Here is a 56,834-nt window from a genome sequence, read left to right on the forward strand (position 1 = left end):
TGCGGCTCGGCGCCTATCCGGCGTCGCTGAAGCGCGGCAGCCGGGTGTCCGAAGTCTATGGCGGCGCCACCGAAATCTCCGAGCGGCATCGCCACCGTTACGAGGTCAACACCGCCTACAAGAACCGGCTCGAACAGCACGGCCTGCGCTTCTCCGGCATGTCGCCGGACGGCGTGCTGCCGGAGATCGTCGAATACGAGGATCACCCCTGGTTCATCGGCGTGCAGTTCCACCCCGAACTGAAGTCCCGCCCGTTCGAACCCCACCCGCTGTTCGCCTCCTTCGTCGAAGCGGCGCTGGTGCAGAGCCGGCTGGTGTAGAATCGTACTGCCCGGCTAGTACGCCCGGTAGGTGCCGCTGAATGGCGGTTTCTCCAGCGCTACCGCCCATCCGTCCGGCCAGATTCGCAGCTGATGGGTGCTGTCGCGCTGCCAAGCCTCGACTTCCGATCGCCAGTCGGCGCCGGTGGTGTAGGGGGCGTTCCACAGCAACAGCGTGGCGGTCTGTGCCGCGATGATCCAGCCGAACAGTCCCGCCGCCAGATAGCTGCGCAGCCCGGTCTCCGTGGCGCTGAAGCTCAGCAATGCCATCATGATCAGCGCGTGCGGCACGAGCTGATAGCGTCCGCCGCCGACATATTCCAGCAGGCCCATCTTGTCGCCGAGGGCGGACACGTAGCTGGCGGTCAAAATGCCGGCGCCGAGCAAAAACCACAGCGGCGACGAGGTTGGCCGGCGCAGTGCCGCCAGCAGGGATACGCCGTACAGGGCGGCGACGATCAGCAGCGGCCATAGCGGACGCTCGCCCACCATGTAACGACTTCGCAGTCCCTCGATGAGCGAGATCGCCCGCTCTGCGTCGAGCATCGGCAGCAGGATGTGCTTGATCAGCAGAACGCCGCCGAACACCGAGATCGGCATGCCAAAGGTGCGCTCGCCGGGCTGGAAAAACAACGCCAGCTCGACGGCGATGCCGCCCACAAAAATCAGTGTCTGGATCGTGCGTTGCGGCGATCGCTCCTGCAGAGCTCGCAGGATCAGCAGCGGCGACAGAAACCAGGCGGCAGGCGCACTCAGCGCCGCCAGCAACAGCACGGCATAGTGAAAGAACCGAACCCGCGTGCGCTCGGTGTCCAGCGCCAGAATGATGCCGACTGCGATGGCCAGGTGGTGCTGGCTGTTGATCGAGTTGAGCCAGGTTTCTTGCGCCGCTGGCGGCAGCGCCAGCGCCAGCAGCGCCGCGAAGGCGGTCCAGCGGTGCTGCGTCCACGGCGTTCGACTGGTCAGGATGAGGATCGCCGGGACGAGATGGATCAGCAGCGCGATGGCGGCCGTCGCCAACGGCGCTTGCGCGAGAGGAAAACACGAGGCCAGCAAGCCGGCCGCGTTAGCGGTCAGGTTGAGATAGCCCGTATGGACGGCGAACAGGGCCTCGCTCCAGGTGAGGTGCCAGGCATTGGCGAAGAAGATACTACCTTCCTCGGCCCAGAAGCGTCCGTGCAAGATAGCATGCGGGATGCGGACAATGATGAGGCCGGCGAAGAGGAGCAGATAACAGAGCTTCTCACTCAGCGAGGGACGCTTGCTCCACCACGAGGCGGAGATTGTCGGTGGACAAGAGATTACTTCAACGTGCTGCAAACAATCCCCGCTTACTATCGATGAGCGGGCGCGACCGTATCCAAACGCCTTAAATGAAGTCAAACCGGAAATTGCGGCAATAGGTAGCAATGCCGGCGGTCGCTTGACGAGATGCAGTATTGCCCGCCTGGGGCGAAGCAGGCGGGCGCGGCATGTCGTTAGGTTGACCGATGAAGTTGAGGGAAAGGGCGCGCGGCTACCTGCAGCCGGCGGTGACGTCGCCGGCGCGCGCCATCGGCTTGCCGTTGATGAAGACGTTGCTGCCGTCACCGACGACCACGCCGCCGCAGGTGGTCCTGCCGCCCGTCACGGCGGCCGGCTTCCCATTGATGAAGACGTTGCTCGATCCCTCGACGATCGAGCCGTCGGAGGTGGTATCGCCGGCGCGCGCGGCCGGCCTGCCGCCGACCGTGACATTGTCGCTGCCACCGGTGACGACGCCGGGTGTCTGCGCGTGCGATGGCGTGGCCGCGAGAATGAGCAAGGCTACGGCAGAAGACATTCGCATCATGGGTCGCCCCCCGACAGTGCAGCACGAGCAATTCGATGTTCAAGGTAACGGCTGACCAGCAGTGGTATCGCACCGGCTTGGGACGGTTCGATTTTTCACGATGTTCGAACGCCCTGATGGTCACTTCCCGGACAGACTTTCGATCGGAAGTAGAGGAAGATCTGTAAATCAACCGACGCGTGCTTCGCATAGCCAACGGCAATCGAGGTTTCTAGATGGCGCAGCCGGTCACGCTCTTCGCTTGGGCAATCCCGGCCTGGGATTCCGAGTCGCCGGTCGATCACACGTGGGTCACCAGCTACGACAATCGTATCCACGGCTACCCGACCATCACCGAAGTGGTCGGGGCCCATCAGTTCTTCTGGTATAGCTGGGGATCGTTTCACGCGGTCGGTGGCACGCCCAGCAATCCCGACGGCTCGCTGGGCCAGCAGCCCGCCGATCCGGCGGTGGCGCAGTGCCTGGTCCGGCCCAATCTCGACTCGCGGACCTCGTCGCTCGCCCGCGGTACGATCTATCACTATGGCGTCGATGGTGTTTGCCACCAATTGGCCAATCAGGTGTTGTACGCGAGCGGGCTCGGCAGCGGCCAACCGATGACGGTGCACAAGGCCCGAGGCTATCTGTTGAGCAGCTTCATTTATGGCACTTACGGGCTGCAGCATACCGCATGGTCTTCGAAGGTCGCCTCGTGCACATCGCAGCAACTGACGGCGGGACCGGCCCGACCCGAGGGATTGAGGATGGCGCAGGACGAGACGTTGCCGGAGGCGGATGAATTCGAGAAGCGGGCGATGGCGCTGCTTGCCGGCCAGCCGGCCAAGCTCAGCCGACTGCTGCAATTGCGCAGCGAAGTCCAGCAATTCGCCGCGCGCGCCTGGCCCGGCTCGGGCCAACCCGGTGCGGTGGCCCTGAACGCGCGCAATCAGGAACTGATCGACGAGGCCGCGCGGCTGCTGGGGCCGGACGATTTTCGCAAGCTGTTCGGCGCCGACCCTGGCGCCAGGGTCAATCTGGTCGACCCTCATATCGCCAATTCAGCCGGCGATATCCCGCCGCCGAAGCAGCGATAGGGCGTTCACGCCGAGCGGCTTGGCTCGGCAAGCGCGGGCCATGCGGCGGACGCGGTGCTGTCAGCCGCATGGGCCGCTTTGACGTTCTCCCGGATTGTTGCCACAACACGGCACGCGCCGGTGTGGCGACACGCGCGCCGCGCTGAGGGAGGCTTCGTCATGATCTATGAATCCCGGACGTATCGCTGCGTGCCTGGCCGGCTACCGGCGCTGCTGAAGCGGTTCGAGACAACGACGTTGCGGCTGTTCGACAAGCATGGCATCCGCGCGATCGGGTTCTTCACCACGCTGGTCGGCGCCTCCAATCAGGAACTGACCTATCTGCTCGCGTGGGAAAATCTCGCCGAGCGCGACCAGAAATGGACCGCTTTCGTGACCGACCCGGAATGGGTCGCGGCGAGGGCGAAGAGCGAAGAGGACGGTCAGATCGTCGAGACCATCGCCAACCAGCTGCTGACGCCGACGGCGTTCTCGGCGATGAAGTAATCGCGTCGGCATTCATGAAAGCTTCGGACTGATGCCCGGCGGTCTCGACCATCTCGTGCATGCGGTGCGCGACCTCGATGCGGCCGCGGATGCGTATCAAGAACTCGGCTTCACCGTCGGCACCCGCAATCGTCATCCGTGGGGCACGCATAACCGCATCATTCAGCTCGATGGCTTCTTCATCGAGATCCTCACCGTCGCCGAACCCGAGAAGATCGAGCCGCACCGCGACGGCGGCTACTCGTTCGGCGCTTTCCAGCGCGATTATCTGGCGAAGCGCGAAGGGTTGTCGATGCTGCTGCTCGCCAGCAGCGATGCGGCGGAAGATGCACGCAGCTACGCCGCAGCCGGGATCGGCGAGGGCGACGTGTTCAGCTTCGCACGGCAGGGACTGCGGGGCGACGGCAGCGCGGCGCAACTCGGCTTCTCGCTTGCTTTCGCGCGCGATCCGCTATCACCGGACGCCGGCTTTGGGGTGTGTCAGCATTTGCATCCTGAGAATTTCTGGAGCCCGGCGTTTCAAGCCCACGCCAATACGGCGCAGGCCGTTGCCGGCGTCGTGATGGTGGCCGACAATCCGACGGATCATCATATCTTTCTCGGCGCCTATACCGGCCAGCGCGATCTGCATGCGACCTCGAGCGGCGTCACTGCGCGGACGCCGCGAGGTGATATCACCATCGTGGAACCGGTTTCGTTCCGCGATCAATACGGTGTCGACCTGGTCGCGGACGACACCGGCGCGCGCTTCACCGGATTGCGCATTGCGGTGAGGGATGTGGGCGTGGTTGAACGCCTGCTGCAGCAAAATGCGGTCGAGGCGACCTGCCATCTCGGCCGGCTGATCGTGCCGGATCTGTTCGGCGCGACGCTGATCTTCGAACAAGGAATCGTCCGGTGAACAAAAGCACTGCACCCGCGTCCGTGGTGGCCGCGGGCCACGTCAAGTTCGGCAACGCGCTGCCGCTGTCGATCATTGCAGGGCCATGCCAGCTGGAGAGCCGGGCGCACGCGCTCGAGGTCGCTTCGGCGCTCAAGGAGATCGCCGAGCGGCTCGGCGTCGGGCTCGTCTACAAGACCTCGTTCGACAAGGCCAACCGCACCAGTGCGGCGAGCGCGCGCGGCATCGGGATCGATGCGGCGCTGCCGATCTTCGCCGAAATCCGCGACAGCATCGGGCTTCCCGTCCTGACGGATGTGCACGAGAACGAGCAGTGCGCGCGCGCCGCCGAGGCGGTCGACATCCTGCAGATCCCCGCGTTCCTGTGCCGGCAGACCGACCTGCTGCTCGCCGCGGCGGCGACCGGCAAGGTCGTCAACGTCAAGAAAGGCCAGTTTCTGGCGCCGTGGGACATGGGCAACGTCGTCGCCAAGATCACCCATGGCGGCAATCCCAAAGTGCTGGTGACAGAGCGCGGCGCCTCGTTCGGCTACAACACGCTGGTGTCGGACATGCGCGCGCTGCCGATCATGGCGCGGACCACCGGCGCGCCGGTGATCTTCGACGCGACGCATTCGGTGCAGCAGCCGGGCGGCAAGGGGACGTCGTCGGGCGGCGAGCGCGAATTCGTGCCGGTGCTGGCGCGTGCGGCGGTCGCGGTCGGCGTTGCCGGCGTGTTTATCGAGACCCATCCCGATCCCGACCACGCGCCGTCGGATGGTCCCAACATGGTGCCGCTGCGCGATTTCGAAAGCCTGCTGCGGACCCTGATGGAGTTCGACGCGCTGGCCAAGAAGCGTCCCGGCAACGGGACCGTCTGATGGGGCACAGCGACGGCGCGAGCGCACCGGCGGCTTTGCCGCCGGCGCTGAACATCATTGCGCTGTCGGGCTTCGCGGCTAGCCTGTCGACACGCGCGCTCGACCCGGTGCTGCCGCGCATCGCCTCGGAGTTCTCCGTGTCGATCACTACGGCGGCCGGCCTCGCCGCGGTAAGCGCCTTCACCTTCGCTGTGGTGCAGCCGGCGATCGGCGCGCTGGCCGACATGTTCGGCAAGGCGCGGCTGATGATCGTGTGCCTGGCACTGCTCGGCTTCTCCAGCCTGCTGGGCGCACTGACAACGTCGTTTGAACTGTTGTTTCTGTGCCGCATCCTGGCCGGCATCGGCTCGGGCGGCGTCTTCCCTGTGGCGCTCGGGCTGACCGGCGATCTGGTTGGCCCGGAGCGGCGCCAGGTCGCGATCGGCCGCGTGCTTGGCGGCTCGATGACCGGCAATCTGCTCGGGGCATCGGCCGCCGGCGTGATCGGCGACGTGCTCGGCTGGCGGGGCGTTCTCAGCGTGATCGGGATGCTGGTGATCGTCGCCGCGCTGGCGGTGGCGTTCGGCTTTCGCGGCAAGCCGATCAAGGCCGGCGCGCCGATGGATTTCGCCGGCCTGCGCCGCAGCTATCGCATTATCTTCAGCAATCCGAACGCGGCGATCTGCTTTACCGCGGTGCTGATCGAAGGCACCTGCGTGATGGGCACGTTCCCTTTCGTCGCGGCCTTCCTGCACGAGCTCGGGCAGGAGTCGCTGGCGATCGCCGGGCTGGTGATCGCCGGCTTCGCGGTCGGCGGGCTGCTGTACACGCTCACCGTGGCGCGGCTGCTGCCGCGCCTCGGCGTCAACGGCATGATGATCGCCGGCGGCGCGCTGGTCGGTCTGCAACTCGCGATCATCGCGTTCGGCCCGCGCTGGCAGGCGCAGGCGCTGGCGTACGTGGCGATGGGCATGGGCTTCTACATGCTGCACGGCTGCATCCAGGTGTTCGCCAGCGAACTCACCGAGAATGCGCGCGGCACCGCGATGTCGCTGCACTCGTTCTTCTTCTTTATGGGGCAGACCACCGGTCCGATCGCCTATGGCTTCGGGCTCGGTCATCTCGGCAAAGTTCCGACGCTGCTCATCGCAGGCGCCACGATGCTGGCGCTTGGGCTGGTGCTGGCGCGCATCCTGCGCGCTCGGCCGCCGGCGGATGCAAATGTCGGCGAGCCGCGGTTGTCTTGAGCTGGAGTAGCGGAAATCGCCGCCGTCACCATGCCGCTCAGTGCTTACGCGTGCGACCCAGTTCGGTCAGAGCCCAACGAAGCTCGCGGTCGGCGACACGCAGGCGGACCTCGTCCGAAGCCAACGCGGCCAATGCGCTCAGCGTTTGTGTCTGCTCCGAACTGAGCTTGCGCGGCTCGTAGTCGATCACGCAGATCGAGCCCAGCGGAAATCCATTGCGATCGAGCACCGGCGCACCGGCGTAGAACCGAAAATGCGGATCGCCTGCCACCGCTGGATTGCTCGCGTAACGCTTATCGATCGCCAAATTCTCGACGCTGAACACCCCCCGCTGCAGGATCGTCTCGTTGCAGAACGCCCAGCTCCGCGGGGTCTCACTCATACCGAGCCCCTGACGGGATTTGAACCATTGTCGGGTCGGGGTCAGCAGCGTCATCAGCGAGACCGGCATCCCCAAATTCTGACTGGCGAGCCAAGTCAAACGATCGAAGGTTTCCTCCGGCGCGGTGTCGACGAGGCCAGTGCGCTCCAAGGCGATCAACCGCTGGCCCTCATTCGCGGGCACTGGGAAGCCGGCTGGGATTCCAGTTGGCGCCAACTCGGGGGCGTCCACGAGTATCTTCCTAAGCGCCTCGGGGAGATCCTGTGGCGAGTCGATGCGCGCCGGTCCCCTGATGGCATCGGCTTCGCGCATAACCGGACCGCCCACGACAATGATCCGCGCCGGCCCAACGGCCGGATTGGCTGTGAGATTGCTGAGAAACCCGCGGCGCTCGGCATTGTCCTCACTCAGATCGACCACGACAGCGGCTGGAAGCCGCGCGCCGACTGCAAAGGACGCCGATAGAGCCTCGCTATGCAGGTCAGCGGAGCATTCAGCAGCAGACGACAAAAGCCGTTCGTAAAGCGGGAGCCGGGCAGGCGGAGCCAGGACGACCACCACCGCAGATGCAGCCGCCACAGCGGGATTCGTCTGCTTCATCAGCGCGACGACATCGGCGCGGGATACGCGTCGATGACCCCCCGGGGTCTTCCATGAGGTCAGGGATCCGCTTTCGACCAGCAATTGCGCCGTGCGCACCGAGATTCCGAGCAATTTTGCTGCTTGTGAGGTGGTGAGAATGTCTGGTTCCATCGCTCGCTGTCCCTTGGGCCTCCCGCCCGCAATCGTAACAGCGAGCCGTTCACCGACATCTAATTATCACAACCGGCTGAATCAAATAAAAGTGATGTAATTGCTAAATTTGATAGATTTGATACTCAGAGACTCTGATCAAGGAGACTCGAATGATCAAATCTCACGTTCATTTCCAGGCTGCCCGGACAGCGCGGTCGCTGCACTCCCTTTCGCAGCTGTTCAGTGGCCAAGCGTCCGCGCCGGTAGGGCTTGCTCTCGTGCACCTCGGGAAAGCGCCGACCATCCTCGTTGCTGCTGTCGTCGTGCTCGGGCTGGCCATCGCCTGCACCAGGCAGATGCGGCTTCGACGTCCCGCCGACGAGGCGCCAAGCGCTCCGGACGCTTAGGGCCAGCGATTTAGCAACCTCACGTTCCCCACTCATCTCGACACAAACCAACGGAGTGCTTCCCATGACGATTTCCAGTCTCGTAATGGATTCAGCCGGCCCGCGCGGCGCCGGCCAAGCCGAAGGCCACTATGATTTCATCGTTTGCGGCGCCGGTTCTGCAGGGTCGGTGGTCGCCTCACGACTGGCCGAGAACTCCGAGGTCCGCGTACTGTTGATCGAGGCGGGCGGAAGCGACGATATCTCGGAGGTGATGGACCCCGCCCAGTGGCCGCTCAATCTCGGCTCGGAGCGCGACTGGGGCTTCGTGGCCCAAGCGAACCCGCACCTCAACGGCCGTTCGATCCCGCTCAACATGGGCAAGGTCCTCGGCGGAAGTTCAAGTATCAACGTCTCAGTGTGGGCACGAGGTCACAAGAACGACTGGGAGTATTTTGCACGCGAGGCCGGCGATCCCGCCTGGGGCTACGAGTCGGCGCTCGGCATTTATCGCCGAATCGAGGACTGGCAGGGCGCGCCGGATCCCGTGCGCCGAGGTCACGGGGGACCGGTCCATGTCAAATCGGCGGCTGATCCGCAGCCGGTTGCCGTGGCAATGGTCGAGGCCGCGGCATCGTTGGGCGTACCGGCATTCGACTCGCCAAACGGCGAGATGATGGAAGGCCGCGGCGGCGCTGCGATCTCCGAACTCATCGTCCGGGACGGACGGCGCGCGTCGATTTTCCGCAGTTACGTGCAGCCGCGTCTGGGACAGCCCAATCTCACGGTGCTGCCGCATGCCACAGTCAGCAAGCTGGTGTTTTCGGGTACGACGGTCGTTGGCGTGGAGGTCGTCGTCGGCTCGCATCAACGCCGCTATTTCGCCGACCGGGAAGTCATCCTGTCGCTAGGCGCGATCAACACGCCGAAGCTGCTGATGCAGTCCGGCATTGGACCGGAGGACGAACTGAGGCGGCACGGCATTCCCGTCGTCGCGCATCTTCCCGGAGTCGGCCAGAACCATCAGGATCACGTGTCGTTCGGCTGCATCTTCGAGTATCGCGAGCCGCAGCAGATCGGGCACGGCGGCTCGGAAGCGACCTTGTACTGGACCAGCGATCCCGGACTCGACCGGCCGGACATGTTTCACTGTCAGGTCCAATTTCCGGTGCCCAGCGCCGAGACGGCGGCACTCGGCGTGCCGAAGCACGGCTGGACGATGTTCGCAGGATTGGCGCAACCCAAGAGTCGTGGAACGCTGCGACTGTCGGGGCCCGATGCAGGTGATCCGGTTCTGATCGACGCCAACACGCTGTCGCATCCCGACGACCTCGCGATGGCGCGGTTGAGCATCGAACTGTGTCGCGACCTCGGTAACAGCGCGGCTTTCGGCAGTCTGGTAACCCGCGAAGTGTTGCCTGGGAAATGCGACGCCGCAGCGCTGCAGCAGTTCGCGCGGAGCGCCGCCGTCACCTACTGGCACCAGTCCTGCACCGCGAAGATGGGGCGCGATCCGATGTCGGTGGTCGACCATCGCCTCAAGGTCTACGGTATCGAGAAGCTTCGGATCGCCGATGCGTCGATCATGCCTCAGGTCACCAGCGGCAACACGATGGCGCCCTGCGTTGTGATCGGTGAGCGCGCCGCCGACATGATCAAGGCGGCGCACCGCGTCTAGACTGAGCCGCAGTGCAATGTTCCGGTTCGCCGTTTTGCGGTCGAGCATGGCGTAAAGCGGGAGGAGCCGACTTGGCTTGGTTGCTCGAGGCGACCGCCTCGGTCAGCCACGGCTTCGGGCTGTCACATCTGGGCACACCGGCGGATGCCGCCGAGGCCGGTTCCATGGGATAGCCGCAAGATGGCCGCATCGCGCGTGCCGGCTTGCCACGAATAACGGTTAGTATACGCAACATCGGGTATCGAATCGGGTCGATGGGACGCGATCTAACTGGGTAGGGCGTGAATGACGAAATTGACGAAGCCTCGCACGCCTGGGATGCCGCGCCTGAGGACAGCGGCGCTGTGCGCCGTCGCGGCCTCGCTGGCATTCACGCTGCCGGCCGGCGACGCGGTGGCCAAGCGCGCGAAGGCTGCTCCGGTCGAGGCTGTTGCGCCGCGCGAGGCCGGCGAGCCGATCATGGCGATCGTGTCGATCAAGTCGCAGCGCGTGACGCTGTATGATTCCGAGGGCTGGATCCTGCGTGCCCCCGTATCGACCGGCACCACCGGCCGGGAAACTCCTGCGGGCATCTTCGCGATCGTTGAGAAGGACCGCGATCATCGCTCGACGATGTACGACGATGCCTGGATGCCGCACATGCAGCGCATCACATGGAACGGCATCGCGCTGCACGGCGGCCCGCTGCCCGGCTACGCGGCGTCGCACGGCTGCGTCCGGATGCCGTTCGGTTTCGCCGACAAGCTGTTCGACCAAACCCGCATCGGCATGCGGGTGATCATCTCGCCGGACGATGCCGCACCGGTCGACATCAGCCATCCGGCGCTGTTGCAGCCGAAGCCGGAGGCGATCGCCGCCGCGCCTGGCCGCGTCGCAACGGCTGCCCGCGAGGCCGAAGAGGCTGCGAGCGCTGCTGATGAAGCCAAGAAGGCAGCCGCCGTCGCGGCGCGCGAATTGGCGCCGCTGAAGGCGACGCTGGCGAAGCTGCAGAAGCAGAAAGCCGCCGCCGAGGCCGGGCTGAAGCGCGCCGACAGGCAGCTTGCCGGCGCCAAGACCGACGATGCCAAGGCGCGCGCCGAGGAGGCGCAGCAGAAGGCCGCGCAGCAAGTCGGCGAAGCGGCCGCTCAGCTCGAGGCCGCGAAGGCCGACGCGGAGTCGAAACGCGCGGTCGTAGATGCCACCAAGGAAGCTGCCAAGGTCGCGCAGGCCAAGAAGACCGAGACCGCCCGACTTGCGACCGACGCCAAGCTCGCGCTCGAGCCGGTGTCGATCTACATCAGCCGCGATACCCAGAAGCTCTATGTTCGCCGCAACACCCACAAGCCGGCGCCGGACGGGGGCGGCGAGGTGTTCGACACCAGCATCGAAGTGCCGGTGACGATCCGCGACCCCGACCGGCCGATCGGCACGCACATCTTTACCGCGATGGCGCGCAGCGGCGATGGGTTGCGCTGGAGCGCGGTGAGCATCGATGGCCCAGGCACCGCGACTGAGGCGCTCGACCGCATCAGCATTCCGCAGGAGGTGCTGGACCGGATCGGACCGACTGCGCTGCCGCGTTCGTCGATCGTGATCTCGGACGAGCCGCTGAGCGCGGAAACCAATTACCGGACCGAGTTCGTCGCGGTGCTGAGCCATCAGCCGCAGGGCGGCTTCATCACCCGCAAGCCGACGCCGCCGGTGATGGTCGCCGACCGCAACGACGGGTGGGACGACAATTTCTTCGGCGGCATGTTCGGCCGCGATCCGGAGCCGCCGATGGATCCCCGGCAGCGCCGCCGCGGCGGTGGCCGCGCCTATTATCCGCAACAGCAGCCGCAATGGGGCGGCTGGCAGAGCTGGTAGGGGCTAGGCCGATGTCGCTGACGCTGTCGAAGGCATCGCAATGACGCGGGTGAGGAGATCGCGATCGCCCATCAGGGCGCGCTTCTCCGGCTTGCTCAGCCATGTCACGACTTCATCGAAACGCTCCGCGTCATCGACCTTGGCGCGAGCAAGCGCATAGTTGGCTTCGACGCGGCCGCGCGGGCGCGGCGGCTCGTGCGCGAGGCCGGCAAGATGCAGATCGAACAGTCGGCGATCGTTGCGCAGCATGACCAGCGGGTCTTCATCGTTGGATGAAGGCAGCGTCGGGGCGATCGCGTGGACCCGGGCGAGGATCGGCGGCGGGGCGAGATCTTCCGGCGTCGCCAGCAGCGCGGGCCGTGCCGAGGTGGATCGATTGGTGATCATCGCCACCGGAATTGCCAGCACCAGGCCGACGACCACCGGCGTCATCCACCAGAACAGCGGCCATGACACCAGCAGCGCGCTGACCGCCATGGCGAGGCCGATGACGGTCGGCAGCGCGTAGCGGCGGACGACGTCGCGGAATGGGATTGAGCCGTCGCCGCGGTGCTGCAACTGCCAGCCGGAATCCTGGCCCATCAGGATCTGCGCGACGGCGGTGGACTGGAAGATCATCATCACCGGCGCGGTGAGCCCCGACATCAGCGTCTCAGCGACGAGGCCGACCATGGCCCGGAAACCGCCGCCGAACCCGTGCCGGGTATCGCGGCGGATCAGCACCAGACACAGCGCCAGCAGCTTTGGCAGGATCAGCAACCCCATCGTCGCGACAAACACCCAGGCGGCGCGGACCGGGTCCTGCGCCGGCCATACTGGAAACAGCGAGAAGTTCTTCGGGAAGTATTCAGGCCGGACATACTGCGCCTGCAGCGAGATCAGGATGCCGGCGACCAGAAACAGCAGCCACATCGGCGCGGTGATGTAGGCGCCGATGCCGGTCAGGAAATGCAGTCGCGATACCCAATGCAGGCCGCGCGCCGGCAGAATCTTGGCGTGCTGCAGATTGCCCTGGCACCAGCGCCGGTCGCGCGCCGCGAAGTCCAGCAGGGTCGGCGGCACTTCCTCGTAGCTGCCGCGCAGCGTCGGCGCCATGTGGATGCGCCAGCCGGCGCGGCGCATCAGCGCGGCTTCGACGAAGTCGTGGCTCAGGATACTGCCGCCAAACGGCTTGCGTCCCGGCAGGATCGGCAGGCCAGTGCAGGCGGCGAAGGCGGCGACCCGGATGATCGCGTTGTGGCCCCAGTAGTTGCTCTCCGAGTCGTGCCACCAGGCGACACCGGCAGCGATCATCGGCCCGTACATCCGGCCGGCAAACTGCTGCAGCCGCGCGAACAGCGTGCGGGCATGCACCACCACCGGCAGCGTCTGGATCAGCGCTACGTCGGGATGACGCTCCATCGCCGCCGCGAGCCGGACCAGCGCGTCGCCGGTCATGACGCTGTCGGCGTCGAGAATGACCATGAAGTCGTAAGCGCCGCCGAACCGCTTGACCCAGTCCTCGATATTGCCGGACTTGCGCGCGTGATTGTCGGCGCGGTGCCGATAGAACAGCCGGGCATCGTTTGTCGCGAGCGCGAGGAAGCATTCTTCTTCATGCGCCCAGACGGCGGGATCGGTGGTGTCGCTGAGGATGTACCAGTCGAACTGCGCGCCGCTGCCGGTGGCGTCCACGGACTCGCGGGTGGCCTGCAGCCGGGCCAGCACGGTCTGTGGGTCTTCGTTGTAGGTCGGCAGCAGCATCGCCACCTTGCTGTTCACCGACGGCAGCGGGCCGTCGGGGTCGATATCGAGCGTGTCGCGCCAGCCGCGCAGCAGCGCGGCAAAGCCGGCGAGGCTCGAGACGAACGACAGCGACACCCACGCGAACAGCGCGGCGAACAGCACGAGGACGATGCCTTCCAGGATGGTCACGCCGCCGACCTTCAGCACCTCGTACATTTCGTCGACGCCCGCAAAGGTCAGGATCGCGGTTGCGATCATCACCAGCGCCCGGCGCCAGCGGCCGGTGCGGGCCGGCGAGGGATCGATGGCGCGTGCAGGGGCCTCGGCGAATGACTGCACCGGCATCGCCAGCGGCGCTTCGGCGGGCAGGGGATCGGGCAGCAGCGCCGGCGGAGAGGCGGTCTCGACAGCCGTCATCTGCGGGGTCACGGGACCCACCGATAGACCCAGACTTCAGTCAGCGCGGTGTCGCCTTGCATCAGCAGGGCTCGCAGCTCGATCGGCGGCTGATCGATCATCAGGTTGAAGCTGAGCCGCCAGCCCTCGATCAGCGGATTAGGCACGGCGACGACGTTGCGGATCTCGCCTTTGTTGGTCATGACATGGCCACGGACCGAAGCGGGATCGAGTCCCTTCAGTTTGTCGCCGGTGATGTCGAGCACGAACAGCCGGTCGCTATCGCCGCGCGCGCTGACGCCGGTACGGGTGAAACGCGCCAGGGCAGACGGCTTGGGCGTGTCCGGTCCCCAGTGCAGCCGATACGTGTAGATGTGCTCGCCCTTGGCGCGCAGCGGCCCCTTCGGCTCCCAGAACGCCGCGATGTTGTCGTGCACTTCTTCCTTGGTGGGGATCTCCACCAGCTTGACCACGCCTTCGCCCCAGTCGCCGATCGGCTCGGCCCACAAACTCGGCCGCATCTCGAAGCGCGATTCCAGATCCTGATACGCGTCGAATTTGCGCTCGCGCTGCATCAGGCCGAAGCCACGCGGATTCTGGTCGGCGAACGAGCTGATCTGCAGATCGCGTGGATTGTTGAGCGGCCGCCAGAGTTGTTCGCCGCGGCCGTTGAAGATTCCGAGCCCGTTGGAATCGTGCACGGCCGGACGAAAGTCCGCGGCGTCCGCGGGATCGTTCGGCCCAAAGAAGAACATGCTCGTCATCGGCGCGAGGCCTGCATGCTGCAGATCGACGCGCGGGTAAACAGCGGCTTCGACGTCGAACACCGTGGTGTCGCCCGGACGAATGGTGAAGCGATACGCGCCGGCGACGCTTTTGCTGTCGAGCAGCGCGTGCACGACCATCGATGACGCGTCGGGCGACGGCCGTTCCAGCCAGAACGCCTTGAACAGCGGAAACTCCTCGCCGCCGCTCTGTCCGGTATCGACGGTCAGCCCGCGGGCCGACAGGCCGTACTGCTCGCCCTTGGCCACCGCGCGAAAATACGACGCGCCGAGGAAGACGCAGAGTTCGTCGTAGTAATCTGGCCTGTTGATCGGGGCGTGAATGCGGAATCCGCCGAAGCCGAGATCTGTATCGGGCGAAGGCGGCGACGTGTCGCCGAACGAGAAGTCGCCAGGACGATACGGAATTGCCTTGGCCTGACCGGCCGCGACCTCGAAGATGTTGACGCGGTTAGCGTAGAGAAAGCCGCGGTGAAAGAACTGCACCTGAAACGGCAGTCCATCACTGCGCCACAGCGCGCGCTCGGGATTGAAGCGGATCGCACGGTAGGCGTCATAGTTGAGGTCGGCCAAAGGTGAGGGCAGCTTGGCGTCGGGGGCCTGATACGGCTTGCCGGCGAGCTCACGCGCCAGTTGGCGCACCACCGAAGGATCGAAAGGTTGGGGTTTGTCCGCTGCTTGCGCGAACGCCGTGCCGGCCTGGGACTGCAACAGCGGAATCGCTGCAAGGCCTGTGAGAACTTGCCGACGATTCAATTGGCCGCTCCGAAGTCGAGAAAGTTCCGAGCCAACGCTCCCGACCTCGTGAAGTTCCCGTCGCGATAGGCGCGGCGCTTACCCCCGACCCCGATACGTCGGGACACCCTGATCGGGCACCCACAGGCCTTTTGGCAGCCGGCCGGTTTGCCAGAACACGTCGATCGGCATGCCGCCGCGCGGATACCAGTAGCCGCCGATACGCAGCCATTTCGGCTTGATGGCGGCGACGATGCGTTTGCCGACCGACACGGTGCAGTCCTCGTGAAAGCCGCCGTGGTTGCGGAAACTGGCGAGGTACAGCTTCAGCGCCTTGGACTCGACCAGCCAGGCTCCCGGCGCGTAGTCGATCACCAGATGGGCAAAATCCGGCTGGCCGGTCACCGGGCACAGCGAGGTGAATTCCGGTGCGGTAAAGCGCACCAGATAATCGGTGTCGGCCTGCGGGTTTGGCACGCGGTCGAGCCGCGCCTCGTCCGGGCTGGTCGGCCATGCGACGGCATGGCCCAGTTGCAGGCTTTCGGACTGCGAGGTGTTGCGGGCGGGTTTGGATGCGGTCTTCGCCATGGGGTCTCCGTTGGGTCGTCGTCCTAAAGCATTTTCCGGCTAAGGGGAATTCGGTGGGGACGGCGGCTTCGCCGTTGGTCGGGAGAGGTCCGGCCGGCCTTTTCCGGGCGGGTCCCATGCTGTAGAAGCTGCGCCAACTCCAGTTCCCAAACATTTCAAGAGGCATCCATGACCGCCATCGTCGACATCATCGGCCGCGAAATCCTCGACAGCCGCGGCAATCCGACCGTGGAGGTCGATGTCGTGCTCGAGGACGGTTCGGTCGGCCGCGCCGCGGTGCCGTCGGGGGCCTCGACCGGCGCCCACGAGGCGGTCGAGCTGCGCGACGGCGACAAGGCCCGCTATCTCGGCAAGGGCGTGCTTAAGGCGGTCGAGGCCGTCAACGGCGAGCTGTTCGACGCGCTCGGCGGCATGGACGCCGAAGCTCAGGTGCAGATCGACCAGACCATGATCGAGCTCGACGGTACACCGAACAAGGGCCGGCTCGGCGCCAACGCCATCCTGGGCGTGTCGCTCGCGGTCGCCAAGGCCGCTGCCTCGTCGTACGATCTGCCGCTGTATCGCTATGTCGGCGGCACCTCGGCGCGGACGCTGCCGGTGCCGATGATGAACATCATCAACGGCGGCATGCATGCCGATAACCCGATCGACTTCCAGGAATTCATGATCATGCCGGTCGGCGCGCCGAGCTTCGCGGATGCACTGCGCGCCGGTTCGGAAATCTTCCACACGCTCAAGGGCGAGCTGAAGAAGGCCGGCCACAACACCAATGTCGGCGACGAGGGCGGCTTCGCGCCGAACCTGCCGTCGGCCGACGCCGCGCTCGACTTTGTCGTCTCGGCGATCGGCAAGGCCGGCTACAAGGCCGGCGACGACGTGATGCTGGCGCTCGACTGCGCCGCCACCGAATTCTTCAAGGACGGCAACTACGTCTATGGCGGCGAGAACAAGACCCGCTCGCGCTCCGAGCAGGCCAAGTATCTCGCCGATCTCGTGTCGCGCTACCCGATCGTGTCGATCGAGGACGGCATGAGCGAGGACGACATGGACGGCTGGAAGGAGCTCACCGATCTGATCGGTGCTAAGTGCCAGCTGGTCGGCGACGACCTGTTCGTCACCAACGTCACGCGACTCGAAGACGGCATCAAGAACGGCCGCGCCAATTCGATCCTGATCAAGGTCAACCAGATCGGTACGCTGACCGAGACGCTCGCTTCCGTCGAGATGGCCCACAAGGCCGGCTACACCGCGGTGATGTCGCATCGCTCGGGCGAAACCGAAGACTCGACCATCGCCGACCTCGCAGTCGCCACCAATTGCGGGCAGATCAAGACCGGCTCGCTGGCACGCGCCGACCGCACCGCCAAGTACAACCAGCTGCTGCGCATCGAGCAGGAGCTGGGCTCGAGCGCGCACTACGCCGGCAAGGCAGCGCTGAAGGCGCTGCGCTAGGGCGACGGTGCTGCGATCGAGCGAAGGTTTGCGGCCTTCAATCGCTGGTAGTTTGCTCACAACCTCCGTCATGGCCGGTCTTGTCCCGGCCATCCACGCCTTTTTCTGCATGTCCGGCAGCAAGGCGTGGATGCCCGGCACAAGGCCGGGCATGACGCGTGGATAGGAAAGTGCCTAAGAGCGTTTCCGGTCAGCCTCGCGGAGTGAGCAAGATGACGACGGGTTGATGTGGTCGGCCTTGAACCCTGCGCGCGGCTGCATCATGGTGCAGCCGCAACAACGCGCTGGGAGAGACACGTGACCGAGGCCATCACCGGACTGCAATTGCGCTCGCTGATCAAGGCGAGCGGCGACCTTGAAGTCTCGCTGCTGCCGGTGAGCGTTCCGGAGCCCCGTCCCGACGAAGTCGTGGTCCGGATCGAGGCGACCCCGATCAATCCATCCGACCTCGGCCTCTTGTTCGGCGCCGCCGACATGTCGACCGCCAAGGCGTCCGGCACCGCCGATGCCCCGGTAATTACCGCCAAGGTGCCGGAGGCCGCGATGAAGGCGATGGCCGGACGGCTCGACGAGTCGATGCCGGTCGGTAACGAGGGCGCCGGCACGGTGATCAAGGCCGGCAGCTCGGATGCGGCTCAGGCTCTGCTGGGCAAGACGGTGGCGATCATCGGCGGCGCGATGTACGCGCAGTACCGGCTGATCAAGGCCGCCGACTGCCTGAAGCTGCCGGACGGCACCACCGCGGCCGAGGGAGCCTCGGCTTTCGTCAATCCGCTGACCGCGCTCGGCATGGTCGAGACCATGCGGCGCGAGGGCCACAAGGCGCTCGTGCACACCGCCGCGGCCTCGAATCTCGGCCAGATGCTGAACCGGATCTGCCTCAAGGACGGCATCGATCTGGTCAACATCGTCCGCAGCGACGCGCAGGCGAAGCTGCTGCGGGACATCGGAGCGAAGCACGTCGTCGACTCGACCTCGCCGAACTTCATGGCCGAACTGACCGACGCGCTCGCGACGACCGGCGCCACCATCGCGTTCGATGCGATCGGCGGCGGCAAGCTCGCCGGCCAGATTCTGACCGCGATGGAGGCGGCGATCGCCAAGACGTCGAAGGAGCCTTACAGCCGCTACGGCTCCAACGTTCTGAAGCAGGTTTACATCTATGGCGGCCTCGACACACGCCCGACCGAGATCGTGCGCAACTTCGGCATGATCTGGGCGGTCGGCGGTTGGCTGCTGTTTCCGTTCCTGCAGAAGATCGGCGCGGCCGACGCCGGCAAGCTGCGGGCGCGCGTCGCCGCCGAGATCAAGACCACCTTCGCCAGCCACTACACCCGCACGGTGTCGCTGAAGGAGGCGCTGACGCTCGACGCCATCGCCATCTACAACAAGCGGGCGACCGGCGAGAAATTTCTGATCGATCCGACCAAATAAACGCCGCGATCGCCTGCAAATCATGCTGGCTGAGGTTGCGAATGAGATTTATTCTCAATCATCACGGCAAAGCAGGACATAAACATGGATCAGGTGGCTGAACGGCGTCCGTCGGAATTGGCTGACGCGACCTCGGCGTTGATCAAGCATATCGTCGGCGCGATCGAGCAGGCCGCGGTGGTGATGGAGCCGTTCTATCATCTCGAATTCGTCGGCATCTTTCCCGCGCTGGTCTATGCGGCGATGCTGGCGGGGCTGCCGCGCAACAACGACTATCGCCCGATGCACGGCCGCAGCAGGGGCAACGACCTTGCCGACGGCACCCATACTCGCGTCAAGATCGATCTGTTTCCCGAATACATTCGCCATCTTCCGCCGGAGCAACGCTCGGTTTGGCGCATGGTCGGCGACGCGCTGTGCTCCGAGCCGGTGAAGAATGCGTTCCGGCGCAAGCTGGCGCCGGCGCTGGAAAAGCGGTTTGGGCCTGGCGCGCAAGAGGTGGGAATGTTTCCGATCCCGATCCTGACCCGCGACGTTCCGGGCTACAAGATCACGCCGCACACCGACACGCATTGGAAGGGCATCACCGTGCAGCTCTATCTGCCGCAGGATGAAGCCCACACCGACATCGGCACGATCTTCCACGACATTAAGCCCGACGGCTCGATGCCGAAGGCGCGGCAGATGAAGTTCGCGCCGAATTCCGGCTACGCCTTCGCGGTCGACAAGCACACCTGGCATTCCGCCGACACCGTGCCGGCCGGCGTCGAGACCCGCGACAGCATCCTGCTCACCTACTTCGTCGATCAGGGCGTGCTGAAAGTCCTGCGCAACCGCGGCAAGCGCGTCGGCAACTTCCTGCTGAACGAAATCCGCGCGCGGACTTAAGAAGCACCGTCATTGCGAGGAGCGGAGCGACGAAGCAATCCATGCCTCTCGTGGGGCGCTGGATTGCTTCGCTTCGCTCGCAATGACGGCGGTGCGTTAGTTTAGCGCTCCGCCGTCGCCAGCTTTGCACCTAACGCCACGAACGCCGCGGCGAAGCTGCGGCGCATCCAGGTCAACACTTTCGGCCTGGTAATAACGTGGTCGCGCAGCCACGCGGCGAACAGGCCGTAGATCACGAATACCACGAACGTCATCAGCATGAAGATGGCGCTGAGTTCGATTATGCGGCCGAGCGGATGCGCGTCGTCGGCCGCCACGAACTGCGGCAGGAAGGCGAGGAAGAAGATCGACAGTTTCGGGTTGAGAATGTTGATCAGCACCCCCGTCACCGTCATCTGCAACGCCGACGGCGCGCCGACATCGGTTTCGACGCTGAGCGGGCCGCGCTCGCCGAGCGTCTTCCAGGCCATGTAGAGCAGATAGGCCACGCCGAGATATTTGAAGGTCTGGAATGCCACCACGCTGGTGTGGAGCAGGGCGGCGAGGCCGAGGATCGCCGCTGCCATGTGCGGGACGATGCCGATGGTCGAGCCGAACGCCGCGATGACGCTGGCCCTGGAGCCGCGCGATAGGCCGGCAGCCAGGGTGTAGAGCACGCCGGTGCCCGGCGATGCCACCACGATCAACGAGGTGAGAACGAATTCAGCGCTGATCATGGCAGGGTCCCGCTGTTGCGACAGGCTTGCAATTTCGCGTCAGGCGCGGAAACAGTGCCACGGCAAAATCGGCGGATCGACTGCAAAATTGGAGACGCGAATGGCTGGACCCCTGGCCGGCATCAAGGTGATCGAGATCGCTCAGGCAATCGCTGGGCCGATGGCCGGCATGATCCTCGGCGACATGGGCGCCGACGTGATCAAGGTCGAGAAGCACGATGGCGGCGACGATGCCCGGCACTGGGGCCCGCCCTTCGTCGACGGTGATTCATTGCTGTTCCACACCTACAACCGCAACAAGCGCTCGGTGACGCTGGACATCAAGAACCCGGCCGACGTGGCCCGGCTCAAGGAACTGGTCAAGGATGCCGACATCCTGATCCAGAACCTGCGCTCCGGTGTCGTGGCAAGCTGCGGCATCGGGCCGGACGTGCTGTGCGCGGTCAATCCGCGGCTGATCTACTGCTCGGTGTGGGCTTTCGGAAAAACCGGCCCGCTCAGCAGGGAGCCGGGGTTCGATCCGCTGCTGCAGGCCTATGGCGGGGTGATGTCGCTGACCGGCCAGCCCGACCATCCGCCGACGTTCTGCGCGCCGCCGATCAACGATCGCGCCACGGCGCAATGGTGCGTGATCGGGGCTCTGGCGGCGCTGCAGCAGCGCCACGTCACCGGCAAGGGTTGCGTAATCGATACCTCGCTGTTCGACACCGCGGTCGGCTGGGTCGACATGTCGCTCAGCGGCTATCTGCTCGACGGTGAGGCGCCGGTTCGGCACGGCACCGCCAGCGGCACGCTGGCGCCGTATCAGGTGTTCGAAACCGCCGACCGGCCGATCGTGATCGCCGCCGGCAATGACCGGCTGTTCGCGCGCTGCGCCGAGGTGCTCGGCCATCCGGAATGGAGCAGCGACGAGCGGTTTGCCCGGGTACGTGACAGGCAGGCGCATCGGCCGGCGTTGATCGCGTTGATGCAGCCGGTGCTGCAAACGCGCACCGCTGGAGCCTGGCTGACGGCGCTGAAGAGCGCCGGCGTGCCGGTCAGCCCGGTCAACGACATCCCCGAGCTGGCCGCCACCGAGCAACTCGCGGCAGCCGACCTGCTGCGCGACATGCCGGAGACCGGCCTCAAGGTCGCCGGTCTGCCGATCCTGTTCGACGGCGAGCGGCCACATCCGGAGCTGAATACGCCTAAGCTCGGCGCGCACAATGACGAGGTGCTGACCGCGCGGGTCGACGCGGCGGAATAGATCACAACTTCGTCAATTCGGCGCGCGGGCGGTTTGTTGTCGTGCCCGCGCTGCCCACACGTCAATTAGGGTCCCGCCGCCTTCGGCACTTCATTCCAATCAGGATCAACCTATGCCCAACCCGTACCGCGTCGCTGTCGTCATCGGCAGCCTGCGCAAGCAGGCGTTCTCGCTCCGTGTCGGAGAAGCGCTGGCCAAGCTCGCGCCCGCCACGCTGAAGCTCGACATCGTCACGCTGCACGATCTGTCGTTCTACAATCAGGATCTCGAAGCCAGCGCGCCCGCGGACTGGATTGCGTTTCGTGACAAGATCAAGAGTGCCGACGCGGTGCTGTTCGTCACCCCGGAATACAACCGCTCGATCCCAGGTGTGCTGAAGAACGCCATCGACGTTGGCTCGCGGCCTTACGGCCAAAGTGCGTTCGACAAGAAGCCCGCCGGCGTGGTGTCGAATTCGCCGGGCGCGATCGGCGCATTCGGTGCCAATCATCACCTGCGGCAGTGCCTGACCTTCCTCAACATGCCGGTGCTGCAGCAGCCGGAGGCCTATGTCGGCGGCATCGGCGACGCCTTCAACGAGCAAGGCGAACTGGTGAAGGACTCGACGCGCGAGTTTCTGCAGAAGTACATCGACGCCTTTGCCGCGTGGGTGGCGCAGCAGTACAAGTAAGCCAGCCGGGCGGAGCGGGCTCCGCAAAGCAACTCCGCCCGTCCTTCTGCGGCATATCCGATATGCCGGGCGGTGCGGCGTTAGCGCCGCGTTAACCGCGTCGCGGCATGGTCACGCCATGGTCACCCGCAGTCGTCTCAAATCCATTCTCGCTGGTATCGCGCTCTACGCGATCGCCTCTGCTGCGATCGCGTATTTCGGCATGAACGCCTATACGGGCCGCTACGGCCTGACTGCGCAACAAGAGCTGGATCAGGAGATTATCGCGCTGACCTCCGAGTTGGTGCGATTGAAGGCTGAGCATGCCGAAGGCGAGAAGCGCGTGGCGCTGCTGCGTTCCGAGCGACTCGATCCCGATATGCTCGACGAGCGCGTGCGTTATCAGCTCGACTTTGCGCATCCCGCTGATCTGGTCCGGATGAATCCCGCCCGCTGATCGCACGCTAGTCGCATATTCCAAAAACGGAGATAAACGATCGCGAAAATTTCGCTTCGTTGCACTGCGGCACAACGTTTTGCGTGCTGCGGCACGCGGCTCCTTTTACAGCGCAATAAGTTACGGTAGAGAGGCTGATCTAATCTCTCATCGGAAACGCCATGGCCGTAGCAAAGAAGAGCGCCGCGAAAGAGACGGGGCAGGACACGTCGTCCGCGCCGAGCAAACCGCGGGTCCCGGACTTCTCCAAGGAACAGGAGCTGCACGCCTTCCGCGACATGCTGCTGATCCGCCGCTTCGAAGAGAAGGCCGGCCAGCTCTACGGCATGGGTGCGATCGGCGGCTTCTGTCACCTCTATATCGGCCAGGAAGCCGTCGTCGTCGGCATGCAGATGACGCTGCGCGAAGGCGATCAGGTGATCACCGGCTATCGTGATCACGGCCACATGCTCGCCTGCGAGATGGACCCCAAGGGCGTGATGGCGGAGCTGACCGGACGCCGCGGCGGCTACTCCAAGGGCAAGGGCGGCTCCATGCACATGTTCAGCCTGGAGAAGCACTTCTACGGCGGCCACGGCATCGTCGGCGCGCAGGTCTCGCTCGGCACCGGCATCGCGTTCGCCAACCGCTACCGTGACAACGGCAATGTGTGCCTCGCCTATTTCGGCGACGGCGCGTCCAATCAGGGCCAGGTCTACGAGAGCTTCAACATGGCGGAGCTGTGGAAGCTCCCCGTGGTCTACGTCATCGAGAACAACCGCTACGCGATGGGCACGTCGGTGACGCGCTCGTCGGCGCAGACCGACTTTTCCAAGCGCGGCGTGTCGTTCAACATTCCGGGCGAGCAGGTCGACGGCATGGACGTCCGCGCCGTCAAGGCGGCGGGCGAAAAGGCGGTCGCGCATTGCCGCGCCGGTAACGGTCCCTACATCCTAGAGATGCAGACCTATCGCTATCGCGGCCACTCGATGTCCGATCCGGCGAAGTACCGGACCCGTGAGGAGGTCGACAAGATCCGCAACGATCAGGATCCGATCGAGCAGGTGCGGCAGCGCCTGCTGCAGCATGGCATGACCGAAGACGACCTCAAGAAGATCGACGCCGAGGTTCGCAAGATCGTCAACGAGTCGGCCGATTTCGCGCAGAACGATCCGGAACCGGATCCGTCCGAACTTTACACCGATGTGTATCGCTGACCTTTGCACCGGCGCCTGCGCGCCGGTCCCGCTTTCCTGCCGCCTTGCGGCGATCCCGCGCAAGATCTGACTGCGGAGCCCCGATGCCTACTCAAATTCTAATGCCCGCGCTGTCGCCGACCATGGAAAAGGGCAACCTTTCGAAATGGCTCAAGAAGGAAGGCGACCAGGTCAAAAGCGGCGACGTCATCGCCGAGATCGAGACCGACAAGGCGACGATGGAAGTCGAAGCCGCCGATGAAGGCACGCTCGGCAAGATTCTAATCCCCGAGGGCACCAACGACGTCGCGGTGAATACCCCGATCGCCACCATTCTGGGCGACGGCGAAAGTGCCGCGGATGCCGACAAGGCCGCGCAATCCGCGCCGCCAGCCGCCGAGCCGGAAGCCGCGCAGGCGAAGTCCGCCGCGGCTCCTGCGCAGCATGCGCCGGAAGCGCCGAGGGTATCGGCAGCTGCCGATCCGGATATCCCGGCGGGCACCGAAATGGTGACGCAAACCATCCGTGAAGCGCTGCGCGACGCGATGGCCGAAGAGATGCGCCGCGATGCCGACGTGTTCGTGATGGGCGAAGAGGTCGCCGAGTATCAGGGCGCCTACAAGGTCACGCAGGGCCTGCTGCAGGAATTCGGCGCCCGCCGCGTGATCGATACGCCGATCACCGAGCACGGCTTTGCCGGCGTCGGCGTCGGTGCCGCGATGACCGGGCTGAAGCCGATCGTCGAATTCATGACCTTCAATTTCGCCATGCAGGCGATCGACCAGATCATCAACTCCGCGGCGAAGACGCTGTACATGTCGGGCGGCCAGCTCGGCTGCTCGATCGTGTTCCGCGGCCCCAACGGCGCGGCCTCCCGCGTCGCCGCGCAGCACAGCCAGGACTACTCGGCCTGGTACTCGCAGATCCCCGGCCTCAAGGTGATCGCGCCCTCGACCGCGGCCGACTACAAAGGTCTGCTCAAGGCTGCCATCCGCGATCCCAACCCGGTGATCTTCCTCGAGCATGAGATGATGTACGGGCAGTCCGGCGAAGTGCCGAAGCTCGACGACTTCGTGCTCCCGATCGGTAAGGCCAAGGTTGCTCGCGAAGGCAAGCACGTCACGCTGATCTCGTGGTCGCACGGCATGACCTACACGCTGAAGGCGGCCGAGGAACTGGCGGGCGAGGGCATCGAGGCCGAAGTGATCGATCTGCGCACGCTGCGTCCGCTCGATACCGACACCATTATCGCATCGGTGAAGAAGACCGGTCGCGCCGTGACGATCGAGGAAGGCTGGCAGCAGAACGGCGTCGGCGCCGAACTCGTCGCCCGCATCATGGAGCACGCCTTCGACTATCTCGACGCGCCGGTGACGCGCGTCTCCGGCAAGGACGTGCCGATGCCCTATGCCGCCAATCTCGAAAAGCTGGCGCTGCCGAGTGTCGCCGAAGTCGTCGAGGCGGCGAAGGCCGTCTGTTATCGGTAGCCGCCATGGCCGGCCCCAAGCAACAGCCGCTGCCGCCCGACGTCGAGGGACGCGAGGACGCCACCGAGGTGCTGCGCGCCTTCGTGCTCGACGGCGGACTGTCGATCGCCTTCATGCGCGCCTTCGAGGAGCCCGAGATGTGGGGGCTGCTGCTGGTCGATATCGCCCGCCACGCCGCGCGCGCCTACTCGCGCGAGAGCAACTACACCGAGGACGAAGCGCTGGAGCGCATCGTCGAGATGTTCGAGTCCGAGATCGCGCGCCCGTCCGATTTGGGCAGCACGACCGAACGGCCCCAATAAGGTTTCGCCATGCCGATCAACATTCTGATGCCCGCTTTGTCGCCGACCATGGAGAAGGGCAACCTTGCGAAGTGGCTGAAGAAGGAGGGCGACAAGGTCAAGAGCGGCGACGTGATCGCCGAGATCGAGACCGACAAGGCGACGATGGAAGTCGAAGCGGTCGATGAAGGCACGATCGCCAAGATCCTGGTGCCTGAAGGCACGCAGGACGTGCCGGTCAACGATGTGATCGCGGTGCTGGCCGGCGACGGCGAGGACGTTAAGGCGGCCGGCGCGGGCGCCGCGCAGGCCAAGCCTGAAGCAGCCAAGCCTGAAGCAGCCAAGCCTGATGCGGCCAAGGCTGATGCGGCCAAGGCTGAGGCCAAGGCCGAGCCAACGAAGCCCGAGGCGCCGAAGACGGATACAGCGAAGCCCGAGGCGCCGACCAAAGCTGAATCGTCGGCGCCAGCGCCGCGTCCCTCCGAACGTTCGAATTCGGCTCCGCCAGCCGCTGCTGAACCCGCGACGCAAAACGGCGCCCGCGTGTTCTCGTCGCCGCTGGCGCGGCGGCTCGCCAAGGACGCCGGCATCGAGCTGTCGCGGATCAACGGCACCGGCCCGCATGGCCGCGTCATCGCCCGTGACGTCGAGCAGGCCAAGGCCGGCGGCGGCCTGAAGGCGCCCGCGGCTGCTGCCACGCCGTCATCCGGCGCTGCGCCGGCGATCGCGCCGTCGATGTCGGATCAGCAGATCCGCGCCTTCTTCAAGGACGGCAGCTACGAGGAAGTGCCCCACGACAGCATGCGCAAGATTATCGCGCAGCGCCTTGTCCAGGCCAAGCAGACCATCCCGCATTTCTACCTGACGATGGACTGCAACCTCGACGCCCTGATGCTGGCGCGCGAGCAGATCAACGCCCAGGCGCCGAAGGATAAGGACGGCAAGCCGGCCTACAAGCTGTCGGTCAACGACTTCGTCATCAAGGCGCTGGCGATGGCGCTGCAGCGCGTGCCGGATGCCAACGTCACCTGGACCGAGGGCGCGATGCTGAAGCACCAGGGCTCCGACGTCGGCGTCGCCGTGTCGATCCCCGGCGGCCTGATCACGCCGGTGGTGCGCGACGCGCATCTCAAATCGGTGTCGACGATCTCGCGCGAGATGAAGGATTTCGCGGCGCGGGCCCGTAACCGCCGGCTCAAGCCGGAAGAATATCAGGGCGGCTCGACCGCGGTGTCCAATCTCGGCATGTACGGCATCAAGGACTTTGCCGCGGTGATCAATCCTCCGCACGCCACCATCCTGGCGGTCGGCGCCGGCGAGCAGCGCCCGATTGTTAAGGCCGGCAAGATCGAGGTCGCCACGATCATGAGCGTGACGCTGTCGACCGACCACCGCGCCGTCGACGGCGCGCTCGGCGCCGAACTGCTCGGCGCCTTCAAGGCGCTGATCGAAAATCCCGTGATGATGATCGTCTAAGTTCCCAAGGCTGCCATGTCCGACACCTCTTTCGACGTCATCATCATCGGCTCCGGACCCGGCGGCTACGTCGCGGCGATCCGGGCGGCGCAGCTCGGCTTCAAGACCGCGATCGTCGAGAAGACGCATCTTGGCGGCATCTGCCTGAACTGGGGCTGCATCCCCACCAAGGCGCTGCTGCGCTCGGCCGAGATCTATCACTACATGCAGCACGCCAAGGACTACGGGCTGTCGGCGGACAACATCAGCTACGATCCGAAGGCGGTGGTGCAGCGCTCACGCGGGGTGTCGAAGCGGCTCAACGACGGAGTCGGCTTCCTGATGAAGAAGAACAAGGTCTCGGTGATCTGGGGCCAGGCGACGATCGACGCGCCGGGCAAGATCACCGTCACCGCCTCCAGGACCGAGGCGCCGAAGGGCACGATTGGCCCGGGCAGTTATCAGGCCAAGCACATCATCGTCGCCACCGGCGCGCGGCCGCGGGCGCTGCCGGGGCTCGAGCCGGACAAGAAGCTGATCTGGACTTATTTCGAGGCGATGGTCCCTGAGAAGATGCCGAAGTCGCTGCTGGTGGTCGGCTCGGGCGCGATCGGCATCGAGTTCGCGTCGTTCTTCCACACCATGGGCTCCAAGGTCACCGTGGTCGAGGTGCTGCCGCAGATACTGCCGGTCGAAGACGCCGAGATCGCTACGCTCGCCCGCAAGCGGTTCGAGAAGCAGGGCATCCGGATTCTGTCCGGCACCAAGGTCACCAAGCTCGACAAGAAGGCCGACAGCGTCGTCGCTACCATCGACGCGGGCGACGGCAAGCCGTTCACCGAGGAATTCGAGCGGGTGATTTCTGCGGTCGGCGTCGTCGGCAATGTCGAGAACCTCGGGCTGGAGAAGCTCGGCGTCAAGATCGAGCGCGGCACCATCGTCACCGACGGCCTCGGCAAGACCAACGTCCCCGGCATCTACGCCATCGGCGACATCGCCGGGCCGCCGATGCTGGCCCACAAGGCCGAGCATGAGGGCGTGCTCTGTGTCGAGGCCATCAAGGGCCTGCACCCGCATCCGCTCGACAAGAGCCTGATCCCGGGCTGCACCTATTGCAATCCACAGATCGCCTCGGTGGGCCTCACGGAGGCCAAGGCGAAGGAGCAGGGCCGCGAGATCCGGGTCGGCCGTTTTCCGTTCACCGCCAACGGCAAGGCGATCGCGCTCGGCGAGGATCAGGGGCTGGTCAAGGTGATCTTCGACAAGACCACCGGCCAGCTGATCGGCGCGCATATGATCGGCGCCGAAGTCACCGAGCTGATCCAGGGCTACGTGGTGGCGATGAACCTCGAGACCACCGAGGAAGAGCTGATGCACACCATCTTCCCGCACCCGACGCTGTCGGAGATGATGAAGGAAGCCGTGCTGGACGCCTACGGCAAGGTGCTGAACGCCTAGTTCATCCTAATCAGGCGGTTAGCCAACCGATAGTGGTGGCTATCGAGCAACGTTTGTTGCGATTTCGCAACAGTTCCGGATCATTTAACCGTCTTTGACGGTCGCTGTTGCGCGCGCCGCTTTTTAGCCACACCGGTCAATGAGACCATCGTCCCAAGGCAGGCTCAACTCTGAATGGGCCGGTCGATGAAGTTCTCCACGGTTGGGGCTCTGGCCAGAACGGCCGGGATGCGAGTTAGTGATGGGCGCGAATCCGGACAGCAAGTCGAAGCTTCTCAGCCGGCCACACGCCGTGCGGGCTGGTGCTTCGCTCGGCTCCGACCTGCCGCATACATCCACTCGCCATTCGGCCGATGCTGCGCTGCATCGTGCGACAGACGGCGCGGGGACTACCAACTCCGGCGCCCGCAGTGTCGGCCCAGTCTTCAAAAAGACACCATATATCGCGGATTTGCAGCCGCCCGGCCGTGATGTCGCCAAAGACATAGATGATGCTGGCATCATACCGCTCCTGATGAAGACCCAGCTCGATCGTGACTTCCTGCACGGCGACCGCCTGACCCTTTTTGGCCGGACGATCTTCGAAGATCAGAAGTCTACGACGTGGACTCCGCATCATGAGGTGGTGCGGCGGACGCGGCAGCCGGTCCGAGAGATTGGCAGCGTCGGGCTACAGGGAAATCTCGTACCAGAAGGTGCGAACGTGAAGGTCGCGGGAATGTCGTACCTGCAGTTTTCAGAGCCCGTTCGTTGCTTCGGCGGCGAACGACCGGCTCGGGCCATGGCGATGTCGCCGGGGGCTATGCTGCACGGCGGCCACACTCCGGCGGCCCTGCCCGAGGCGGTCTCCTCTGACATTAATTTGACCGGCAATGATCTTCTGACGCGCACGTCCAAACGGACGGCTGATGCGACAGATCATCGTCGGAAGCGCTTTGGAATGATGCCCAGCTGGTCCGGTCCGCACTCCGCGGCGCCGCGGTCCGTCCGGGCGGGGCGGCCGAGAAGCATTGCTATGCGGATGTTCGAGCGTACAGTTGTTGTTGCGTGGGTATTGGGCGCGAGCGCCCTGACGCCGGCGCTTGCCTTCGAGGGTACTCCGGTAAGCCCCGAGAACACCACCATCCCTGTGGCGTCGTCGCAGCCCGGGACCGCGCCGGTGCTGAAGAAGGCGATCCCCGCCGAAACCGCCACGACCTCGCTGACCGCGTTGCAATATGCCGCCGAGGGCGGTCACCCGATTGCCCAATGGCGACTCGGCCGGATGTACGCCGACGGCAACGGCGTCGTGCAGGACGATCTGCGGGCGTTCGACTATTTCAGCAAGATCGCCAACGCCCACGCCGAGGACAGCCCGTCCGCGCCGCAGGCGGCGGTCATTGCCAACGCCTTTGTGGCGCTCGGCCGCTATTATCTCGACGGAATTCCGAATTCGAAGGTGAAGCGCGATCCGGAGCGGGCGCGCGAGATGTTCTCCTACGCCGCCTCGTATTTCGGCAACGCGGACGCGCAGTACGATCTGGCCCGGCTGTACATTGAAGGCATCGGCATGCCGCGCGATTTCCGCTACGGCGCGCGCTGGCTCGGATTGGCGGCGCAGAAGGGTCAGCATCAGGCCCAGGCGATGCTTGGCCAGTTGCTGTTCAACGGCGAGAAGTTGCCCAAGCAGGCTGCCCGCGGCCTGATGTGGCTGACGCTGGCTCGCGACAGCGCCGCGCCGGAGGAGACCTGGATCAAGGAGAGCTATAACCGGGCCTTCGCCAAGGCGTCCGACGACGACCGCGCGATGGCGTTGCAGATGCTCGAGCACTGGGTGCAAGGCCGGCGGGACTGACGCCGGCTCCGGCACGGAGCTGACCCGTGTCCTGTGTGCGGAGCGCCGGAGAGATAGCGGGGCAGGGCCCGGTCACTGAAAAGACGCGAGCATCTACAGCGCTTGTGTTTGCGGGCCGGCGTGCAGTCGGCCCGGGTCAGATCGCCAGATACTTCAGCCGTAATTCCTCGCTTTCGAGGACGTGTCGCGCCGATCCGTCGAACGCCACCTCGCCGGTGTCGAGGATCACCGCGCGGTCGGACAGTTCGAGCGCCGCCACGGCATTCTGCTCTACGATGATCGTGGTGATGCCGGCTGAGCGGACTTCCCGCAGGGCTTTGGCGATGTCGTGGCGGACCACCGGGGCGAGGCCCTCATAGGGCTCGTCGAGCAGCAGCAGCTTGAGGTCACGGGCCAGCGCGCGGGCGATCGCCAGCATCTGCTGTTCGCCGCCGGACATCGTCACGCCTTCCTGCTTGCGGCGCTCCGCGAGCCGCGGGAACAGCTCGTAGATTCGCTCGAACGGCCATCCGGCGCTGCCGGATATCACAGCGAGTTGCAGGTTCTGCTCCACCGTCATGCCTGGGATGATGCGGCGATCTTCCTGCACCAGCTGGATGCCGGCCTGCGCCGCAACGTAGTTCGGCTTGCCGTGCAGCCTGACGCCGTCGAGGATCACTTCGCCGGACACCAATTCGGGGGTTGACGCTCGCGCGATCGAGCGCAGCGTGGAAGTCTTGCCGGCGCCGTTGCGGCCGAGCAGGGCCAGGATCTCGCCTTTGTTCAGCGTGAACGAGACGTTCTGCACGATGTAGCTGTCGCCGTAATAGGCGTTGAGGTTGTGACAGCTGAAATATGGCGCCTCGCCCGAATGGGTGGCGTGCGGCCGTTCGGCAGTCCTCGTCGTCATACTTGCTCCTCGCCGAGATAGGCTTCGATCACTTTCGGATTGCCCTTGATCTCGTCGGGCACGCCCTGCGCGATGACGCGGCCGCCGGCCAGCACGGTGATGCGGTCGGCGAGCGAGAACACCACGTGCATGTCGTGTTCGATGATCACGATGGTCATGCCCGACTGCTTGATCTGCCGCAGGATCTCGATGGTGGCGTTGGTGTCGGCGCGCGCCATGCCGGCGGTCGGCTCGTCGAGCAGCAGCAGCTTCGGCTTCTGCACCAGCCCCATCACCAGTTCGAGCCGGCGCTTGTCGCCGCGCGAAAGCGCGCCGGCCAGGTGATAGAGGTGCTCGCCAAGCCCACGATCGCGCAGCGCCTGAACGGCGCGCTGACCGATCTCGCCCTGTTCGTCGAACCGCGACACCAGCTTCAGCCGAAAAGCGCCGTCCTGATGCGACAGCATCGCCATCATCACGTTTTCCAGCACGGTCAGGTCGCCGAATATCTCGGGTGTCTGAAACACTCGCGCCACGCCGAGCTGGTTGATCTCATAGGGTTTCAGCCCTGTGAGCTGCGTGCCGTGGAACATCACCTTGCCCTGCGTCGGAGGCAGGACGCCGACGCAGACGTTCAGCAGCGTCGACTTGCCGGCGCCGTTGGGGCCGATGATGGCGTGGGTCTCACCTTCGCGGATGTCGAGATGCACGTCCGCCAAAGCATGCAAGCCGGCGAAGGTCTTGTGGACGTGGTCGATGTGCAGAACGATATCGCTATCCGCGATCATGACACGGCCCTCGCTTTCTGTTCGGCGGCGTTGTGCTCGATCTCGGCGCTGCGATCGTGCGTCGGCATCTCTTCGATCACGGTCTCGCCGAGGCCGTCGCGCTGCGGCGAGTCGCCGAGCGATTTGACCTTCGGCGTGTGCTTGAGGCCGATCAGCCTGTTGACGCCTTCCATGACGCCGCCGGGCAGGAAGATCACGACAGCCATGAACAGCAGGCCGAGCGTGAGCTGCCAGCCTTCGCCGACGAACAGGCTGGTCACGTTCACCACGCTGTCGCGCACGCCGTCGGGCAGGAACGAGAACATCTTCGTGAGCTGCTGATTGTTATAGGCGGAGAAGATGTTCTCGAAATACTTGATGATCCCCGTGCCGACGACCGGCCCGAGCAGCGTTCCGGCGCCGCCCAGGATGGTCATCAGCACGACCTCGCCCGACGCGGTCCACTGCATGCGTTCGGCGCCCGCGAGCGGGTCGGTGGCGGCGAGCAGGGAGCCGGCCAGACCGGCGAACATGCCGGAGATCACGAAGGCGGACAGCAGATAGGGTCGGGTGCTGTAGCCGGTGTAGCCCATCCGGTTCTGGTTCGATTTGATGGCACGCAGCGTCATGCCGAACGGCGAGCGGAAGATCGCGATCGACAGCCCGAACGCCGCCACCAACACCGCGCCGCAGATGTAGAATCCGGTCCAGCCGGTAATCGGCAGGCCGAACAGTGACGGCATCGGCGAGGAGTAGCCGATCGCCGCGTCGAGCACGCGCGGGTCGTCGCGCAGCACGCGCAGGCCGGTCTCGCCATTGGTGATCGGCGTCAGCACCGAGTATGCCATGTTGTAGCACATCTGCGCGAACGCGAGCGTCAGGATCGAGAAGTAGATCCCGGAGCGGCGCAGCGAGACGAAGCCGATCGCCAGCGCGAGCAGGCCGGCGAGCAGCACCGACAGCGCCACCGCCGGCAGCAACTCCATCGACACCAGCTTGAACGACCACACTGCTGCGTAGGAGCCGACGCCGAGGAATGCGGCGTGGCCGAACGACAGATAGCCGGTGAGGCCGAACAGGATGTTGAAGCCGATCGCGAAGATGCCGTAGATCGCGAACTTCTGCAGCAAGTCCGGGTATCCCGCCCCGATCGGGGTGAAGATGATCGGCCCCAGGGCGACCATCACGGCGAAACCGATCAGCAGCGCGATATCGGCGAATTTGGAGGTGTGCTTCATCTGATCAGCTCTCCATCACGCCCTTGCGGCCCAGCAACCCGCGCGGCCGAACCAGCAGGACCACGACCGCGATCAGATAGAGGACGATCTGATCGATGCCTGGTAGCAGCGCCTTGACCTCGTTCATCGAGGCGAACGACTGCAGAATACCGAGCAGAAATCCGGCCAGCACCGCGCCGGGCAGCGAGCCCATGCCGCCGACCACGACGACGACGAAGGACAGCACCAGAAAATCCATGCCCATGTGGTAGTCCGGCGGCACGATCGGCGTGTACATCACGCCAGCCAGCCCGGCGACGACCGCCGCGAGGCCGAACACGATTGTGAAGCGGCGCTCGATATTGATGCCGAGCAGGCCGACGGTTTCGCGATCCTGCATGCCGGCGCGCACCACCATGCCGAAGGTGGTGAGTTGCAGAAACGCGAAGACCAGCGCAATCACCGCCAGCGAGAAGCCGAGATACACGATGCGCCAGTAGGGATACACGATGGTGTCGGTGATCTGCAGCGAACCGGAGAACATCGCGGGCGCCGACTGAGCGATCGGATTGGCGCCGAAGAAGTGCTTGACGATCTCCTGCAACACGATGGCGAGGCCGAAGGTCACCAGGATCTGGTCGGCGTGCGGGCGCTTGTAGAAAAACCGGATCAGACCCCGCTCGATCAGGATGCCGATCAGCAGCATCACAGGAATTGCGACCAGGATCGAGACCGGCACCGAATAGTCGATCAGCACCTTGCCCCAATCGCCCAGCATGTCCTGGACGTAGGGCGTCTTGATCTCGAGCGGGCTGCCCCAGGGGGTGGTGCGCGTCGGATCGACTTTGACGATCTCGAGGGTCAGCAGCTTGTTGAAGACCACTGCGCAGAAAGCGCCGAGCATGAACAGCGCCCCGTGGGCGAAGTTCACCACGCCGAGCGTGCCGAAGGCGAGTGTCAACCCGAGCGCGATCAGCGCGTAGGCGCCGCCCTTGTCGAGGCCGTTCATGATCTGCAGAAGGATGGCGTCCATACCGCGTCAGTCTCCCTGTGTCCGCCGCCTTGATCGGCGTACGTCCATCTCCAATCCCCGGCAGCCGAGCCCGGCCGCCGTTGATCCACGATTTCGTCGATGAGTTCGTCCGGTCCTGGCAGCTTGACGTCACGCCGGCGCGACGGAGCAGGTCGCCAGACACGCGGCGGTCGGCTGCACCGGGGCGCAACCGACCGGTCGACATCTGGCGCGGCGACGCCTCCAGCGCCGCAGTGCGATCAGATCAGCCGCAGGCCTTGGCGTCCTTGGAGCCGAGTTCGCCGCCGAAGATGCTCGGATCGTAGGTCACCTGCGATGCCGGCACGATCTTCTTCACTTCCAGCAGATCGAACTTGTCCTTGGGCTTTTCCTTGCCCTGCACAACCAGCACGTCTTTGAAGCACTGGTGATCGGCGGCGCGGTACAGCGTCTTGCCGTTGCCCGTGCCGTCGAACTCGAAGCCCTCCAACGCCGCGATCACCTTCGACGGATTGAAGGTGCCGGCGCGCTCGACGGCGTCGGCATAGAGGATGGCCTGGACGTAGCAAGTTTGTGCGGCTTGCGACGGCGGTGTGCCGTAAGCAGCGCCGAACGACTTGGTGAACGCGGCGGTCGCGGGGTCTTCCAGCTTCCAGTCCCAGTTTGCGGTGCCGTAGATGCCCTTGATCGCGTCGCCGGCGCCTTGCGCCATCAGTTCGGAGAACAGCGGCACCACGATTTCGAACTTCTTGCCGTTCGCCATCTTATCGCGCAGGCCGAATTGCACCGCCTGGGTCAAGGAGTTGATCATATCCTTGCCGTAGTGGTTGAGGATCAGCACGTCGGCGCCGGAGTTCAACACCGGGGTGATGTACTGCGAGAAGTCTGCTGCGCCGAGCGGCGTACGCACGGCCTTGACGGTCTTCCAGCCCTGTTTCTCGGTTGCGTCCTTGATCGACTCTTCCTGGGTCCAGCCCCAGGTGTAGTCCGCGGTCAAATGATAGGCCTGACGGTCCTTGCCGTAGGCTTCGGCAAGCACCGGACCGAGCGCCACGCCTGACATGTACGCATTGAAGAAATGGCGGAAACCGTAGGCGCGCTTGTCCTTGCCAGTGGTGTCGTTGGAGTGGGTCAGGCCCGCCATGAAAATCACACCGATGTCCTGGCACAGCGACTGCACCGCGACGGCTTCGGCCGACGACGAGCCGCCGGTAATCATGATCGCGCCGTCCTTCTCGACCATGCGCTTGGCCGAGGCACGTGCCGCGTCCGCCTTGGTCTGAGTGTCGCCGGAAACGAAAGTGACCTTCTTGCCGAGAATGCCGTTGCCCTTGAGCGCCAGCGGCTTCATGGTTTTGAGCATGCCGCCGTCGCCCTCGCCATTGAGGTGCTTTACGGCCAGCTGATAGGCCTTCAGCTCGTCCATGCCTTCGTCCGCATAGGCGCCCGATTGCGGCACGTTGAAGCCGAACACCACGTCTTTGCCTTTGGGCATGTTGCAGAACTCATCCGCCCAGGCGTCGCGAATGAAAAACGTCGGTGTGGCCAGCGCGGCGGCGCCGGCGAGGCCAGTCTTGAGAATGCGTCGTCGATTAATGATGAGCTTGTCGTGGGCCATGTTTCCTCCTCGGTGATCGACTAAAACGGCGCCTCTTGTTACCGATGATCACACGCGTGCGTGACCGTACGGCCCAAGCTTTGGTCGCCTTGTTTGTCGCATGGTCGTGGGCCGAGCCTGAATCCGTCAACCACTACGTTTGGTGTAGATCGCTGCTAATTGCAGTCGCGGTAGTAATCGTTGGTGCGATGCGATCAAGCTGCGGCGAAACGCGCAACGGCACCTGCAGGCAGATCTTTTCAAAGCGGCGCCGGCTGACGGTGCGGATGGTGCGCGGTGGCGCAGCAATTAGCAGGAGGTGGACTATTCGCGTCAAATGGCCGCGGTCGTGCGTTGCTGATAGGAGGTAAATACTGATCGAACAGAGCGAGGGCTCTGACGTTTGGGCTGAAGCGGTTTGAAAATCGTCGAACGACGCGTCAGCGTGGTGAGCCGGATGGGGCAGTCAAGCGTGAGCTGCGGAAGCAGGTAATACCTGCGACATTTCGGACTACTGAGCCCCCTGTAAGCAACGCATCGTACGACAATGGACGATTGCTGATCTCATCGGGCAATCGCGACGAGCCCGCCGCTTGCTGGCGCGGCGGCGTCGGCGATACATCAACCCGATCGCGGGCGTCTGCTCAGGCCGTCTCCAGATCGAAATCCGCCCACACCGGGACATGGTCGGACGGCTTCTCCCAATTCCGCACATAACTGTCGATGCCGACGCCGCGCAGGCGATCGGCGGCCTGCGGGGACAACAGCAGGTGGTCGATGCGGATGCCCCAGTTCTTCTGCCAGGCACCGGCCTGGTAGTCCCAGAACGTGTATTGGCCGGGCGCGTCGGTCGTGGCGCGGAGCGCGTCGGTCAGGCCGAGGCCGAGCAGGGCCTGAAAGCTCTCCCGCGTTTCCGGCCGGAACAGCGCGTCGTTGACCCAGGCGGCCGGGTTGTGAACGTCTTCAGGCTGCGGAATCACGTTGAAGTCGCCGGCCAGGATCAGCGGCTCCTCGGTTTTCATCCGCTCCTTCGAATATTGAAGGAGCCGTGACATCCAGCTCAGCTTGTAGGGATATTTCTCGCTGCCGACCGGGTTGCCATTGGGCAGATACAGGCACGCGACCCGAACCACCCCGCGCTTCAGCGAGATCACGCCCTCGAGGAAACGGGCATGAACGTCGCTCTCATCGCCGGCGAGCCGCGGCGTGGCTTCTTCAAGCGGATGCTTCGACAGCAGAGCGACGCCATTGAACGTCTTCTGGCCATGAGTGACGACGTTGTAGCCGAGCGCCTCGATCGGCTCGCGCGGGAACGCCTCGTCGACGCATTTGATCTCCTGCAGGCAGACCACGTCCGGCTGGCAATCGTTCAGCCAGGTCAGCAGGTGGTCCAGCCGCTGTCGGATCGAGTTCACGTTCCAGGTCGCGATCCGCATGTCGTTATCCGCTCGTTCAAAATTTCCGCCGCTGCCATACCATGCCCTGCGCCGCTGTGATAAGTCTTTGTAAAATCGAGACCTAATTTTGCAGATGCGGGGACGGGCGCTGCGTCGCCCCGCGACAGGCTGACACGGAGTGTCATGACGAAGCGTCGCTGGATCATCATCGCCATCGTGCTCGCCGCAGGCGGCTTCGCGGCCTACGAATTGCGGCCGTATTGGATGGCCGACCAAAAAGTGGCTGCGAAAGCTGCGCCGCGAGCGCGCGTGGTGGCGGTTGATAGCGCTAAAGCGGTCCGCAAGCCGGTTCCGATCGATGTCGACGCCATCGGCATGGTGACGCCGATCTCCAGCGTGGCGCTGAAGTCGCGGCTCGAGACCACGATCGTGGGCGTCCATTTCGAAGATGGGGCGCGGGTGAAGGAGGGCGATCTGCTGTTCACGCTCGACGCGCGGCAGATCGACGCCCAGATCGAACAGGCCGAGGGCAATCTGGCCCGTGACCGCGCCCAGCTCGCCGGTGCGGAACGTGATCTGCGTCGCTACAACGAGCTGATCGGGAAGGGGGCTACCACCCAGGTCAATCTCGACAACGCCAAGACCCAGGCCGACATTCTTGCCGGCACCATCAAGGGTGCGCAATCGGCGCTCGACAATCTTCGGGTCCAGAAGAGCTACACCACGATCCGCGCGCCGTTCCCGGGGCGGATTAGCGCGGCCAACGTCAAGATCGGCAATTTCGTGCGCCCCGCCGACACCGCGCCGCTCGCGACGATCAACCAGATGGCCCCGGTGTATGTCAGCTTCGCCGTGCCGCAGCGGGTGCTTGCCGATCTCCGCGACGCGATGGCCGCCGGAACCACCCGAGTGGTCGCGACAATTCCAGGCAGTGGGCGATCGGAGGAAGGCAAGGTGGCGATGGTGGAGAATACCGTCGACGCCGCCACCGGCATGGTGATGGTCCGCGGCATCATGGACAATGGCAACGAGACGCTGTGGCCGGGTACGCTGGTCAACACCAAGCTGACGATCCGTACCGAGGAGGCCGTCGCTGTTCCGACGGTCGCCGTGCAGCGCAGCCAGAGCGGCAACTTCGTCTTCGTCATCAAAGATGGGGCGGCTCATGTGCAGCCCGTCAAGGTCAGCCGTACCCATCAGGGCGAGACCGTGATCGCCGAAGGCCTTGCCGGTGGCGAGGACGTGGTGACCGACGGCCAATTGCTGCTGTCGGAGGGCACCAGGGTCGAGCCGCGCAGCCGCAAGGCCGGAGCCTGAGAAGATGACCTTGTCCGAGCTGTGTATCCGTCGGCCGGTGATGACGACGCTGATCACCGCGTCGCTGATCGTGTTCGGGCTGTTCGGCTACCGGCTGCTGCCGGTGTCGGCGTTGCCCAAGGTCGACTTTCCGACCATCGCGGTGACGGCGACGCTGCCGGGCGCCAGCGCAGATACGATGGCGGCTTCGGTCGCTGGGATCATCGAGCGACAGCTCTCGACTATCGCCGGCATCTCGTCGATGTCGTCGAACTCGTCGCAAGGCACGTCAGTCATCACCATCCAGTTCGATCTCGGCCGCAACATCGACGCGGCAGCGCTCGACGTCCAGACTGCGCTGACGATCGCGCAGCGGCGGCTGCCGATCGAAATGACGACGCCGCCGAGCTTCCGCAAGGTGAACCCCGCGGAGTTTCCGGTGCTGTTCGTGGCGTTGAGTTCGGCGACGCTGCCGCTGTCGGCCGTCAACGAATATGGCGACATCACCATCGGCCAGGCGCTGTCGCAGATTCCCGGCGTCGCCCAGGTGGTGATCTACGGGCCGCAGAAATTCGCCGTCCGGGTGCAGGCCGATCCCGAAGCCGCGGCGGCGCGCGGCCTGTCGCTCGAAGATATCCGCGCCGCGGTCGCGCGCGCCAACTCGTCGACGCCGGTCGGCACCATGAGCGGCCCGAAGCAGGACTTCGTGCTACAGGCCTCCGGCCAGATGGACAAGGCCGCCGACTATCGCCAGATCGTGGTGGCGTGGCGCAACGGCTCGCCGGTCAAACTCGACGAGGTTGCGCGGATCTACGACAGCGTCGAGAACGACCGGCTCGCGACCTGGCTGAACGACGACCGCGCCATCGTGCTGGCGATCCAGAAGCAGCCCGACGCCAACACGGTCGCTGTGGTCGATCTGGTGCGCGAGCGCTTGCCCTCGCTGCGCGCGCAAATCCCGCCGTCGGTCGAGATGACGGTGACGATGGATCGCTCGATCTCGGTGCGGCAGGCCGTGTTCGACGTCCAGGAGACGCTGGCGATCGCCGTGGTCTTGGTCGTGCTGGTGATCTTCCTGTTCCTGCGCAAGGCGTCCGCGACCTTCATCCCGGCGCTGGCGGTGCCGATCTCGCTGCTCGGCACCTTCGCCGTGATGTACATGCTCGACTTCTCGATCAACAACATGACGCTGCTGGCGCTGACGCTGTCGGTCGGCTTCGTGGTCGATGACGCCATCGTCATGCTCGAGAACATCATGCGGCACATCGAGGACGGCATGCGGCCGTTCGAGGCGGCGCTGAAGGGCGCCCGCGAGATCGGCTTCACCATCATCTCGATCACGCTGTCGCTGATCGCGGTGTTCATCCCGGTGCTGCTGATGGGCGGCATCGTCGGCCGGGTGTTCCGTGAGTTCGCTGTCACCATCTCGATCGCCATCCTGGTGTCCGGCTTCGTGTCGCTGACGCTGACGCCGATGCTGTGCGCGCGGATGCTCAAGGCGCACGATCCGCACAAGCGCGAGAACGTCGTGCTGCGCGCCTTCGAGGCGATGTTCGCGGCCTGGCTGCGCAGCTACGAATGGGCGCTCGACAAGGTGCTGGCGCACAAGTTCCTGATGCTGCTGGTCACCTTCGCGACGCTCGGCGGCACGATCTATCTGTACATGGTGGTACCGAAGGGGTTCTTTCCGCAGGAGGACACCGGCTTCCTGATCGGCGTTACCGAGGCGGCGACCGACACCTCGTTCGAGGCGATGAAGGAGCGCCAGCTGGCACTGGTGCAGATCCTCCGCGAGGATCCGGCGGTCGACTACATCAACAGCACGGTCGGCGCCGGCGGGCCCAATCCGACCGCGAATTACGGCCGGCTGTTTGTCGGCCTGAAGCCGATCAAGGAGCGCGATCCCGCACCGAAGGTGATCTCACGGCTGCGCCAGCAGGCGGCGCAGGTGCCCGGCATTCAGGCGTTCTTCCAGAGCATCCAGAACCTCAACGTCGGCGGCCGCATTTCCAAGAGCCAGTATCAGTACGTGATGCAGGGCAGCGACACAGAAGCGCTGTACCGTCTCGCGCCCGAGATGCGCGACAAGATCGCCAAGCTGCGGGGCCTGCTCGACGTCACCACCGACCTCTACATCCGCAATCCGCAGATGACGGTGGAGATCGACCGCGAGAAAGCCGCGGTTTACGGCATCACCGTCGATCAGGTCCGCAACCAGTTGTATAACGCCTACGGCTCGCGGCAGATCGGCACGATCTACACGCCGACCAACGATTATCAGATCATCCTCGAGGTGCAGCCGCAGTTCCGCGTCGATCCGAACGATCTGTCGAAGCTGTACCTGAAGACGGCCAACAACCAGACTATCCCGATCGAGGCGGTGGCGCGGATGGTGCCGAGCATCGGCGCGCTGCAGATCAATCACCAGGGCCAGCAGCCCGCGGTGACGATCTCCTTCAATCTCGCGGAGGGCCGTTCGCTCGGCGAGGCGGTCGATCGCATCACCCAGATCGAGCGTGAGTCGAATCTGCCGGCGACGATCTTCACCGGCTTCTCCGGCACCGCGCAGGTGTTTCAGGAGAGCTTGCGCGGGCAGGGCGTCCTGATCCTCGCCGCGGTGTTCGCCGCCTTTGTGATCCTCGGCATCCTCTACGAGAGCTTCATCCATCCGATTACGATCATTTCCGGCCTGCCGTCGGCCGGCATCGGCGCGATCCTGACGCTGATGCTTTTTAAGATGGAGTTGTCGGTGATCGCGATGATCGGCATCGTTATGCTGGTCGGCATTGTCAAGAAGAACGCCATCATGATGGTTGACTTCGCACTGGAGCGGCGCCGGGTCGGGCTGTCTGCCGAACATGCGATCCGCGAAGCGGCGCTGCTGCGCTTCCGGCCGATCATGATGACGACGCTGGCGGCGATCTTCGGCACGCTGCCGATCGCCCTCGGCGCGGGCGCCGGCGCCGAACTGCGCCAGCCGCTCGGCGTTGCTGTGGTCGGCGGCCTGCTGGTGTCGCAGTTACTGACGCTGTTTATCACCCCGGTGATCTACATCTATCTCGACAAGATCGACCGCAAGCTGAAGCGCCGGCTCGAGCCGCAGCTCGAGGAGCTGCCGGAGGACCGCCCGCGCGCGGTGGCGGCGGAATAGGTTGTCAGCTAAAGTTAGGATGGAGGGAGTAGGTCAATGCAGGATCGCATCGTTCTCGACCCGTCTGTGCAAGCCGGTAAGCCGGTGATCCGCGGTACGCGCATTTCTGTGGAGTTCGTCATCGGGTTGATGGCCGACGGCTGGACCCAAGCAGATATCATTGCAAACTACCCGACGCTGACGCCGGATGACATCGCGGCCTGTTTGGCCTATGCGCGAGACGTTCTGCAGTCCGAGCGGGTTTTCCCTGCGGCATGACGTGCGCTTCCTTGCCGACGAGAATATCCCGCGCTCCCTCGTGCAATCGTTGCTCGACGAGGGCCATGATGTTGTCCGGATCGGAACGCTTGCCGCTGGTGCCAGCGACCCGACTGTCCTTGAGCTTGCACGGCGCGAAGGCCGAGTCGTTCTAACCTTCGACAAGGATTTCGGCGAGTTGGCGCGGGCATCCAAGCTTGGATCACCCTCCGGCGTCGTTCTGTTCAGACTGCCGATCACGCCTTCGGATGGCGCGCGCCTGGCGCGTATCGTTTCGAGCCGCAGCGATTGGAGCGGCCATTTTGCGGTGGTCGATTCTCACCGTGTTCGAATCAAGCCCTTACCTATCTTGGACTAAATCGAAAAACTCGTCCCGCAGCCGCACGACGCTGTGGCGTTCGGGTTGTTGACCCGGAACGAGGCGCCGATCAGATCGTCGACGAAGTCGACTTCGGAGCCGGCTAGGAACGGTACCGAGGCTGAATCGACCAGCACCACCGCGCTGTCGCGGGCGATGACGAGGTCGTCGTCGGTCTTGGCGCGCTCGACGTCGAATTTGTACTGGAAGCCGGAACAGCCCCCACCTTCGACGCTGATGCGCAGCATCGCGCCGTCGCCTTCGCCCTTGAGGATTTCGCCGATCCGGCGCGCCGCGCGCTCGCTGATGGTGACGCTGCTGTCGGTCATCTGTCGCTCCGTATCCCGAACTGGGATTGTGCCGTCATTGGAATTCCATGCAAGCCATAGTTAAGTGCACCGCAACGCAGAATCAAACGAGTCTAGGAACGTTCAACGTGTCGGTCGGGATGGCAGCTCTTCGCGCAGCCTATGGCTGCGATCCGGACCGCAGCCGCGGCCGGCAATTCGCCGAGCCGCCGAGCAGCAATCGCAGCGCGTTCCGGCGCGATTGCGACCGCGTGATCCACTCCAACGCGTTTCGCCGGTTGAAGCACAAGACGCAGGTCTTTGTCTTTCACGAGGGCGATCACTATCGCACCCGGCTGACGCACAGTCTAGAAGTCGCCCAGATCGCCCGCGCGATCGCCCGCCAGCTGGGCCTCGATGAGGACCTCACCGAAACGCTGGCGCTGGCCCACGACCTCGGCCATCCGCCTTTTGGCCACGCCGGCGAGCGGGCGTTGGACGCTTGCCTACGGGGCCATGGGGGCTTCGACCACAACGCCCAAACGCTGCGGGTGCTGACGGCGCTGGAGCATCGCTATCCGGAATTCGACGGGCTGAACCTAACCTGGGAGACCCTGGAGGGGGTGGTCAAGCACAATGGTCCACTGACCGACCGCGCCGGCAAGCCGTTACCGCGCTATGCCGAGCACGGCGTGCCTTTAGGAATCGCCGAGTTCAATCAGCGGCTCGACCTCGAATTATGGAGCTTCGCCTCGCTCGAGGCCCAGGTGGCGGCGATCGCCGACGATATCGCCTATGACGGCCACGACATCGACGACGGTTTGCGGGCAGGACTGTTCCGGGTCGACGATCTGCGCGCGGTTCCGCTTGCGGCCGAGATCATTGGCGAGATCGATCGGCGGTATCCAAATCTAGCCGAGGGCCGGCGGGGCGCCGAGCTGGTGCGCGAACTGATTTCGCGACTGATCCGGGCGGTCACGGAAGAGACGGCTCGGCGACTGGCGGAGGCCGCGCCGCGATCCGCCGAGGACGTTCGCCATGCGGCGACCGCGATGGTGGCGTTTCCGGCGGACATCGCAGCAGCAGAGTCGGAGATCAAAGCCTTCCTGTGGACCCACATGTATCGCGCCGAACGGGTGATGGCGGTGATGCGTCATGCCGAGGCGATCGTCGTCGATCTGTTTCAGCGCTATTGCGACCATCCCGCCGACCTGCCGCCCGACTGGTTGCCGGCCGACGGCCCGGTCGCGGAATGCGAGGCCGACCGCTTCCGCCGCATCCGCAACTTCATTGCCGGCATGACCGACTTCTACGCTTTCAACGAGCACAAGAGGCTCTTTGACTCGACCCCGGAATTGCGTTAGGCGGCGCCGGACCGGCCGAATGGCCGCCTTTCCAATTCCATTGCAGCCATGTCCCATCACACCACGTCCACGCACCTGTTCGCTCACGTCCTGTCGCGCGTCCACGGGGCGTGCGCCGCGCTGATCGGCGAGGGCGCGCTGCCGGCCGGCATCGATCTGGCGCGGATCGTGGTCGAGCCGCCCAAGGACGCCTCGCACGGCGACATGGCGACCAATGCAGCGATGGTGCTGGCCAAGGAAGCCAGGACCAAGCCGCGCGACCTCGCCGACAAGATCGCCGAGAAGTTGCGGGCGGCGGACGAGATCGCCGACGTGGTGATCGCCGGGCCCGGCTTCATCAATCTGAGGCTTAATCCGGCGGTGTGGGCACAGGCGCTGCGGGACGTGCTGGCCGCCGGCGAGGCGTACGGCCGCTCGGCAATCGGGGGCGACGAGCGGGTCAACATCGAATACGTCTCGGCCAACCCGACCGGGCCGATGCATGTCGGCCATTGCCGCGGCGCCGTGTTCGGTGATGCGCTGGCGAATCTGCTCGAAGCCGCCGGCTACATCGTCACCCGCGAGTACTACATCAACGATGCCGGCGCACAGGTCGATGTGCTGGCGCGCTCGGCGTACCTACGCTACCGCGAGGCGCTGGGCGAGACCATCGGCGACATTCCGGAGGGGCTGTATCCGGGCGATTACCTCGTCCCCGTCGGCCAGGCGCTGAAGGCGGAGCACGGCCCGGCGTTGAAAGACATGCCCGAATCGCAATGGCTTCCCATCGTCCGCGCCAGGGCGATCGCGATGATGATGGAGATGATCAAGGGCGACCTCGCGGCGCTTGCGATCACCCATGAGGTATTCTTCTCCGAACGCTCGCTGATCGAAGGCGAGCGCAATCGCGTCGCCGATACCATCGATTTTCTTCGCGCCAAGGGCGACGTGTACCAGGGCCGGCTGCCGCCGCCGAAGGGTGCTCCTGTCGAGGACTATGAGGACCGTGAGCAGACGCTGTTCCGCGCCACAGCCTATGGCGACGACGTCGACCGGCCGCTGCTCAAGTCGGACGGCTCCTACACCTACTTCGCCTCCGACATCGCCTATCACAAGGTGAAGTTCGATGCCGGCTGCCCGAGCCTGGTCGACGTCTTGGGCGCCGACCACGGCGGCTATATCAAGCGGATGCAGGCGGCCGTTCAGGCGGTGACCGCCGGGAAGGGGGTGCTCGACGTCAAGATCGTTCAGCTGGTGCGCCTGCTGCGCAATGGCGAACCGGTCAAAATGTCCAAGCGATCCGGAGACTTCGTGACACTCCGTGAAGTGGTGGATGAAGTTGGCTCGGACGCCGTTCGGTTCATGATGCTGTTCCGCAAGAACGACGCGGTGCTCGATTTCGACCTCGCCAAGGTGATCGAGCAGTCCAAGGACAACCCGGTGTTCTACGTCCAGTACGGCCACGCCCGCGGCCACTCGATCTTCCGCAACGCCCGCGAACTGTTTCCGGATCTGCCGGAGGCGACCGATGCCCGGATCGCTCTCCTGAAGGATGCCGCCATCGAGCGGCTGACCGATCCGGCCGAGCTCGACCTGCTGCGCCGGCTGGCGTTGTTTCCGCGGACGGTGGAAGCGGCGGCGCTGGCGCACGAGCCGCACCGCATCGCGTTCTACCTCTACGAACTCGCCAGCGAATTCCACGCGCACTGGACCCACGGCCGTGATGCGCCTCATTTACGCTTCATTATCAATAATGATGCAGAGATTAGCAGGGCGCGACTGGCAATGGTTCAGGGCGTCGTCTCGGTACTGGCAGCGGGGCTTGCCATGCTCGGTGTCACAGCGCCGGACGAGATGCGATAGGGGACGGCCGGTCAGATTGGGGGATCTGTCGCGGCTATTGAGAGCGGCTTATCGTCTGCGTGAGCGGGTTTTTGGCGGCTTTCCCGAATGGGACGCGATATCACATGACCGATCGATACCACGACCGACCCTTCCCGGCGGATGACGACGAGACCCGCGCAGCCTATGCCCAGCACAAGACTGACAGCGATCCGCTTGCCGAACTTGCACGCCTGATCGGTCAGAACGATCCGTTCGGCGGTCAGGCGCCGGCTCACGGCCGGCCTGCGTCGCGCGCCACCGACTTCCGCCCCAGCACGCCGCTGCCGCCGCTCGATGAGGATGCGCCGCCGCAGCCGATGCCGTCCTGGCTGCAGCATCGCCGCGCGGTCGAGGCGGAGCCCGCTCCCGTGGCGCCGCGCCCGGACTTCAGCAAGCCGCCGTCCTTCGTCACCGCCGCGGCACCGCGGCGTACGGAGGCTCGTGGCTATGAGCAGCCGGCTTTCGACGAGCCCCAGCCGCCCTACGACGACCGTCTGCCGCCGTCGCAGTTGGATCAGCAGCGCTACGACCAGTCGCAATTCGATCCGCGGCAGGCCCCCGATCCATACGCCGCCGTGCAGCCGTCGCTGCCGCTCGAGCAGCCGCAATTCGTCCCGGCCCGCTATGACGATGCGCTGTACGGCCAGCTCGACCCGTCCCAGGTACGACCCGACGCCAGCTATCCCGAAGCACCGTATGGCTACGACGACGGCTACGCCGACGAGCCGGAGCCTCGTGCAGCTAAACCGCGCCGCAACAACATGGTGACCGTGGCTGCAGTGCTTGCGCTGGCTGTGGTCGGCACCGGCGGCGCGTTTGCGTATCGCACGTTCTCAGGTACCACCCGCAGCGGCGAACCGCCGGTGATCAAAGCCGATCCGACCCCGACCAAGGTGATGGCGGCGCCCGCGGCAGGCGATGCGGCCGGCAAGCCGATTCAGGATCGTCTCGCCGCCGGTAACGGCGTCGAAGCGCTGGTGTCGCGCGAAGAGCAGCCAGCCGATCCCTCGCGCGCCGGGCAGGGCGCCCGTGTGGTGATGCCGCCGCTCAACCAGAATCCGAACCCACCGGCGGTCGGCTCGGTGTCGCCGAATGCCCGGCCGAATCTGCAGCCGCCGACCAACTCCGCCAGCGAGGAGCCGCGGCGGATCAAGACCTACAGCATCCGGCCCGATCAGGCCGACACGGCGGCGGCGCCTGTCGCAACCGGCTCGGCCAAGCAGGCCGCGCGCGCGCAACCGCCGGCAGCGCCGCAGCAGCGCCCTGCCACTCGCTCGGCTGAGGACGCCAACGCGTCGGCCGGCAACGCGCCGTTGTCGCTGAATCCCACCGCCGCACCGGCGCAGAACCAGCGCGTCGCAGCGCTGCCGCCCGCGGAAGCTCCGGCGACCAGCGGCGGCTACGTCGTGCAGATTTCCTCGCAGCGAAGCGAGGCCGACGCCAAGGCGTCCTACCGGGCGCTGCAGAGCAAGTTCCCGTCGGTCCTCGGTTCCCGCCAGCCGCTGATCAAGCGCGCCGATCTCGGCAGCAAGGGCGTCTACTACCGCGCCATGGTCGGTCCGTTCGGAACCCCCGACCAGGCCCAGCAGCTCTGCGGCAGCCTAAAATCTGCTGGCGGACAGTGCGTCGTCCAGAGGAATTAACGGCCGTTTCCTTGACCCTGGAGGCGCGCGCGGGCTAAGCGGCCCTTATGACCTCGCGCGCTTTCATCACCGGTATCTCCGGACTGGGCATCACGGACGAAGAGCGCGAGTTTTTGCGCCAATCCCGTCCGTGGGGATTCATCCTGTTCAAGCGCAACGTCGACAACCCGGCCCAAGTGGCTGGAGTCGTAGGTGAGTTGCGCCGGATCATCGATGCGCCGGACGCTCCGGTCCTGATCGATCAGGAGGGCGGCCGGGTGCAGCGGCTGGGGCCGCCGCACTGGCCGGTGTATCCGCGCGGCGCCGTGTTCTCTGCACTTTACGACATCGATTCGCAGCTCGGCCTGACCGCCGCGCGGCTGAGTGCTCGGCTGATCGCGGCCGATCTGGCCGACCTCGGCATCACTGTCGACTGCCTGCCGCTCGCTGACGTGCCGATCGCCGGTGCCGACGCGGTGATCGGCGATCGCGCTTATGGCACTGAGCCGGCCAAGGTGGCGGCGATCGCCCGTGCGGTCACCGAAGGGCTGGAGCAGGGCGCGGTGCTGCCGGTGCTCAAGCATATCCCCGGGCACGGACGGGCGAATGCGGACAGTCATTTTCGGCTCCCGACCGTCGACACGCCGCGGGAGGAGCTCGAACGCACCGATTTCGCCGCGTTCAAGCCGCTCGCCGACCTGCCGATGGCGATGACTGCACATGTTGTGTTTAGCGCGCTCGATCCCGCCAAACCCGCGACCACTTCTGCGACAATCATCGATCAGGTGATTCGCGGACAGATCGGGTTCCAAGGGCTACTGATGAGCGATGACGTCTCGATGAACGCGTTGGACGGCACGATCGCGGAGCGCACGCGCGCGAGCATTGCGGCCGGCTGCGACGTCGTCCTGCATTGCAACGGCACGCTCGACGAGATGCGGCAGGTGGCTGCCGAAGTGCCGGAGCTGTCCGGGCAGGCGCTGATGCGCGCCGAGGCCGCACTGGCGTCGCGCAAGCCGGCGCAGCCGTTCGACCGTACTGCCGCGCGCGCCGAACTCGCGACACTGATCGGCCGCGCAGGGATGAGCGTATGACCGCTGAGATTCTGAAGTTCGAGACTGGTCGACCGGCCGAGCCGATCGATCAGGACGAGGCGCTCGTCATCGACGTCGAGGGCTATGAAGGTCCGCTCGATCTGCTGCTGACGCTGGCGCGGCAGCAGAAGGTCGATCTGCACAAGATCTCCATTCTGGCACTCGCCGATCAGTACCTGCTGTTCATCGAGGAAGCGCGGAAGGTCCGCCTCGAACTCGCCGCCGATTATCTGGTGATGGCAGCGTGGCTCGCCTACCTGAAGTCGCGGCTGCTGCTGCCGGAGCCGCCGGCGCAGGAAGGCCCGAGCGCCGAAGACATGGCGACGGCGCTGGCCAACCGGCTGCGCCGGCTCGAAGCCATCCGCGAGGCCGCCAACGCACTGATGACCCGGCCGCAGTTACAACGCGACGTGTTTCCGCGCGGCATGGCCGAATCGATCGACGAGATCCGCCATCCGAAGTTCACCGCGACGTTGTACGATCTGCTCAGCGCCTACGCCACGCAGCGCCAGTCGCGCGTGCTCACCACCGTGCACCTCGCCCGCCGCACCGTGTGGTCGCTGAGCGAAGCGCGCGCCTCGCTGGAGCGACTGGTCGGCCTCGCCGAGGATTGGAGCCGGCTCGACGAGTATCTGCTCAGCTACTTGCCAGATCCGGCCCAGAAGGCCACCGCGCTCGCGTCGAGCTTCGCAGCGGCACTCGAGCTGGTGCGCGAGGGCCAGGTCGAACTGCATCAGGCCGCGCCGCTGGCGCCTTTGTATTTTCGTAAGCGTCCGCCATCTCCAGCGATGGAAGCGGCAACCATGCCGGACGCTCCGGCAGGGTAGTGGTAGAAGGAGAGCGAGCCATGGCAAGTCTGGCGGAGAAGCGCATCGTGGAGTTCGAACCCCATCTCGAACGCGACGAAGTCGTCACCCAGCAGCAGCCGCAGAGCCGGCCCGAGGAACTGCGTCTCCTCGAAGCCCTGCTGTTCGCCTCGCCCGAGCCGCTGGAGCAGGCGGCGCTGGCCAAGCGCATGCCCGAGGGCGTCGACATCAAGGCCGCACTGGCGCAGCTGCAGGCGGACTACGCGCATCGCGGCGTCAATCTGGTGCGCATCGCCAGCAAGTGGACCTTCCGCACCGCCGGCGATCTCGCCTGGCTGATGACGCGCGAAACCACCGAGACCCGCAAACTGTCGCGCGCCGCGATCGAGATGCTGGCGATTATCGCCTATCACCAGCCGATCACCCGTGCGGAAATTGAAGAGATCCGCGGCGTGGTGACCTCGAAGGGCACGCTCGACGTGCTGCTCGAGACCGGCTGGATCCGTCCACGCGGCCGCCGCAAGACGCCGGGCCGTCCGCTGACGTTCGGTACCACGGACGCCTTCCTGGCACAGTTCAGCCTCGAGGCGCTGAGCGATCTGCCGGGCCTGGAAGAGCTCAAGGGCTCGGGCCTGCTCGACACCCGCCTGCCGACCGGCTTCAGCGTGCCGTCGCCGTCGGACGACCCGACCCTGCGCGAAGACGAAGACCCGCTCGAGGACGGCGAACTCGATCTGGCGCTGGCGCCGGTCGCCGATCCGGAGACCGACGAGGCCGCGCCCGTTGCCGATGGCGATGAGACGAAATCAGAAGCGCAGCCCGGCGTCGCCGAGGACGGCAGCGAGGCGGAGGTCGGCTTCGCCGAGGCGTCCGAGGACGAGACAGTCGAAGCCGAGGTCGGCTTTGCCGAGGCTGGCGATGTCATCGCCGACGAAGCTGCGGGTGAGGAAAGCGCGTCCGCGGATGTTGATCTGGACGAGGCTGACGACAACGACACAGCCTCCGATGCTGAACCTGCTGCCGAGCCGAGTGAAGACGAGACGGCCGAGATTGCTCTCGAAGAAGCAGGGCTCGAAACCTTCGAAGACGAGCAGGGCGAGAGTGAGATCGCGGAAGCGAGTGATGACGTGACCGAAGCGTCTGAGCTCGAAGCCTCAGATCTTGATGCCACTCCTGATGATGCCGAGGATGACGACCCCCAGGATGGGGACGACGACCAGGGTCGCGAGCCCACCTGACAGCGCCGCAGCGTCGCGGCGGAACATCGACACCGCGTCAATCACGTCGCCGTTTAGTCGGCTTAAATCCTTGTTTTTGATTGGCCTTGCGCCTAGTTTCCAAGATAGGGCACAGGCTGGCGCGCCGGTCGAGTTTCGGGAGATTGCAGGATGGGTTCACTCAGTATCTGGCACTGGATCGTCGTCATCGCGGTCGTGCTGCTGCTGTTCGGTCGCGGCAAGATTTCCGACCTGATGGGCGACGTCGCGCAGGGCATCAAGTCCTTTAAGAAGGGCCTGCAGGACGATGAGAAGACTGCCGAAAAGTCCGAGCCCGTGAAGTCGATCGACCACACCGCGGCGCCCGGCGCAGCGCCGAACCGCAGCGACGTCGGCAGCAAGGCGGTGTGAGCGGCAGCTCACGCCGGAGCTTGCAGCTGATCGCCGGCCGTTGAGGCAAACTTGCGGTAGCGCTCATGCGCTGCAGCAAATCTCTTGTGGTGAGACGTCGCCTCGGGCAGGAGTGTCGCAGGGCGAGTGATCGCCGAAGCGGACGCCGATATCGGCCCGCGGGCAGTTTGGCATGTTCGGCACGTCTCATGTTCGACATCGGGTGGAGTGAACTGATGGTGATCGGGGTGGTCGCGCTGATCGCGATCGGCCCCAAGGAATTGCCCGGCGTGCTCCGCACGGTCGGGCAATGGCTGGGCAAGGCACGCAAGCTCGCCGGCGAATTTCAGGGCCAGTTCCAGGAAGCGATGCGCGAGGCCGAGATGGCCGACCTCAAGAAGTCGTTCGACGAGGTCAAGGAGGCGACGGCCGGCCTCACCACCAGCAACATGCTCACCAAGCTCGGCAGTGAACTGACCGAAGCCGCCGCGATCAACACGGACACCATCAATACGCCGCCGGTCGAACCGACCACGCCGGCGCAGCCGACGCCTGAGACGTTCATCGAAGCGACCACGCACGAAGCTGTTACCGGCGAGCCGCTGGCGATCGTCAGCGAGGCGCAGGCGGGCAGTGAGCATCTGCCGGTGCCGGCCGAGACTCACGCGTTGGCGACACCCGACTTCGCGCCGCCTGATCTTTCCCATTCCGCGCCGGCTGCGGCCGAGCCCGCCAAGGACGCCAAGGCATCATGAGCGCCGAGGACATCGAAGCCTCCAAGGCGCCGTTGATGGATCACCTGATCGAGCTGCGCTCGCGGCTGATCAAGGCGCTGCTCGGCTTCGGCATCGCGTTCATCTTCTGCTTCTTCTTCGCCAAGCAGATCTACAACGTGCTGGTGTGGCCGTTCGTGTGGGTCGCAGGCGTCGAAAACTCGAAGTTCATCTATACCGCGCTGCTCGAATACTTCCTCACCCAGCTCAAGCTGGCGATGTTCGGTGCCGGCTTCATCTCGTTCCCGATCGTGGCGACGCAGATCTACAAGTTCGTCGCGCCGGGCCTGTACAAGCACGAGAAGAACGCCTTCCTGCCATATCTGGTGGCGACCCCGGTGTTCTTCGTGCTCGGCTCGCTGGTGGTGTACTTCATCGTGCTGCCGATGCTGGTGCGGTTCTCGCTCGGCATGCAGCAGGTCGGCGGCGACGAGACCGCGCAGATCCAGCTCTTGCCCAAGGTCGGCGAATATCTGTCTCTGATGATGTCGCTGATCTTCGCGTTCGGCCTGGCGTTCCAGCTGCCGGTCATCCTGACGCTGCTCGGCCGTATCGGCGTGTTGACCTCCAAGCAGCTCAAAGAGAAGCGCCGCTATTTCATCGTCGGCGCCTTCGTCATCGCCGCGGTGCTGACCCCGCCCGACGTCATCAGCCAGGCCTCGCTCGCGATCCCGCTGATGGTGCTGTACGAAGGCTCGATCATCGCGGTGCGCATGGTCGAGAAGAAGCAGGCGGCGAGTGCCGCCGTCGCCGCCGACGCGGAGGCGTCGAAGCCGGCGGAGTAGGGCGGTAATCGCCCGCGGTTGCGTCGGCCAGAGAAGCTCCTATCCTCATTCACGTGAGGATGGTCGATGGCTTTCGCATTCGATACTCTTGGTTACGCAAAGCGCCTGCGAAGCGCGGGCATTCCGAATGAACAAGCGGAGGCGCACGCCGAAGCAGCGCGCGAATTCATCATGGCCGAACTGGTGACCAAGACGGATCTCAACGCGGCGATGGAGACGCAGACCTTGCGGCTGACCGTTCGGCTTGGCGGCATCGTTGCAGCTGGCTTCGGCGTGTTGGCAGCGGCCGTGGGCATCGCAGCGGCCTTGCTGCGCGCACAATAAGTTTCCTACATCACGTCAGAAGTTCTCTTATAGCGCGGCCTTGTGCCGGCCCTTCGCGTCTTTTACAGACCCACTACCGCAAAGACGTGGATGGCCGGGACCAGCCCGGCCATGACGGGGCCATTTCCATGCACGACATCAAAGCGATCCGCGACAATCCGCAGGCGTTCGACGCGGCGTTCACCCGGCGCGGGCTGCCGCCGATCGCCGAAACGCTGCTGGCGCTCGACGAGGCGCGGCGCAAGGCGGTGCTGGCGGCCGAGCAGGCGCAGGCGCGGCGCAACGCGGCGTCGAAGGAGATCGGCGAAGCCAAGAAGGCCAAGGACAACGCTCGCGCCGAGGCGCTGATGGCCGAGGTCGCGGAACTCAAGACGACGATGCCGGCGCTCGACGCCGCCGTGAAGGAGGCCGACGAAGCGCTGAAAAAAGCGCTGTCGGAAATTCCGAACTTGCCGCTCGCCGAGGTGCCGGAAGGCGCCGACGAGCACGGCAATGTCGAGCATCACCGCTTCGGCGAAAAGCCGACCTACACGTTCGTGCCGAAGCCGCATTACGACCTCGGCGAAGCGCTCGGCATGATGGACTTCGAAGCCGCCGCCAAGATCAGCGGCGCGCGCTTCACCGTGCTGAAGAAAGGCCTGGCGCGGCTGGAACGCGCGATCGGCCAGTTCTTCCTCGACGTCCACACCGGTGAGCACGGCTACACAGAGGTGAACCCGCCGCTGCTGGTGAAAGACGACGCCATGTTCGGCACTGCTCAACTACCAAAATTCCGCGAGGATCAGTTCGCGGCCGGTGCAGTTGGCAGTGGTGGTGAAGGCTATTGGCTCATCCCCACCGCCGAGGTCTCGCTCACCAATCTGGTCCGCGAATCCATCCTCGACGAAAAGGAACTGCCGATGCGGCTGACGGCGCTGACGCCGTGCTTCCGTGCCGAGGCGGGTGCTGCGGGGCGTGATACGCGCGGGATGATCCGGCAGCATCAGTTCAGCAAGGTCGAGCTGGTGTCGATCACTACGCCGGAGCAGTCCAAGGACGAGCACGAGCGGATGCTGAGCTGCGCTGAGGAAGTGCTGCGCCGGCTCGGCCTGCATTATCGCGTGATGACGCTGTGCACCGGCGACATGGGGTTCGCGTCGCAGAAGACTTACGACATCGAAGTGTGGATGCCGGGGCAGGGCGAGGGCGGCGCCTATCGCGAGATTTCGTCGTGCTCGGTGTGCGGCGATTTCCAGGCGCGCCGGATGGATGCGCGCTCGCGCGGGCCGGACGGCAAGCCGCGCTTCGTCCACACCCTGAACGGCTCTGGCACCGCCGTCGGCCGCGCGCTGATCGCGGTGATCGAGAACTATCAGCAGGAAGACGGCTCGATCGCGGTGCCCGAGGTGCTGCAGCCCTATATGGGCGGCCTGAAAGTGATCGCGAAGGCGTAGGGCACATGACTCTCCCCGTCATTGCGAGCGAAGCGAAGCAATCCAGAGCGTCGGGTGCGGCGCTGGATTGCTTCGTCGCTTCGCTCCTCGCAATGACGCTGGTACTTGGGGCGACGTTCTTCGTTTCAATTTCAACCGGCCCCGCTTTCGCCGCCGGCCCGGCCGATCTCATCTCCGAATTCCGCGCCAAGAACGGCGAGGGCAAGGTGGTGCTGGATGCGACGTTGAATGCGATCGCGCAGCAGCAGGCCGCGGGGATGGCGGCGAAGGACGTGCTCGATCACGACGTGGTCGGCAATTTCAACGTCCGCGTCGCGCCGTCGAAGGCCGGCAGCGCCGCCGAGAACATCGCTTACGGCTACGACAGCTTTCCGAAGACGCTCGGGCAATGGATCAACTCGCCGGGCCACCGCCGCAATCTGCTGCTGAAGGGCGCCAGCAAAGTCGGCGTCGCCAATGCCAAGAGCGCCAGCGGCAAAACCTATTGGGCGATGGTGATCGCCGGCGGCTACGACAAGCCGAAGCCGAAGGCCAAGCCGCCTGCGAAGCCGGCGCCCAAGCCCGCACAGGCCGCAGCGAAGGACAAGGCGGTCAAGGATAAGGCCGCCAGTGAAAAAGTCGCCGCCAAGCCGAAGCCGGCGCCGAAGAAGACCTGCACGATCAACCTGCTCGGCTTGTGCATCTAGGCAGACGAACGCGCGTGAAAATGCGCTCCGCGCCCCGAATTTGCCTCGCGCCGCCGGGCCGGATATGACGTCGGCCTCAACAACGACCTTCAGAGAGGCGCCCGAGCGACATGCGGATTCTGTGCACCAATGACGATGGCATCCACGCGCCGGGGCTGAAAGTTGTCGAGGAAATCGCGCGGGCACTGTCCGACGACGTCTGGGTGGTGGCGCCGGAGCTCGATCAGTCGGGCGTGTCGCATTCGCTGTCGCTGAACGATCCGCTGCGGCTGCGCGAAGTCGGCCCGCGCCACTTCGCGGTGCGCGGTACCCCGACCGACTGCGTGATCATGGGCGCCCGGCACATTCTCGCCGACAAGGCGCCGGACCTGGTGCTGTCCGGCGTCAACCGAGGCCGCAACGTCGCCGAGGACGTGGTCTATTCCGGCACCATCGCCGGCGCGCTCGAGGGCACCATCCTGGGTTTTCCGTCATTCGCGCTGTCGCAGGAGTTCTCGATCGAGACCCGGAATTCGCCGCTGTGGGACACCGCCAAGGCGCACGGCCCAAACATTCTGCGCAAGGCCATCAAGGCCGGCGTGCCGAAGAACACGGTGATCAACATCAATTTCCCAGCCTGCCTGCCGGACGAAGTCCAGGGTGTGCGGGTCACCCGGCAGGGCAAGCGCAATCAGGGTTTCCTGAAGATCGACCAGCGCCACGACGGCCGCGGCAATCCGTATTACTGGATCGGCTTCGAGCGCATTCTGGTCGCCGACATGCCTGCCGAGGGGACCGATCTCGCGGCGCTGGCGGCGCGCTACGTGTCGGTGACGCCGCTCCGGCTTGACCGGACCGATGAGGCGTTTTCGGCGACGCTGGCGCAGACGCTGGGATGAGGGCTTGGGACGTAGGGACGTAGGATGGGTTGAGCGCAGCGAAACCCATCAAGCGTCGTGCATTGGGGCGATGGGTTTCGCTGCGCTCAACCCATCCTACGACGACGGCTCAGGCGATGCCGCGCAGCGTGGAGTCGAGGGCCTGCTTCAGCGATTCGATCTGGAACGGCTTCTGCAGCGCCGGGCGGTCGCGGTAGTTCTCGGGAACGCCCTGGGTGCCGTAGCCGGTGGCGAAGATGAACGGGCGGTTGCGCGCCTTGAGCACGTCGGCGACGGGTGAGATCACCTTGCCGTTGACGTTGACGTCGAGGATCGCGACGTCGAAGTCGGTGGTGCCGGCAAGTTTGACGGCCTCGTTGATCTCGCCGGTTTCGGCCACGACATTGAAGCCGAGCTCTTCCAGCATATCGACGACCATCATCCTGATCATGGCCTCGTCCTCCACCAAGAAGACGGAGCCGGCCGGCTTGTCGATCGTCATCGGGTCTTTCCTTTGGAAGCCGCCCCGCAATCCGGCCGGCCATTCGCCTTAAAATCGCAAATATAGCCTTGCGACGCAATCTCAACCTTCGCGGGCCGAGATCCAGTGAAGCACAGGCTTGCCAGAATTCCGGCGGCAATCCAACAATTTGATGGAATCAGGGAGTCGGTCGCGGGGCACGCGTCGATTCGCGGCAGGCGCGAGAGGGTGATGATCAATTCCGGGACGGCTCCGCCTGAAAAGATGATGTTCCAGCTCAGCCTGCGGCGTCGCGGCATCAGCGACCGCAATGTGCTGCAGGCGATGGAATCGGTGCCGCGCGATCGCTTCGTCGATCCGATGCATCGGCCTAACGCGTGGCGCGATACCGCGCTGCCGATTCCGTGCGGGCAGACGCTGAGCCAGCCGTTCGTCATCGCCTACATG

At 65.0% G+C, this 56,834-nt stretch carries 53 protein-coding genes and 1 pseudogene (2 of these 54 cut by a window edge); 39 read left to right on the top strand and 15 right to left on the bottom strand.

Annotated elements, in window-relative coordinates:
- Positions 1-320 carry the end of a CTP synthase gene (locus D4Q52_RS17455; protein ID WP_119857844.1) on the top strand. The gene continues 1,312 nt to the left of window position 1, outside the view, so only the last 320 of its 1,632 coding nucleotides appear in the window; its start codon lies beyond the left edge, outside the window; its stop codon occupies positions 318-320.
- A gap of 15 nt (positions 321-335) precedes the next feature.
- Here D4Q52_RS17455 and D4Q52_RS17460 read toward each other — a convergent pair whose 3' ends face one another.
- Together D4Q52_RS17460 and D4Q52_RS17465 are read right to left on the bottom strand one after the other, a co-directional pair.
- On the bottom strand, positions 336-1,640 hold the full coding sequence (locus D4Q52_RS17460) for a hypothetical protein (protein ID WP_147407818.1): 1,305 nt from the start codon (positions 1,638-1,640) through the stop codon (positions 336-338).
- Positions 1,641-1,836: 196 nt separating this feature from the next.
- On the bottom strand, positions 1,837-2,142 hold the full coding sequence (locus tag D4Q52_RS17465) for a PAAR domain-containing protein (RefSeq protein ID WP_234831232.1): 306 nt from the start codon (positions 2,140-2,142) through the stop codon (positions 1,837-1,839).
- Positions 2,143-2,366: 224 nt separating this feature from the next.
- On the opposite strand from D4Q52_RS17465, the gene D4Q52_RS17470 reads away from it, so the two are divergent.
- The 5 genes from D4Q52_RS17470 to D4Q52_RS17490 all read left to right on the top strand — a co-directional run bounded on the left by D4Q52_RS17470 (position 2,367) and on the right by D4Q52_RS17490 (position 6,697).
- Positions 2,367-3,224, top strand: coding sequence for a hypothetical protein (locus tag D4Q52_RS17470; protein WP_119857847.1), 858 nt, complete (start codon positions 2,367-2,369; stop codon positions 3,222-3,224).
- Positions 3,225-3,383: 159 nt separating this feature from the next.
- Positions 3,384-3,710 carry an NIPSNAP family protein gene (locus D4Q52_RS17475; RefSeq protein ID WP_119857848.1) on the top strand — a complete coding sequence of 109 codons (327 nt, stop codon included), beginning with the start codon at positions 3,384-3,386 and terminating at the stop codon, positions 3,708-3,710.
- A gap of 31 nt (positions 3,711-3,741) precedes the next feature.
- Positions 3,742-4,611: a VOC family protein gene (locus D4Q52_RS17480; protein ID WP_119857849.1), complete on the top strand. Its 870-nt coding sequence runs from the start codon at positions 3,742-3,744 to the stop codon at positions 4,609-4,611.
- A complete protein-coding gene (gene kdsA / locus D4Q52_RS17485; RefSeq protein WP_119857850.1) occupies positions 4,608-5,471 on the top strand; it encodes a 3-deoxy-8-phosphooctulonate synthase in 864 nt (287 codons plus the stop codon). The genes D4Q52_RS17480 and kdsA overlap by 4 nt, the downstream gene beginning before the upstream one ends.
- Complete coding sequence (locus D4Q52_RS17490; protein ID WP_119857851.1) at positions 5,471-6,697, top strand: MFS transporter; 1,227 nt, start codon at positions 5,471-5,473, stop codon at positions 6,695-6,697. The genes kdsA and D4Q52_RS17490 overlap by 1 nt, the downstream gene beginning before the upstream one ends.
- Positions 6,698-6,734: 37 nt before the next feature.
- On the opposite strand, the gene D4Q52_RS17495 is transcribed toward D4Q52_RS17490, so the two are convergent.
- Positions 6,735-7,832: an excisionase family DNA-binding protein gene (locus D4Q52_RS17495; RefSeq protein ID WP_119857852.1), complete on the bottom strand. Its 1,098-nt coding sequence runs from the start codon at positions 7,830-7,832 to the stop codon at positions 6,735-6,737.
- 474 nt (positions 7,833-8,306) lie between these two features.
- On the opposite strand from D4Q52_RS17495, the gene D4Q52_RS17505 reads away from it, so the two are divergent.
- A complete protein-coding gene (locus D4Q52_RS17505) occupies positions 8,307-9,878 on the top strand; it encodes a GMC family oxidoreductase (RefSeq protein WP_234831234.1) in 1,572 nt (523 codons plus the stop codon).
- A gap of 285 nt (positions 9,879-10,163) precedes the next feature.
- Positions 10,164-11,723 carry a L,D-transpeptidase gene (locus D4Q52_RS17510; protein ID WP_425328493.1) on the top strand — a complete coding sequence of 520 codons (1,560 nt, stop codon included), beginning with the start codon at positions 10,164-10,166 and terminating at the stop codon, positions 11,721-11,723.
- Positions 11,724-11,726: 3 nt separating this feature from the next.
- On the opposite strand, the gene mdoH is transcribed toward D4Q52_RS17510, so the two are convergent.
- The 3 genes from mdoH to queF all read right to left on the bottom strand — a co-directional run bounded on the left by mdoH (position 11,727) and on the right by queF (position 15,952).
- Positions 11,727-13,865 (bottom strand): glucans biosynthesis glucosyltransferase MdoH, encoded by a 2,139-nt coding sequence (gene mdoH, locus D4Q52_RS17515; protein ID WP_119857856.1) that lies wholly within the window; start codon positions 13,863-13,865, stop codon positions 11,727-11,729.
- An 8-nt stretch (positions 13,866-13,873) separates the two neighbouring features.
- A complete protein-coding gene (locus D4Q52_RS17520; RefSeq protein ID WP_119857857.1) occupies positions 13,874-15,385 on the bottom strand; it encodes a glucan biosynthesis protein G in 1,512 nt (503 codons plus the stop codon).
- Positions 15,386-15,463: 78 nt separating this feature from the next.
- Positions 15,464-15,952, bottom strand: a complete 489-nt coding sequence (gene queF / locus D4Q52_RS17525; RefSeq protein WP_119857858.1) for a preQ(1) synthase — start codon at positions 15,950-15,952, stop codon at positions 15,464-15,466.
- A gap of 168 nt (positions 15,953-16,120) precedes the next feature.
- On the opposite strand from queF, the gene eno reads away from it, so the two are divergent.
- From eno to D4Q52_RS17540, 3 genes are all read left to right on the top strand, one after another.
- Positions 16,121-17,404: a phosphopyruvate hydratase gene (eno, locus tag D4Q52_RS17530; RefSeq protein WP_119857859.1), complete on the top strand. Its 1,284-nt coding sequence runs from the start codon at positions 16,121-16,123 to the stop codon at positions 17,402-17,404.
- A gap of 297 nt (positions 17,405-17,701) precedes the next feature.
- Positions 17,702-18,838 (top strand): zinc-binding dehydrogenase, encoded by a 1,137-nt coding sequence (locus D4Q52_RS17535; RefSeq protein ID WP_119857860.1) that lies wholly within the window; start codon positions 17,702-17,704, stop codon positions 18,836-18,838.
- A gap of 84 nt (positions 18,839-18,922) precedes the next feature.
- Positions 18,923-19,726, top strand: coding sequence for a hypothetical protein (locus tag D4Q52_RS17540; protein ID WP_119857861.1), 804 nt, complete (start codon positions 18,923-18,925; stop codon positions 19,724-19,726).
- A 101-nt stretch (positions 19,727-19,827) separates the two neighbouring features.
- On the opposite strand, the gene D4Q52_RS17545 is transcribed toward D4Q52_RS17540, so the two are convergent.
- A complete protein-coding gene (locus D4Q52_RS17545; protein WP_119857862.1) occupies positions 19,828-20,442 on the bottom strand; it encodes a LysE family translocator in 615 nt (204 codons plus the stop codon).
- Positions 20,443-20,542: 100 nt separating this feature from the next.
- On the opposite strand from D4Q52_RS17545, the gene D4Q52_RS17550 reads away from it, so the two are divergent.
- From D4Q52_RS17550 to D4Q52_RS17595, 10 genes and pseudogenes are all read left to right on the top strand, one after another.
- On the top strand, positions 20,543-21,688 hold the full coding sequence (locus tag D4Q52_RS17550) for a CaiB/BaiF CoA transferase family protein (protein ID WP_119857863.1): 1,146 nt from the start codon (positions 20,543-20,545) through the stop codon (positions 21,686-21,688).
- 112 nt (positions 21,689-21,800) lie between these two features.
- Positions 21,801-22,358: an NADPH-dependent FMN reductase gene (locus tag D4Q52_RS17555; RefSeq protein ID WP_119857864.1), complete on the top strand. Its 558-nt coding sequence runs from the start codon at positions 21,801-21,803 to the stop codon at positions 22,356-22,358.
- A 118-nt stretch (positions 22,359-22,476) separates the two neighbouring features.
- Positions 22,477-22,794 (top strand): FtsB family cell division protein, encoded by a 318-nt coding sequence (locus tag D4Q52_RS17560; RefSeq protein ID WP_119857865.1) that lies wholly within the window; start codon positions 22,477-22,479, stop codon positions 22,792-22,794.
- Positions 22,795-22,955: 161 nt separating this feature from the next.
- Positions 22,956-23,990, top strand: a complete 1,035-nt coding sequence (pdhA, locus tag D4Q52_RS17565; RefSeq protein WP_119857866.1) for a pyruvate dehydrogenase (acetyl-transferring) E1 component subunit alpha — start codon at positions 22,956-22,958, stop codon at positions 23,988-23,990.
- Between the two features lie 83 nt (positions 23,991-24,073).
- Complete coding sequence (locus tag D4Q52_RS17570) at positions 24,074-25,456, top strand: pyruvate dehydrogenase complex E1 component subunit beta (protein WP_119857867.1); 1,383 nt, start codon at positions 24,074-24,076, stop codon at positions 25,454-25,456.
- 5 nt (positions 25,457-25,461) lie between these two features.
- Positions 25,462-25,758 (top strand): DUF5076 domain-containing protein, encoded by a 297-nt coding sequence (locus tag D4Q52_RS17575; RefSeq protein WP_119857868.1) that lies wholly within the window; start codon positions 25,462-25,464, stop codon positions 25,756-25,758.
- A 9-nt stretch (positions 25,759-25,767) separates the two neighbouring features.
- The gene (locus D4Q52_RS17580; RefSeq protein ID WP_119857869.1) at positions 25,768-27,213 is read left to right on the top strand and encodes a pyruvate dehydrogenase complex dihydrolipoamide acetyltransferase; all 1,446 of its coding nucleotides are present in this window, start codon (positions 25,768-25,770) and stop codon (positions 27,211-27,213) included.
- A gap of 15 nt (positions 27,214-27,228) precedes the next feature.
- A complete protein-coding gene (gene lpdA / locus D4Q52_RS17585; protein WP_119857870.1) occupies positions 27,229-28,650 on the top strand; it encodes a dihydrolipoyl dehydrogenase in 1,422 nt (473 codons plus the stop codon).
- Between the two features lie 412 nt (positions 28,651-29,062).
- Positions 29,063-29,425 (top strand): annotated as a pseudogene (locus tag D4Q52_RS17590) (dihydroxy-acid dehydratase); the annotation flags it as partial.
- 240 nt (positions 29,426-29,665) lie between these two features.
- Positions 29,666-30,484 (top strand): tetratricopeptide repeat protein, encoded by an 819-nt coding sequence (locus D4Q52_RS17595; protein WP_119857916.1) that lies wholly within the window; start codon positions 29,666-29,668, stop codon positions 30,482-30,484.
- Positions 30,485-30,620: 136 nt separating this feature from the next.
- Here the strand turns inward: D4Q52_RS17595 and D4Q52_RS17600 are convergent, their stop codons facing one another.
- The 6 genes from D4Q52_RS17600 to xth form a co-directional block, all read right to left on the bottom strand.
- Entirely contained in the window at positions 30,621-31,373 is a 753-nt protein-coding gene (locus D4Q52_RS17600; RefSeq protein WP_119857871.1) for an ABC transporter ATP-binding protein, read from the bottom strand.
- Positions 31,370-32,140 (bottom strand): ABC transporter ATP-binding protein, encoded by a 771-nt coding sequence (locus D4Q52_RS17605; protein ID WP_119857872.1) that lies wholly within the window; start codon positions 32,138-32,140, stop codon positions 31,370-31,372. Before D4Q52_RS17605 ends, D4Q52_RS17600 begins: the two co-directional genes overlap by 4 nt.
- Positions 32,137-33,357, bottom strand: a complete 1,221-nt coding sequence (locus tag D4Q52_RS17610) for a branched-chain amino acid ABC transporter permease (protein WP_119857873.1) — start codon at positions 33,355-33,357, stop codon at positions 32,137-32,139. Before D4Q52_RS17610 ends, D4Q52_RS17605 begins: the two co-directional genes overlap by 4 nt.
- A 4-nt stretch (positions 33,358-33,361) precedes the next feature.
- Positions 33,362-34,369, bottom strand: coding sequence for a branched-chain amino acid ABC transporter permease (locus D4Q52_RS17615; protein WP_119857874.1), 1,008 nt, complete (start codon positions 34,367-34,369; stop codon positions 33,362-33,364).
- Between the two features lie 244 nt (positions 34,370-34,613).
- A complete protein-coding gene (locus tag D4Q52_RS17620) occupies positions 34,614-35,966 on the bottom strand; it encodes a substrate-binding protein (protein WP_119857875.1) in 1,353 nt (450 codons plus the stop codon).
- 623 nt (positions 35,967-36,589) lie between these two features.
- Entirely contained in the window at positions 36,590-37,381 is a 792-nt protein-coding gene (gene xth, locus D4Q52_RS17625; RefSeq protein WP_119857876.1) for an exodeoxyribonuclease III, read from the bottom strand.
- 144 nt (positions 37,382-37,525) lie between these two features.
- Between xth and D4Q52_RS17630 the strand changes: the two genes are divergently transcribed.
- Genes D4Q52_RS17630 through D4Q52_RS17645 form a run of 4 tightly spaced genes read left to right on the top strand, consistent with a single transcriptional unit; the run spans position 37,526 to position 42,405 of the window.
- Complete coding sequence (locus D4Q52_RS17630; RefSeq protein ID WP_119857877.1) at positions 37,526-38,659, top strand: efflux RND transporter periplasmic adaptor subunit; 1,134 nt, start codon at positions 37,526-37,528, stop codon at positions 38,657-38,659.
- 4 nt (positions 38,660-38,663) lie between these two features.
- On the top strand, positions 38,664-41,789 hold the full coding sequence (locus D4Q52_RS17635; RefSeq protein ID WP_119857878.1) for an efflux RND transporter permease subunit: 3,126 nt from the start codon (positions 38,664-38,666) through the stop codon (positions 41,787-41,789).
- A gap of 36 nt (positions 41,790-41,825) precedes the next feature.
- Complete coding sequence (locus D4Q52_RS17640) at positions 41,826-42,047, top strand: DUF433 domain-containing protein (protein ID WP_119857879.1); 222 nt, start codon at positions 41,826-41,828, stop codon at positions 42,045-42,047.
- The gene (locus tag D4Q52_RS17645) at positions 42,001-42,405 is read left to right on the top strand and encodes a DUF5615 family PIN-like protein (RefSeq protein WP_210210146.1); all 405 of its coding nucleotides are present in this window, start codon (positions 42,001-42,003) and stop codon (positions 42,403-42,405) included. The genes D4Q52_RS17640 and D4Q52_RS17645 overlap by 47 nt, the downstream gene beginning before the upstream one ends.
- On the opposite strand, the gene erpA is transcribed toward D4Q52_RS17645, so the two are convergent.
- Positions 42,402-42,734: an iron-sulfur cluster insertion protein ErpA gene (gene erpA / locus D4Q52_RS17650; protein WP_119857881.1), complete on the bottom strand. Its 333-nt coding sequence runs from the start codon at positions 42,732-42,734 to the stop codon at positions 42,402-42,404. The genes D4Q52_RS17645 and erpA overlap by 4 nt on opposite strands.
- Positions 42,735-42,841: 107 nt before the next feature.
- Here erpA and D4Q52_RS17655 point away from each other — a divergent pair, with 107 nt between their 5' ends.
- From D4Q52_RS17655 to surE, 13 genes are all read left to right on the top strand, one after another.
- Complete coding sequence (locus D4Q52_RS17655) at positions 42,842-44,056, top strand: deoxyguanosinetriphosphate triphosphohydrolase (protein WP_119857882.1); 1,215 nt, start codon at positions 42,842-42,844, stop codon at positions 44,054-44,056.
- Positions 44,057-44,104: 48 nt separating this feature from the next.
- A complete protein-coding gene (gene argS, locus D4Q52_RS17660; protein WP_119857883.1) occupies positions 44,105-45,898 on the top strand; it encodes an arginine--tRNA ligase in 1,794 nt (597 codons plus the stop codon).
- A gap of 104 nt (positions 45,899-46,002) precedes the next feature.
- Complete coding sequence (locus tag D4Q52_RS17665) at positions 46,003-47,562, top strand: SPOR domain-containing protein (protein WP_119857884.1); 1,560 nt, start codon at positions 46,003-46,005, stop codon at positions 47,560-47,562.
- A 47-nt stretch (positions 47,563-47,609) separates the two neighbouring features.
- Positions 47,610-48,635 (top strand): beta-N-acetylhexosaminidase, encoded by a 1,026-nt coding sequence (gene nagZ / locus D4Q52_RS17670; protein ID WP_119857885.1) that lies wholly within the window; start codon positions 47,610-47,612, stop codon positions 48,633-48,635.
- Positions 48,632-49,462: a segregation and condensation protein A gene (locus D4Q52_RS17675; protein ID WP_119857886.1), complete on the top strand. Its 831-nt coding sequence runs from the start codon at positions 48,632-48,634 to the stop codon at positions 49,460-49,462. Before nagZ ends, D4Q52_RS17675 begins: the two co-directional genes overlap by 4 nt.
- A gap of 20 nt (positions 49,463-49,482) precedes the next feature.
- Positions 49,483-50,679: an SMC-Scp complex subunit ScpB gene (gene scpB, locus D4Q52_RS17680; RefSeq protein WP_119857887.1), complete on the top strand. Its 1,197-nt coding sequence runs from the start codon at positions 49,483-49,485 to the stop codon at positions 50,677-50,679.
- A 150-nt stretch (positions 50,680-50,829) separates the two neighbouring features.
- A complete protein-coding gene (locus tag D4Q52_RS17685) occupies positions 50,830-51,069 on the top strand; it encodes a twin-arginine translocase TatA/TatE family subunit (protein ID WP_119857888.1) in 240 nt (79 codons plus the stop codon).
- 188 nt (positions 51,070-51,257) lie between these two features.
- Complete coding sequence (tatB, locus tag D4Q52_RS17690) at positions 51,258-51,803, top strand: Sec-independent protein translocase protein TatB (RefSeq protein ID WP_119857889.1); 546 nt, start codon at positions 51,258-51,260, stop codon at positions 51,801-51,803.
- Positions 51,800-52,606, top strand: coding sequence for a twin-arginine translocase subunit TatC (gene tatC, locus D4Q52_RS17695; RefSeq protein ID WP_119857890.1), 807 nt, complete (start codon positions 51,800-51,802; stop codon positions 52,604-52,606). The genes tatB and tatC overlap by 4 nt, the downstream gene beginning before the upstream one ends.
- Positions 52,607-52,672: 66 nt before the next feature.
- Positions 52,673-52,930 (top strand): hypothetical protein, encoded by a 258-nt coding sequence (locus D4Q52_RS17700; RefSeq protein ID WP_119857891.1) that lies wholly within the window; start codon positions 52,673-52,675, stop codon positions 52,928-52,930.
- Positions 52,931-53,058: 128 nt separating this feature from the next.
- On the top strand, positions 53,059-54,363 hold the full coding sequence (gene serS / locus D4Q52_RS17705) for a serine--tRNA ligase (RefSeq protein ID WP_119857892.1): 1,305 nt from the start codon (positions 53,059-53,061) through the stop codon (positions 54,361-54,363).
- Positions 54,364-54,368: 5 nt separating this feature from the next.
- The gene (locus D4Q52_RS17710; RefSeq protein ID WP_119857893.1) at positions 54,369-55,049 is read left to right on the top strand and encodes a CAP domain-containing protein; all 681 of its coding nucleotides are present in this window, start codon (positions 54,369-54,371) and stop codon (positions 55,047-55,049) included.
- Positions 55,050-55,159: 110 nt separating this feature from the next.
- Entirely contained in the window at positions 55,160-55,927 is a 768-nt protein-coding gene (gene surE, locus D4Q52_RS17715) for a 5'/3'-nucleotidase SurE (protein WP_119857894.1), read from the top strand.
- Between the two features lie 109 nt (positions 55,928-56,036).
- Here the strand turns inward: surE and D4Q52_RS17720 are convergent, their stop codons facing one another.
- Positions 56,037-56,408: a response regulator gene (locus tag D4Q52_RS17720; RefSeq protein WP_119857895.1), complete on the bottom strand. Its 372-nt coding sequence runs from the start codon at positions 56,406-56,408 to the stop codon at positions 56,037-56,039.
- A 210-nt stretch (positions 56,409-56,618) separates the two neighbouring features.
- On the opposite strand from D4Q52_RS17720, the gene D4Q52_RS17725 reads away from it, so the two are divergent.
- A protein-coding gene (locus D4Q52_RS17725; protein ID WP_119857896.1) for a protein-L-isoaspartate(D-aspartate) O-methyltransferase crosses the window boundary here: on the top strand, positions 56,619-56,834 show its 5' portion. Its footprint extends 438 nt past the window's final position; 216 of the gene's 654 nt are visible here — the first part of the coding sequence; the start codon lies at positions 56,619-56,621; the stop codon falls past the right edge of the window.

The sequence above is a fragment of the Rhodopseudomonas palustris genome, from assembly GCF_003591005.1.
GTDB lineage: Bacteria > Pseudomonadota > Alphaproteobacteria > Rhizobiales > Xanthobacteraceae > Rhodopseudomonas > Rhodopseudomonas palustris_K.

Bases quoted from the DNA above. Each gene is read 5' to 3' on its own strand.
- D4Q52_RS17490 (WP_119857851.1), top strand. From the start codon at position 5,471: ATGGGGCACAGCGACGGCGCGAGCGCACCGGCGGCTTTGCCGCCGGCG.
- scpB (WP_119857887.1), top strand. From the start codon at position 49,483: ATGGCAAGTCTGGCGGAGAAGCGCATCGTGGAGTTCGAACCCCATCTC.
- mdoH (WP_119857856.1), bottom strand. From the start codon at position 13,865: ATGACGGCTGTCGAGACCGCCTCTCCGCCGGCGCTGCTGCCCGATCCC.
- D4Q52_RS17555 (WP_119857864.1), top strand. From the start codon at position 21,801: ATGCCCAACCCGTACCGCGTCGCTGTCGTCATCGGCAGCCTGCGCAAG.
- D4Q52_RS17610 (WP_119857873.1), bottom strand. From the start codon at position 33,357: ATGAAGCACACCTCCAAATTCGCCGATATCGCGCTGCTGATCGGTTTC.
- xth (WP_119857876.1), bottom strand. From the start codon at position 37,381: ATGCGGATCGCGACCTGGAACGTGAACTCGATCCGACAGCGGCTGGAC.
- surE (WP_119857894.1), top strand. From the start codon at position 55,160: ATGCGGATTCTGTGCACCAATGACGATGGCATCCACGCGCCGGGGCTG.
- D4Q52_RS17560 (WP_119857865.1), top strand. From the start codon at position 22,477: ATGGTCACCCGCAGTCGTCTCAAATCCATTCTCGCTGGTATCGCGCTC.
- queF (WP_119857858.1), bottom strand. From the start codon at position 15,952: ATGGCGAAGACCGCATCCAAACCCGCCCGCAACACCTCGCAGTCCGAA.
- nagZ (WP_119857885.1), top strand. From the start codon at position 47,610: ATGACCTCGCGCGCTTTCATCACCGGTATCTCCGGACTGGGCATCACG.
- lpdA (WP_119857870.1), top strand. From the start codon at position 27,229: ATGTCCGACACCTCTTTCGACGTCATCATCATCGGCTCCGGACCCGGC.
- D4Q52_RS17640 (WP_119857879.1), top strand. From the start codon at position 41,826: ATGCAGGATCGCATCGTTCTCGACCCGTCTGTGCAAGCCGGTAAGCCG.
- D4Q52_RS17630 (WP_119857877.1), top strand. From the start codon at position 37,526: ATGACGAAGCGTCGCTGGATCATCATCGCCATCGTGCTCGCCGCAGGC.
- D4Q52_RS17665 (WP_119857884.1), top strand. From the start codon at position 46,003: ATGACCGATCGATACCACGACCGACCCTTCCCGGCGGATGACGACGAG.
- D4Q52_RS17620 (WP_119857875.1), bottom strand. From the start codon at position 35,966: ATGGCCCACGACAAGCTCATCATTAATCGACGACGCATTCTCAAGACT.
- D4Q52_RS17465 (WP_234831232.1), bottom strand. From the start codon at position 2,142: ATGTCTTCTGCCGTAGCCTTGCTCATTCTCGCGGCCACGCCATCGCAC.
- argS (WP_119857883.1), top strand. From the start codon at position 44,105: ATGTCCCATCACACCACGTCCACGCACCTGTTCGCTCACGTCCTGTCG.
- D4Q52_RS17495 (WP_119857852.1), bottom strand. From the start codon at position 7,832: ATGGAACCAGACATTCTCACCACCTCACAAGCAGCAAAATTGCTCGGA.
- D4Q52_RS17475 (WP_119857848.1), top strand. From the start codon at position 3,384: ATGATCTATGAATCCCGGACGTATCGCTGCGTGCCTGGCCGGCTACCG.
- erpA (WP_119857881.1), bottom strand. From the start codon at position 42,734: ATGACCGACAGCAGCGTCACCATCAGCGAGCGCGCGGCGCGCCGGATC.
- tatB (WP_119857889.1), top strand. From the start codon at position 51,258: ATGTTCGACATCGGGTGGAGTGAACTGATGGTGATCGGGGTGGTCGCG.
- D4Q52_RS17710 (WP_119857893.1), top strand. From the start codon at position 54,369: ATGACTCTCCCCGTCATTGCGAGCGAAGCGAAGCAATCCAGAGCGTCG.
- pdhA (WP_119857866.1), top strand. From the start codon at position 22,956: ATGGCCGTAGCAAAGAAGAGCGCCGCGAAAGAGACGGGGCAGGACACG.
- tatC (WP_119857890.1), top strand. From the start codon at position 51,800: ATGAGCGCCGAGGACATCGAAGCCTCCAAGGCGCCGTTGATGGATCAC.
- D4Q52_RS17685 (WP_119857888.1), top strand. From the start codon at position 50,830: ATGGGTTCACTCAGTATCTGGCACTGGATCGTCGTCATCGCGGTCGTG.
- D4Q52_RS17570 (WP_119857867.1), top strand. From the start codon at position 24,074: ATGCCTACTCAAATTCTAATGCCCGCGCTGTCGCCGACCATGGAAAAG.
- D4Q52_RS17540 (WP_119857861.1), top strand. From the start codon at position 18,923: ATGGATCAGGTGGCTGAACGGCGTCCGTCGGAATTGGCTGACGCGACC.
- D4Q52_RS17615 (WP_119857874.1), bottom strand. From the start codon at position 34,369: ATGGACGCCATCCTTCTGCAGATCATGAACGGCCTCGACAAGGGCGGC.
- D4Q52_RS17600 (WP_119857871.1), bottom strand. From the start codon at position 31,373: ATGACGACGAGGACTGCCGAACGGCCGCACGCCACCCATTCGGGCGAG.
- serS (WP_119857892.1), top strand. From the start codon at position 53,059: ATGCACGACATCAAAGCGATCCGCGACAATCCGCAGGCGTTCGACGCG.
- D4Q52_RS17700 (WP_119857891.1), top strand. From the start codon at position 52,673: ATGGCTTTCGCATTCGATACTCTTGGTTACGCAAAGCGCCTGCGAAGC.
- D4Q52_RS17675 (WP_119857886.1), top strand. From the start codon at position 48,632: ATGACCGCTGAGATTCTGAAGTTCGAGACTGGTCGACCGGCCGAGCCG.
- D4Q52_RS17470 (WP_119857847.1), top strand. From the start codon at position 2,367: ATGGCGCAGCCGGTCACGCTCTTCGCTTGGGCAATCCCGGCCTGGGAT.
- eno (WP_119857859.1), top strand. From the start codon at position 16,121: ATGACCGCCATCGTCGACATCATCGGCCGCGAAATCCTCGACAGCCGC.
- D4Q52_RS17575 (WP_119857868.1), top strand. From the start codon at position 25,462: ATGGCCGGCCCCAAGCAACAGCCGCTGCCGCCCGACGTCGAGGGACGC.
- D4Q52_RS17550 (WP_119857863.1), top strand. From the start codon at position 20,543: ATGGCTGGACCCCTGGCCGGCATCAAGGTGATCGAGATCGCTCAGGCA.
- D4Q52_RS17605 (WP_119857872.1), bottom strand. From the start codon at position 32,140: ATGATCGCGGATAGCGATATCGTTCTGCACATCGACCACGTCCACAAG.
- D4Q52_RS17505 (WP_234831234.1), top strand. From the start codon at position 8,307: ATGGATTCAGCCGGCCCGCGCGGCGCCGGCCAAGCCGAAGGCCACTAT.
- D4Q52_RS17595 (WP_119857916.1), top strand. From the start codon at position 29,666: ATGCGGATGTTCGAGCGTACAGTTGTTGTTGCGTGGGTATTGGGCGCG.
- D4Q52_RS17720 (WP_119857895.1), bottom strand. From the start codon at position 56,408: ATGACGATCGACAAGCCGGCCGGCTCCGTCTTCTTGGTGGAGGACGAG.
- D4Q52_RS17510 (WP_425328493.1), top strand. From the start codon at position 10,164: ATGACGAAATTGACGAAGCCTCGCACGCCTGGGATGCCGCGCCTGAGG.
- D4Q52_RS17635 (WP_119857878.1), top strand. From the start codon at position 38,664: ATGACCTTGTCCGAGCTGTGTATCCGTCGGCCGGTGATGACGACGCTG.
- D4Q52_RS17545 (WP_119857862.1), bottom strand. From the start codon at position 20,442: ATGATCAGCGCTGAATTCGTTCTCACCTCGTTGATCGTGGTGGCATCG.
- D4Q52_RS17645 (WP_210210146.1), top strand. From the start codon at position 42,001: ATGCGCGAGACGTTCTGCAGTCCGAGCGGGTTTTCCCTGCGGCATGAC.
- D4Q52_RS17480 (WP_119857849.1), top strand. From the start codon at position 3,742: ATGCCCGGCGGTCTCGACCATCTCGTGCATGCGGTGCGCGACCTCGAT.
- D4Q52_RS17580 (WP_119857869.1), top strand. From the start codon at position 25,768: ATGCCGATCAACATTCTGATGCCCGCTTTGTCGCCGACCATGGAGAAG.